Annotated in this window: 56 protein-coding genes (1 of these 56 cut by a window edge); 33 read left to right on the top strand and 23 right to left on the bottom strand. The window is 69.0% G+C overall.

Going from position 1 to position 55333, the window contains the following annotated elements:
- On the bottom strand, positions 1-82 hold the 5' portion of the coding sequence (locus HLA95_RS15900; protein ID WP_191058817.1) for a hypothetical protein. 707 nt of this gene lie to the left of the window's left edge; 82 of the gene's 789 nt are visible here — the first part of the coding sequence; its start codon is at positions 80-82; the stop codon falls past the left edge of the window.
- Positions 83-260: 178 nt separating this feature from the next.
- On the opposite strand from HLA95_RS15900, the gene HLA95_RS15895 reads away from it, so the two are divergent.
- The 4 genes from HLA95_RS15895 (at position 261) to HLA95_RS15880 (ending at position 5256) form a co-directional block, all read left to right on the top strand.
- Entirely contained in the window at positions 261-2252 is a 1992-nt protein-coding gene (locus HLA95_RS15895) for a DUF4139 domain-containing protein (RefSeq protein WP_222183810.1), read from the top strand.
- Positions 2249-2980: a Crp/Fnr family transcriptional regulator gene (locus HLA95_RS15890; protein ID WP_191061672.1), complete on the top strand. Its 732-nt coding sequence runs from the start codon at positions 2249-2251 to the stop codon at positions 2978-2980. The genes HLA95_RS15895 and HLA95_RS15890 overlap by 4 nt, the downstream gene beginning before the upstream one ends.
- A 123-nt stretch (positions 2981-3103) precedes the next feature.
- Entirely contained in the window at positions 3104-4276 is a 1173-nt protein-coding gene (locus HLA95_RS15885; protein ID WP_191061671.1) for a zinc-dependent alcohol dehydrogenase, read from the top strand.
- Positions 4277-4320: 44 nt separating this feature from the next.
- Positions 4321-5256, top strand: coding sequence for a DUF4267 domain-containing protein (locus HLA95_RS15880; RefSeq protein WP_222183809.1), 936 nt, complete (start codon positions 4321-4323; stop codon positions 5254-5256).
- A 62-nt stretch (positions 5257-5318) separates the two neighbouring features.
- Here the strand turns inward: HLA95_RS15880 and HLA95_RS15875 are convergent, their stop codons facing one another.
- Positions 5319-6227, bottom strand: coding sequence for a sugar phosphate isomerase/epimerase family protein (locus tag HLA95_RS15875; RefSeq protein ID WP_191060510.1), 909 nt, complete (start codon positions 6225-6227; stop codon positions 5319-5321).
- A 219-nt stretch (positions 6228-6446) separates the two neighbouring features.
- Here HLA95_RS15875 and HLA95_RS15870 point away from each other — a divergent pair, with 219 nt between their 5' ends.
- The 10 genes from HLA95_RS15870 to HLA95_RS15825 all read left to right on the top strand — a co-directional run bounded on the left by HLA95_RS15870 (position 6447) and on the right by HLA95_RS15825 (position 18036).
- Positions 6447-7367 (top strand): carbohydrate ABC transporter permease, encoded by a 921-nt coding sequence (locus HLA95_RS15870; protein WP_191060511.1) that lies wholly within the window; start codon positions 6447-6449, stop codon positions 7365-7367.
- A complete protein-coding gene (locus HLA95_RS15865) occupies positions 7367-8257 on the top strand; it encodes a carbohydrate ABC transporter permease (protein ID WP_191060512.1) in 891 nt (296 codons plus the stop codon). The genes HLA95_RS15870 and HLA95_RS15865 overlap by 1 nt, the downstream gene beginning before the upstream one ends.
- A 43-nt stretch (positions 8258-8300) precedes the next feature.
- Positions 8301-9827 (top strand): ABC transporter substrate-binding protein, encoded by a 1527-nt coding sequence (locus HLA95_RS15860; protein ID WP_222183808.1) that lies wholly within the window; start codon positions 8301-8303, stop codon positions 9825-9827.
- 83 nt (positions 9828-9910) lie between these two features.
- A complete protein-coding gene (locus HLA95_RS15855) occupies positions 9911-11443 on the top strand; it encodes a xylulokinase (RefSeq protein ID WP_222183807.1) in 1533 nt (510 codons plus the stop codon).
- Complete coding sequence (locus tag HLA95_RS15850; RefSeq protein WP_191059167.1) at positions 11440-12735, top strand: iron-containing alcohol dehydrogenase; 1296 nt, start codon at positions 11440-11442, stop codon at positions 12733-12735. Before HLA95_RS15855 ends, HLA95_RS15850 begins: the two co-directional genes overlap by 4 nt.
- Before the next feature lies 1 nt (position 12736).
- On the top strand, positions 12737-13777 hold the full coding sequence (locus HLA95_RS15845) for a 2-dehydropantoate 2-reductase N-terminal domain-containing protein (protein ID WP_191059168.1): 1041 nt from the start codon (positions 12737-12739) through the stop codon (positions 13775-13777).
- 24 nt (positions 13778-13801) lie between these two features.
- Positions 13802-14260: an RpiB/LacA/LacB family sugar-phosphate isomerase gene (locus HLA95_RS15840; RefSeq protein ID WP_191059169.1), complete on the top strand. Its 459-nt coding sequence runs from the start codon at positions 13802-13804 to the stop codon at positions 14258-14260.
- Positions 14261-14589: 329 nt separating this feature from the next.
- Positions 14590-14910 carry a N,N-dimethylformamidase alpha subunit family protein gene (locus tag HLA95_RS15835; protein ID WP_191059170.1) on the top strand — a complete coding sequence of 107 codons (321 nt, stop codon included), beginning with the start codon at positions 14590-14592 and terminating at the stop codon, positions 14908-14910.
- Positions 14911-14974: 64 nt separating this feature from the next.
- On the top strand, positions 14975-17239 hold the full coding sequence (locus HLA95_RS15830; protein WP_191059171.1) for a N,N-dimethylformamidase beta subunit family domain-containing protein: 2265 nt from the start codon (positions 14975-14977) through the stop codon (positions 17237-17239).
- Between the two features lie 23 nt (positions 17240-17262).
- Complete coding sequence (locus HLA95_RS15825; protein WP_191059176.1) at positions 17263-18036, top strand: SDR family NAD(P)-dependent oxidoreductase; 774 nt, start codon at positions 17263-17265, stop codon at positions 18034-18036.
- A gap of 6 nt (positions 18037-18042) precedes the next feature.
- On the opposite strand, the gene HLA95_RS15820 is transcribed toward HLA95_RS15825, so the two are convergent.
- From HLA95_RS15820 to HLA95_RS15795, 6 genes are all read right to left on the bottom strand, one after another.
- Complete coding sequence (locus HLA95_RS15820; RefSeq protein WP_191059172.1) at positions 18043-18630, bottom strand: Uma2 family endonuclease; 588 nt, start codon at positions 18628-18630, stop codon at positions 18043-18045.
- Between the two features lie 59 nt (positions 18631-18689).
- Positions 18690-19352 (bottom strand): LysE family translocator, encoded by a 663-nt coding sequence (locus tag HLA95_RS15815; RefSeq protein WP_191059173.1) that lies wholly within the window; start codon positions 19350-19352, stop codon positions 18690-18692.
- A gap of 4 nt (positions 19353-19356) precedes the next feature.
- Positions 19357-19746: a RidA family protein gene (locus HLA95_RS15810; RefSeq protein WP_191059174.1), complete on the bottom strand. Its 390-nt coding sequence runs from the start codon at positions 19744-19746 to the stop codon at positions 19357-19359.
- A 19-nt stretch (positions 19747-19765) separates the two neighbouring features.
- Positions 19766-20530, bottom strand: coding sequence for a glucose 1-dehydrogenase (locus HLA95_RS15805; protein WP_222183806.1), 765 nt, complete (start codon positions 20528-20530; stop codon positions 19766-19768).
- A 256-nt stretch (positions 20531-20786) separates the two neighbouring features.
- Positions 20787-21920: a 3-dehydroquinate synthase gene (aroB, locus tag HLA95_RS15800; RefSeq protein WP_223861800.1), complete on the bottom strand. Its 1134-nt coding sequence runs from the start codon at positions 21918-21920 to the stop codon at positions 20787-20789.
- Positions 21917-22510, bottom strand: a complete 594-nt coding sequence (locus HLA95_RS15795) for a shikimate kinase (RefSeq protein WP_222183805.1) — start codon at positions 22508-22510, stop codon at positions 21917-21919. Before HLA95_RS15795 ends, aroB begins: the two co-directional genes overlap by 4 nt.
- A gap of 108 nt (positions 22511-22618) precedes the next feature.
- On the opposite strand from HLA95_RS15795, the gene HLA95_RS15790 reads away from it, so the two are divergent.
- From HLA95_RS15790 to HLA95_RS15765, 6 genes are all read left to right on the top strand, one after another.
- Positions 22619-22759 (top strand): hypothetical protein, encoded by a 141-nt coding sequence (locus HLA95_RS15790; RefSeq protein ID WP_222183803.1) that lies wholly within the window; start codon positions 22619-22621, stop codon positions 22757-22759.
- Positions 22759-24297 carry a hypothetical protein gene (locus HLA95_RS15785; RefSeq protein WP_222183801.1) on the top strand — a complete coding sequence of 513 codons (1539 nt, stop codon included), beginning with the start codon at positions 22759-22761 and terminating at the stop codon, positions 24295-24297. Before HLA95_RS15790 ends, HLA95_RS15785 begins: the two co-directional genes overlap by 1 nt.
- The gene (locus HLA95_RS15780; RefSeq protein ID WP_191060839.1) at positions 24290-25243 is read left to right on the top strand and encodes a site-specific tyrosine recombinase XerD; all 954 of its coding nucleotides are present in this window, start codon (positions 24290-24292) and stop codon (positions 25241-25243) included. Before HLA95_RS15785 ends, HLA95_RS15780 begins: the two co-directional genes overlap by 8 nt.
- The gene (locus HLA95_RS15775; protein ID WP_191060840.1) at positions 25240-26220 is read left to right on the top strand and encodes an HpcH/HpaI aldolase/citrate lyase family protein; all 981 of its coding nucleotides are present in this window, start codon (positions 25240-25242) and stop codon (positions 26218-26220) included. Before HLA95_RS15780 ends, HLA95_RS15775 begins: the two co-directional genes overlap by 4 nt.
- A 307-nt stretch (positions 26221-26527) precedes the next feature.
- Positions 26528-27604, top strand: a complete 1077-nt coding sequence (locus tag HLA95_RS15770) for an NAD-dependent epimerase/dehydratase family protein (protein ID WP_191060841.1) — start codon at positions 26528-26530, stop codon at positions 27602-27604.
- A gap of 90 nt (positions 27605-27694) precedes the next feature.
- On the top strand, positions 27695-28759 hold the full coding sequence (locus HLA95_RS15765) for a glycosyltransferase family 47 protein (protein ID WP_191060842.1): 1065 nt from the start codon (positions 27695-27697) through the stop codon (positions 28757-28759).
- Between the two features lie 19 nt (positions 28760-28778).
- On the opposite strand, the gene HLA95_RS15760 is transcribed toward HLA95_RS15765, so the two are convergent.
- The 5 genes from HLA95_RS15760 to HLA95_RS15740 form a co-directional block, all read right to left on the bottom strand.
- The gene (locus HLA95_RS15760; protein ID WP_222183799.1) at positions 28779-30455 is read right to left on the bottom strand and encodes a sensor histidine kinase; all 1677 of its coding nucleotides are present in this window, start codon (positions 30453-30455) and stop codon (positions 28779-28781) included.
- 133 nt (positions 30456-30588) lie between these two features.
- Positions 30589-31698, bottom strand: coding sequence for an autoinducer 2 ABC transporter substrate-binding protein (locus tag HLA95_RS15755; protein ID WP_191058090.1), 1110 nt, complete (start codon positions 31696-31698; stop codon positions 30589-30591).
- A gap of 40 nt (positions 31699-31738) precedes the next feature.
- Positions 31739-32722: an ABC transporter permease gene (locus HLA95_RS15750; RefSeq protein ID WP_191058089.1), complete on the bottom strand. Its 984-nt coding sequence runs from the start codon at positions 32720-32722 to the stop codon at positions 31739-31741.
- A gap of 14 nt (positions 32723-32736) precedes the next feature.
- On the bottom strand, positions 32737-33714 hold the full coding sequence (locus HLA95_RS15745) for an ABC transporter permease (RefSeq protein ID WP_223861378.1): 978 nt from the start codon (positions 33712-33714) through the stop codon (positions 32737-32739).
- 13 nt (positions 33715-33727) lie between these two features.
- On the bottom strand, positions 33728-35245 hold the full coding sequence (locus tag HLA95_RS15740) for a sugar ABC transporter ATP-binding protein (protein ID WP_191058087.1): 1518 nt from the start codon (positions 35243-35245) through the stop codon (positions 33728-33730).
- A gap of 320 nt (positions 35246-35565) precedes the next feature.
- Here HLA95_RS15740 and HLA95_RS15735 point away from each other — a divergent pair, with 320 nt between their 5' ends.
- Positions 35566-36054, top strand: a complete 489-nt coding sequence (locus tag HLA95_RS15735) for a DoxX family protein (protein WP_191058086.1) — start codon at positions 35566-35568, stop codon at positions 36052-36054.
- On the opposite strand, the gene HLA95_RS15730 is transcribed toward HLA95_RS15735, so the two are convergent.
- Positions 36004-38214 carry an esterase-like activity of phytase family protein gene (locus HLA95_RS15730; RefSeq protein WP_191058085.1) on the bottom strand — a complete coding sequence of 737 codons (2211 nt, stop codon included), beginning with the start codon at positions 38212-38214 and terminating at the stop codon, positions 36004-36006. The genes HLA95_RS15735 and HLA95_RS15730 overlap by 51 nt on opposite strands.
- A gap of 186 nt (positions 38215-38400) precedes the next feature.
- Here HLA95_RS15730 and HLA95_RS15725 point away from each other — a divergent pair, with 186 nt between their 5' ends.
- On the top strand, positions 38401-39648 hold the full coding sequence (locus tag HLA95_RS15725) for a M20 family metallo-hydrolase (RefSeq protein ID WP_191058084.1): 1248 nt from the start codon (positions 38401-38403) through the stop codon (positions 39646-39648).
- A gap of 130 nt (positions 39649-39778) precedes the next feature.
- On the opposite strand, the gene HLA95_RS15720 is transcribed toward HLA95_RS15725, so the two are convergent.
- Entirely contained in the window at positions 39779-40090 is a 312-nt protein-coding gene (locus HLA95_RS15720; protein WP_191058083.1) for a hypothetical protein, read from the bottom strand.
- Positions 40091-40177: 87 nt separating this feature from the next.
- Complete coding sequence (locus tag HLA95_RS15715; RefSeq protein ID WP_223861377.1) at positions 40178-40897, bottom strand: Crp/Fnr family transcriptional regulator; 720 nt, start codon at positions 40895-40897, stop codon at positions 40178-40180.
- A 526-nt stretch (positions 40898-41423) separates the two neighbouring features.
- On the opposite strand from HLA95_RS15715, the gene HLA95_RS15710 reads away from it, so the two are divergent.
- Positions 41424-42020: a DUF6398 domain-containing protein gene (locus tag HLA95_RS15710; protein ID WP_223861376.1), complete on the top strand. Its 597-nt coding sequence runs from the start codon at positions 41424-41426 to the stop codon at positions 42018-42020.
- 221 nt (positions 42021-42241) lie between these two features.
- On the opposite strand, the gene HLA95_RS15705 is transcribed toward HLA95_RS15710, so the two are convergent.
- On the bottom strand, positions 42242-43540 hold the full coding sequence (locus tag HLA95_RS15705; protein WP_191058082.1) for a serine hydrolase domain-containing protein: 1299 nt from the start codon (positions 43538-43540) through the stop codon (positions 42242-42244).
- Positions 43541-43955: 415 nt separating this feature from the next.
- Between HLA95_RS15705 and HLA95_RS15700 the strand changes: the two genes are divergently transcribed.
- From HLA95_RS15700 to HLA95_RS15690, 3 genes are all read left to right on the top strand, one after another.
- Positions 43956-45041: a 3-deoxy-7-phosphoheptulonate synthase gene (locus HLA95_RS15700; protein ID WP_191058081.1), complete on the top strand. Its 1086-nt coding sequence runs from the start codon at positions 43956-43958 to the stop codon at positions 45039-45041.
- A gap of 106 nt (positions 45042-45147) precedes the next feature.
- The gene (locus tag HLA95_RS15695; RefSeq protein ID WP_191060791.1) at positions 45148-45948 is read left to right on the top strand and encodes an ABC transporter ATP-binding protein; all 801 of its coding nucleotides are present in this window, start codon (positions 45148-45150) and stop codon (positions 45946-45948) included.
- A 121-nt stretch (positions 45949-46069) separates the two neighbouring features.
- On the top strand, positions 46070-46318 hold the full coding sequence (locus tag HLA95_RS15690; RefSeq protein WP_191060792.1) for a hypothetical protein: 249 nt from the start codon (positions 46070-46072) through the stop codon (positions 46316-46318).
- Between the two features lie 184 nt (positions 46319-46502).
- Here HLA95_RS15690 and HLA95_RS15685 read toward each other — a convergent pair whose 3' ends face one another.
- Entirely contained in the window at positions 46503-46772 is a 270-nt protein-coding gene (locus tag HLA95_RS15685; RefSeq protein ID WP_191060793.1) for a SemiSWEET family sugar transporter, read from the bottom strand.
- A 115-nt stretch (positions 46773-46887) separates the two neighbouring features.
- Here HLA95_RS15685 and HLA95_RS15680 point away from each other — a divergent pair, with 115 nt between their 5' ends.
- The 4 genes from HLA95_RS15680 to HLA95_RS15665 all read left to right on the top strand — a co-directional run bounded on the left by HLA95_RS15680 (position 46888) and on the right by HLA95_RS15665 (position 49075).
- Positions 46888-47259 (top strand): winged helix-turn-helix transcriptional regulator, encoded by a 372-nt coding sequence (locus HLA95_RS15680; RefSeq protein ID WP_191060794.1) that lies wholly within the window; start codon positions 46888-46890, stop codon positions 47257-47259.
- An 81-nt stretch (positions 47260-47340) separates the two neighbouring features.
- Positions 47341-47817, top strand: coding sequence for a DUF29 domain-containing protein (locus HLA95_RS15675; protein WP_191060795.1), 477 nt, complete (start codon positions 47341-47343; stop codon positions 47815-47817).
- 30 nt (positions 47818-47847) lie between these two features.
- Positions 47848-48321, top strand: a complete 474-nt coding sequence (locus HLA95_RS15670; RefSeq protein ID WP_191060796.1) for a DUF805 domain-containing protein — start codon at positions 47848-47850, stop codon at positions 48319-48321.
- The gene (locus HLA95_RS15665) at positions 48308-49075 is read left to right on the top strand and encodes an enoyl-CoA hydratase/isomerase family protein (protein WP_191060797.1); all 768 of its coding nucleotides are present in this window, start codon (positions 48308-48310) and stop codon (positions 49073-49075) included. Before HLA95_RS15670 ends, HLA95_RS15665 begins: the two co-directional genes overlap by 14 nt.
- Here the strand turns inward: HLA95_RS15665 and HLA95_RS15660 are convergent.
- A complete protein-coding gene (locus tag HLA95_RS15660) occupies positions 49072-50034 on the bottom strand; it encodes a sugar kinase (protein WP_222183796.1) in 963 nt (320 codons plus the stop codon). The two genes, HLA95_RS15665 and HLA95_RS15660, sit on opposite strands and share 4 nt — an antisense overlap.
- A 115-nt stretch (positions 50035-50149) precedes the next feature.
- Positions 50150-50503: a DUF1127 domain-containing protein gene (locus tag HLA95_RS15655; RefSeq protein WP_191062109.1), complete on the bottom strand. Its 354-nt coding sequence runs from the start codon at positions 50501-50503 to the stop codon at positions 50150-50152.
- A gap of 126 nt (positions 50504-50629) precedes the next feature.
- On the opposite strand from HLA95_RS15655, the gene HLA95_RS15650 reads away from it, so the two are divergent.
- Together HLA95_RS15650 and HLA95_RS15645 are read left to right on the top strand one after the other, a co-directional pair.
- Positions 50630-51508 (top strand): LysR substrate-binding domain-containing protein, encoded by an 879-nt coding sequence (locus HLA95_RS15650; protein ID WP_222183795.1) that lies wholly within the window; start codon positions 50630-50632, stop codon positions 51506-51508.
- A gap of 90 nt (positions 51509-51598) precedes the next feature.
- Positions 51599-52213 (top strand): hypothetical protein, encoded by a 615-nt coding sequence (locus tag HLA95_RS15645; RefSeq protein WP_222183793.1) that lies wholly within the window; start codon positions 51599-51601, stop codon positions 52211-52213.
- A gap of 12 nt (positions 52214-52225) precedes the next feature.
- Here the strand turns inward: HLA95_RS15645 and HLA95_RS15640 are convergent, their stop codons facing one another.
- From HLA95_RS15640 to HLA95_RS15630, 3 genes are all read right to left on the bottom strand, one after another.
- Positions 52226-52630, bottom strand: coding sequence for a carboxymuconolactone decarboxylase family protein (locus HLA95_RS15640; protein WP_191061309.1), 405 nt, complete (start codon positions 52628-52630; stop codon positions 52226-52228).
- The gene (locus HLA95_RS15635) at positions 52551-52994 is read right to left on the bottom strand and encodes a MerR family transcriptional regulator (protein WP_191061308.1); all 444 of its coding nucleotides are present in this window, start codon (positions 52992-52994) and stop codon (positions 52551-52553) included. Before HLA95_RS15635 ends, HLA95_RS15640 begins: the two co-directional genes overlap by 80 nt.
- Positions 52995-53276: 282 nt before the next feature.
- The gene (locus HLA95_RS15630) at positions 53277-53642 is read right to left on the bottom strand and encodes a winged helix-turn-helix transcriptional regulator (protein WP_191061307.1); all 366 of its coding nucleotides are present in this window, start codon (positions 53640-53642) and stop codon (positions 53277-53279) included.
- Positions 53643-53751: 109 nt separating this feature from the next.
- On the opposite strand from HLA95_RS15630, the gene HLA95_RS15625 reads away from it, so the two are divergent.
- On the top strand, positions 53752-54756 hold the full coding sequence (locus HLA95_RS15625) for a zinc-dependent alcohol dehydrogenase family protein (RefSeq protein ID WP_191061306.1): 1005 nt from the start codon (positions 53752-53754) through the stop codon (positions 54754-54756).
- The last annotated feature ends 577 nt before the right edge of the window (positions 54757-55333 follow it).

Here is a 55333-nt window from a genome sequence, read left to right as displayed (position 1 = left end):
CGAACCACAGGCCGGTCCCCTCCACCAGCGCCCGGCGGCGGTCCAGGAAGAAGGTCCAGCATTCACGAACGATGTCTTGCACGGCAAGAGGTTGCATCAACATGCTGCTCCGGGGTTCACCAGCCGTGCCGGACGAGGGATTTCATGTCCCCGCCATGCAGGAAGCGCTCCCTGGCGGGGGCGGGCCATTCCGACGTGGCACCGGTCGCCAGGACGAGGCAAGCTGGATATAGGGAGCGCGTCGTCCAGGAGGAACCGTCGTGCGCGTCCGATCATCCGCAAGATCCGGGGCGGCCTCGCTCCTATGCCTGCTGCTGCTGCCCCTGCACCAGGGCCTTGCCGCGGAACCACCGGTACTCGACCAGGTGGTGATGTCCACCGCCGGCATGGGCTGGCTGGGCTTTCGCGCCACGGCCGAGGCGGATGGCAGCGTGGCGCTCGACCTGCCGGCCGGGCAGCTCGACGATGCGCTCAAGAGCCTCACCGTGCTGCCGGCCGACAGCGGCAGCGACGGCTTCCGCCTCCGGCAGGTCTCGATCGGCGGCAGCGGCGTGCTGGCCGACCCCTACCAGGACACGCCGCTGAACCCGGACGACCTGGCCGGGCTCACCGCCCTTTTGGAGCGGCTGCGCGGCAGCGAGATCGCGGTCGACACCGACTATGCCGAGGATCCGGTGACCGGGCGGATCGTCGCCATCGAGCGGCGCGCCGAGGGCCAGGACGGCGCGGTGATCGAGCGCCCCTGGCTGGTCCTGTCCGGCCCGGACGGGCTGGTCTCGGTGGAACTCGGCGACGTGGAGGCGATCCGCCTGGAGGACGAGGCGGCCCAGCGGGCGCTCGACCGGGTGCTGGAGCGCAGCGTCCAGGCGCGCAGCGACGAGCGGCGCACGCTCACGATCCATACCGACGCGTCCCAAGGTACGCCGCTCGGCCTGGGCCTGCTCGTGTCCGCCCCGGTCTGGAAGCCGAGCTGGCGGCTGCTCTTGCAGGATGGCGGGGCGCGGCTCCAGGGCTGGGCCGTGGTGGAGAACCGTAGCGGCCAGGACTGGGACGATGTCCGCCTGACCCTGGTGGATGGCGATGCCACCACGCTGCGCCAGGACCTGACCCGCACCTGGTTCCGCGAGCGGCCGAGCGTACCGGTGCTGCCCGAGGAGGTCGTGGGCCGGCCGCTCGCCATGCGCAAGGCCGGGCCGGCTCGTGCCGAGCCTGCCGACATGGCCGACATGCCCGCCCTGATGGCGGCCGAAGCCTTCGCCCCTGCCCCGGTGGTCGAGGCCGGCGGCAGCGAGAGCGACCTTGCGACCAGCTTCACGATCGAGGCGCCGGTCGAGGTGGCCGACGAGGGCAGCCTGATGGTGCCGCTGGTCGACCGTGCGGTGTCCGCGGCCAGGGTGGCGCTGGTGCCGGCGGATGGCTTTGGCGGCGCCCCGGAGGCGGCGATCCGGCTGGGCAACGACACCGGCGTCAGCCTGCCGCGCGGCATCGTCACGGTGATGGACGAGACGGCCCCGGTGCCCACCCATCTGGGCGATGCGGTGCTGCCGGCCACGCCCGCCGGTGCCGAGCGGCGCCTGAGCTTCGGCCAGGACCGCAAGATCCGCTACGACCTCACCGAGGACGCAAGGCGCGAGGTGAGCGAGCTGGTGGTGGCCGACGGGATCGCGACGCTGCTTGTGGCCGAGCGCCACGAGCGGCGCTGGCGGTTCCAAAGCGAGGACGACCAGCCGCGCCTGCTGGAGGCGCAGGTCCGGGCGGAGCCGGGCGTGGCGCCGGTGACGCCGGAGGATCTGCAACGCGAGGACGGGTTCTGGTATGTTCGCGGCGAACTGCCGGCCAGGGGCACCGCCACGTTGGCGCTGGTGACCGAGCGGCCGGGCGAGGAGCGCCTGGTGCTGACCGACGAGGATGCGCTGGACACCGTGCTGGCGGCGCGCGGCTTGGCCGTGCCCGACGCGTGGCGGCCGAAGATCGACGAGATTTCCGCCCTGGCCACGAGGCGCAGCGCGGCGGAGCAGGATCTGGCCACGCTCTCGGCCGAGCGGGAGGCGATCGGCGCCGAGCAGAACCGCATCCGCGCCAACCTAGAGGCGATCGAGGAGCCCGGGCCGTTGCGCGAGCGCTGGCTGAACGAGCTGGGCCGCCAGGAGGACCGGCTGGCGGAGCTGATGCGGGAGCGCGACGAAGCCGCCCGGGCGCGCGATGAGGCGGTGCGCCAGTTGCGGGCGCTGGCCGCCGAGCTGCGTCGATGAGCGGGGCGCCCCGTTCCGACCGGCTGGAGCTGGTGCGCGACGCGCTGGCCGACAGCGACGTGTTCGGCGCGCTCTACGAGGAGGACATCGAGAAGCTGATGCCGCTCGGCCGCCTCGTCCACGTGCCGGCCGGGCGCACGGTGTTCCAGAAGGGCGATCCGGGCGACTGCCTGATGATCGTGGTGTCCGGGCGGATCCGGATCGGCACGGTCGGGCTGGACGGGCGCGAGGTCATGCTGAACCTGGTCGAGACCGCCGAGGTGTTCGGCGAGATCGGCGTGCTGGACGGCAAGCCGCGCTCGGCCGATGCGACGGCACTCAACGACTGCGAGCTGTTCGTGCTCGATCGCGCCCGGATGATGGACTTCCTGGAGCGCCATCCCGACGTGGCGGTCCGGCTGATCGGCATCCTGTGCGAGCGGCTGCGCCACTCCACCGAGCTGATCGAGGACACGATGCTGCTCGGCATGGAGCAGCGGGTCGCCAAGACCCTGCTCAGGATCGGCCGGCGCTACGGGATCGAGCGCAACGGCATCGTGCGCATCGAGAATGGCCTCAGCCAGCGCGACCTGGGCTCGTTCGCGGGCCTCGCCCGCGAGAACGTCAACCGGCAGATGCGCAGCTTCAAGGAGCGCGGCCTGATCGAGGTCGATCATGGCGTGATCATCCTGAAGAACCTGCCTGCCCTGCAGGCGATCGCCACGCCCGGCGACAGCATGGGGCGCTGACCGCCCGCCCGGAACCGTCCGGCCGTTTTCCGGCTCTCCCGGCGCCCACCCCAGCGGAACCCGCAGCATTGCGGGCGGTTTGGCCGCATGGGTGAACAGGGCACAAGTCAAGGGAGAGCGAAGATGCGGGCGCTGTGCTGGCACGGGAAGAACGACATCCGCTGCGACACGGTGCCGGATCCCAAGATCGAGGACCCGCGGGACGCGATCATCAAGGTGACGACCTGCGCCATCTGCGGCTCCGACCTCCACCTGTTCGACGGCTTCATGCCCGGCATGCAGTCCGGCGACATCATGGGCCACGAGTTCATGGGCGAGGTGATGGAGGTCGGCTCGGGTGCGAAGGACTCGCTGAAGGTGGGCGACCGCATCGTCGTGCCGTTCACCATCACCTGCGGCGAGTGCGAGCAGTGCCGGCGCGGCAACTTCTCGGTGTGCGAGCGCTCCAACCGGAACAAGGACATCGCCGACAAGCTGTTCGGGCACACGACCGCCGGCCTGTTCGGCTACACCCATCTGACCGGCGGCTATCCCGGCGGCCAAGCCGAGTACGTGCGGGTTCCGTTCGCGGACAAGACCCATGTGAAGGTCCCGAACGGAATGACCGACGAGCAGGCCTTGTTCCTGGGGGACATCTTCCCGACCGGCTGGCAGGGCGTGGTCCAGTGCGACATCCAGCCGACCGACACGGTGGCGATCTGGGGCTGCGGGCCGGTCGGCCAGTTCGCGATCCGCAGCGCCGTGCTGCTGGGTGCGAAGCAGATCATCGCGATCGACAATGTCCCTGAGCGCCTCGCCATGGCGCAGGCCGGCGGCGCCATCACGATCAACTTCGACGAGGAAAGCACGGTCGAGCGGCTGAACGAGCTCACCCAGGGCAAGGGGCCGGAGAAGTGCATCGACTGCGTGGGCATGGAGGCCCATGCGACCGCCACGCTGGATTCGATGTACGACCGGGCCAAGCAGGCGCTCATGCTGGAAAGCGACCGGGCGCACGTGCTGCGCGAGATGATGTATGTCTGCCGGCCGGCCGGCACCATCTCGATCCCGGGCGTCTATGGCGGCCTGATCGACAAGGTCCCGATGGGCATGGTCATGAACAAGGGCCTGACGATCCGGACCGGCCAGACTCATGTGAAGCGCTGGACCGACGACCTGCTGCGCCGGATCGAGGACGGCCAGATCGACCCCAGCTTCGTCATCACCCATACGGTCGGGCTCGAGCAGGGGCCGGAGATGTACAAGACGTTCCGCGAGAAGCAGGACGGCTGCATCAAGGTCGTGCTCAAGCCGTGAGGAGCGACGTCATGCATCAGCATCATAGCGGATCCTCCCAGCAGATGATGTCGCGCGACTCGGCGCGCGGCCTGGCCCAGGGGCTCGGCTGGTTCAGCATCGGGCTGGGCCTGATGGAGCTCCTGGCACCGCGCCAGCTGTCCCGGACCCTCGGCATGGAGGAGCAGAGCGGCCTCATCCAGGCCTATGGCGTTCGCGAGATCGCGACCGGCATCGGCATCCTCGCTTCCCGGGACCCGACCCCCTGGGTCTGGGCGCGGGTGGGCGGCGATGCGCTGGACCTGGCGACCCTGGCGCCGGCCGTCCCGGACAACCCGCAGAAGGGCAACGTCCTCGTGGCGATGATGGCCGTGGCCGGCGTGACCGCGCTCGACCTGATCTGCGCCCAGCAGCTCAGCACCGCACGGCAGCAGGAGCAGCGCGAGCAGCGGCTGCGCTACCTGCCCGACTACAGCAACCGGAGCGGCATGCCCCGCGGGGTCGAGCAGATGCGGGGCGTCGCCCGCCAGGACTTCGAGATGCCGCGCGACATGCAGACCCCGGAGGCGCTGCGCCCCTGGACGGACGGCAGGCCCGCACAGGCCGATGCCGGGGCCATGGCCAGCAGTCTCGGGACGGCGACGACGGACCACGACGCGGCCAATACCTCGTCGTCCTCCAACCTGAAGCCGCAGCTCTCCAGCGCACAGGTCGTGCGGACCGCTGCCGATCAGGTCGGGGTGAAGGGCGGTAGCGGGACGGCGGCGAACCACGACGCCGCCACCACCTCATCCTCCTCCAGCCTGAAGCCGCAGCTCTCCAGCGCGCAGGTCGTGCGAACTGCTGCCGATCAGGTCGGGGCGAAGGGCGATAGCGGGACGGCGACGACGAACCATGACGCGGCCACTACCCCATCGTCCTCCAACCTGAAGCCGCAGCTTTCCAGCGCACAGGTCGTGCGGACCGCTGCCGATCAGGTCGGGACGGCGAAGGATCGCTAGGGGAGCCGGCTGGCTCACCGGCAAGGCGCGGACGTGAGCGACGGCGCTCCGGGTTGGTGGAATCAGACGCGGACGAACGGCCGCCAGTAGTCCGCCGACTGCCGGAGCGCCGTGATCACCGTGCTGTCGGTGGGCTCCCGCTCGCGGAACGAGAATTCGAACACCAGCTCGTTGTCCGTGCCCCCGCCCTTGCGAATCGCGTCGAGCAGCGGCTCCGGGGTGATCCGGCCCTTGGCGTTGTTTTCCGGCGTGAACGGCCGGTGGCCGCCCTTGTCCATCGAGCTCTGCTTGATGTGGATCACCGGGCTGTCCGCCGCCAGCGCCTCGGCGATGGCATAGGGGTCGTAGTCGCGCGGGTCCTGCGAAGTGACGTCGCCATGGTCGATGTCGGCGCAGATCTTGAAGGGCAGCGGCATGTCCTCTTCCACCAGCGCCTGGATCCGCCGGGTCTCGGGCAAAGTGTGGCCGAACTCGCGGCGGATCGACATGTGCTCCCACATCAGGAACTCGAGCCCGCGCTCCTTGGCGCGATGGGCGAGGTCGCGCCAGTCGTCGATCACCCGCTGCAGCACCGCCTCACGCCGCTGAGGGTCGGCATCGTCGGCATAGGTCATGATCGCCAGCAGCGTGCCGGTGCCGCGGGCGCCCAGATCGGCCGAAATGTCGATCCAGGTGGCCAGCCAGTTCTTCCACCAGGCGCGCACCTCCGGGTCGGGATGGCCCAGATGGTTCACCCTCGTATAGGCGCCCGAGAAGGTCGTGGTGATCTTCGCCCCGTTCGCTTCCAGCGCCTTGTTGTAGCGCTTGACGAAGCTCGCCTGCAGGGGGGCGGGCCAGGACGGGTCCAGGAACTCAGGCGTGAGCTGGATCCGGCTCATGCCGATGTCCTGGGCGATGGTGCCGACCAGTTCCTCGGGCAGGACGATCCGGTTGATCGCGAAATTGGTGTTCAGCCCGAGCGTGAAGCCCATCTCTCGCCTCCGATCCACGGCCGCCAGGCGCAAGCGGGCGACCCTTCCAGCCCGCGCTTCGATGGCCCATCCCGGGCCAGGGGGCAAGCATGGCTTGGCCCTCCCCTGCCCGAGATCGCCGCTTGACAGTCCGCGGTCACGAAAGCCTGATGCGCGAAAGTGAGCGGTGGTACGATTCGGCGCTCCTAAAAACGTTTCGAGGGTAGGCTCGTCGTACCGATGGCCAGCAGCACGATCGCGGCCCCAGCCGCGTCCCGCCGACGTTCCTGGCTCCCCCGGTGGCTCACCGCCGAATCGGCGCTGCCCTGGCTCATGCCGGTCATCGCGCTCTTGCTGGCGTTCGGGGTCTATCCCCTCCTCTACGCCGTCTGGCTGAGCCTGCAGGAACGCTCGCGGATCACCCGCCAGTTCGAGTTCGTGGGCCTCAAGCAGTGGGGCATCGCCCTCACCGACCCGCGCACCTGGGACAGTTTCCAGGTCACCCTGACCTACACGCTGGTCTGCCTGGCCGTGCAGGTCGTGCTCGGCATGGCGATCGCCCTGCTGCTCGACACCGAGCGGCGCGGCTACGGCCTGCTGCGCTCGCTCATGATCCTGCCGCTGGTGGTGCCGCCTGCCGTCACCGGCCTGATGTTCCTCCTGATGGAGGACGCCCAGTTCGGCGTGCTGTCCTATTATCTCAAGCAGCTCGGCATCATCGACCCGGCTAACCCGCTCCTGGCCAACAACAATACCGCGCTGATCGGCGTAATGCTGGCCGACATCTGGCAGTGGACGCCGTTCATGGTGCTGATCTTCCTGGCGGGCCTGCGGGCCTTGCCCAAGGAGCCCTACGAGGCGGCGGCGATCGACGGTGCCTCGGCGTTCCAGGCCTTCCGCCTGATCACCCTGCCGCTGCTCAGCCGGGTGATCGCGGTGGCGGTGCTGCTCCGCTCGATCGACCTGTTCCGGGTCTATGACTACATCTACGTGATGACCAGCGGCGGGCCCGGCACCCAGACCGAGACGCTCAGCTTCTATGCCGGCCGGCTGTTCACCCTGGCGAACTTCCCCTACGCCGCGACGCTGGCCCTGATCGTGCTGATCTCGCTGAACGTCCTGGCGGCCGTGTTCATCAAGCTGTTCAAGGTGCGGTTCTGATGCGGAGCAACCCTGCCTTAGGCATCCTGCGCGACGTCTGTGCCTGGGCGATCGTGCTCCTGTTCGTGTTCCCGATCTTCTGGTGGATCCTGGCGTCGTTCAAGCCGTACACCGCGATCTTCAACACCACGCCGGTCTATTGGGGTTTCGAGCCGACGCTGGACAACTACCGGGTGACGCTGGGCGGCGTGTCCCGCCTCTCGCTGATCACGGACGAGGGGGCGGCCGGCACGGTCGCGGGCGGCGGCAGCTCCTATTATTCGATCCCGTCCATCATCGACAGCGTGATCGTGGCGCTGGGCTCCACCGTGCTGGCCGTGGTGCTCTCCACCCTGTGCGCCTACGGCCTCTCCCGCTTCCGCTTCAGGGGCCAGCAGAACTTCGTATTCTGGATCCTCTCGCAGCGCATGATGCCGCCGATCGCGATCGCGATCCCGATCTTCTTCATGTTCCGCGACCTGGGCCTGCGCGACACCCATCTGGGCCTGATCCTGGCGCACACGCTGATCAACCTGCCGATCGCCGTCCTGCTCATGAAGAGCTTCCTGGACGACGTGCCGGTCGACCTGGATCAGCAGGCGATGATCGACGGGGCCAACCGCTGGCAGACCTTCTGGCTGGTGGTGATGCCGCTGGTCAAAGGCGGGCTCGCCGCCACCGCGGTCCTGTGCTTCATCTTCTCCTGGACCGAGTTCCTGCTCAGCCTGCAGCTCACCACGCAGATCCGCACGATCCCGGTGAAGATCTCGACCTTCGTCACCTCGACCGGCACCGAGTGGGGCTTCATCACCGCCCTCGGCAGTGCTGCCCTAGTGCCGAGCTTCATCTTCATCGTGCTCGTGCAGAAGCACCTGGTGCGCGGCCTGACGCTCGGCTCCCTGAAGGACTGAGCGCACGCCGCCGCCGAACGGATTTTTCGAGGGAGGTAGAACAATGAGTTTCCGCGAACACGACCGCAAGACCTTCATCGCCGACACGTGCGGCGAGTACGCCGCGCGCCGGATCAGCAAGCGCGAGTTCATCCGCAAGCTCGGCATCGCCGGGGTCGGCCTGTCCGGTTTCGGCGCGGCCATGCTGGGCGGCGGCCGCCCCTTCCGCGGCCTGGACTTCGGCAACCCGGCCTTCGCCCAGTCCGGGCCGGACGAGGCCATGATGCAGTGGCTCTCCGAGGTCGGTAAGCCGTTCGCCGGCACCACGATCCGCTACACGTCGGAGGCCACCCCGCCCACCATCGTCGCCAACCAGCTCGCCAAGGAAGAGTTCACCAAGGCGACCGGCATCAATGTCGAGATCGAGATCGTGCCGCTGGAGCAGGTGCTCCAGAAGGCGACCCTGGACATCCAGGGCCAGGTCGGCACCTACGACCTCTATTATCTCGACCAGTCCTGGATGGCGACCTTCTCCCAGGACATGGAGGATCCGCGCGAGTATTACGACGCGCATCCCGACATCGCGATGCCCAACTTCGACTGGGACGACTTCAGCAAGCCCCTGCTGGACGGCATCTCGATGTTCGACGGCAAGCTGGTCTCGATCCCGTTCGACATCCCGATCTTCATCCTGATGTACCGGCGCGACCTGTACGAGAAGCACGGGCTGAAGGTGCCGGCCGACCTCAACGAGTACATGGCCAACGTGAAGGCCATCCAGGAGGCCGAGAAGGGCAACGGCATCTACGGCACCACCGGCCAGCTCCGCTCGGGCCATTACAGCCTGGAATGCGACTGGACCGCCTGGCTGTGGGGCAATGGCGGCTCGATCTACAACAATGAAGGGATGTTCACCGGCGGCGACGAGCAGGGCATCAAGGGCCTGGAGTATCTCATGGAGATCTCCAAGAACTGCCCGCCGGGTGCGCTGACCTGGACCTGGGACGGTGAGGGCCAGTCGGTGGCGCAGGGCCTGGCCGGCCAGGTGATCACCTGGGGCGAGTATTTCCCGAGCTTCGACGGTGCCAACAGCAAGGTCGTGGGCCTGATGGAAGCGGCCCCGCCGCCCAAGGCGATCTCGCTACGCACGCCCGAGCAGTGCGGCTTCAACGAGATCCCGAATGTCGGCCACCAGGGCGGCTCGGGCCTCGGTCTGTCGCGCTACTCGCAGAACCAGGAAGCGGCCTTCATCTTCATGCAGTGGGCCTGCTCCAAGGACGTGGTCGGCCGCGGTTCGGTGCTGGGCGGCGGCGCCTCGCCGGTCCGGCTCTCCGCCTTCACCGACCCGCGCACCCTGGCCGCCGCCAAGGTCGGTCCCGGTACCACCCGCCACTTCCCGGCGGTCGAGGAGACCATCAACACCATGATGGGCTCCGAGCCGGACTTCCCGGCCTGGGCCGAATTGTCGAACAACACCATCCCGGTGGAGCTCGGCAAGTTCCTGACCGGCCAGTTCAAGACCCCGCAGGAATGCATGGACGCGATCAAGCCGGTGGCCGACGAGATGGCAGCACCGTTCCGCAAGGCATGACCCGGCCCTTAAGCCTGGTCTAGAGAGTGGCGGGGCAGCGATGCCCCGCCATTTTACTGAGAAGCAAGAAGATCCCTCCGACCATGACCGAACCGCTCGTCATCGGCATCGACAGCAGCACCACGGCGACCAAGGCAATCGCCTGGGACCGCTCCGGCCGCGCGGTGGTGGAGGGCCGCGCGCGGCTCGCGATGGCCAACCCGCGGCCCGGCTGGTTCGAGCAGGACCCGGAAGACTGGTGGAAAGCGGCCGCCGAGACGATCCGGCAGGTGACGGCCAGCGTGGCGCCCGAGCGGATCGAGGCGCTGGCGATCGCCAACCAGCGCGAAACCTTCGCCGTGCTCGACCGGCACGGCCAGGCGCTGCGGCCGGGCATCCTCTGGCTGGACGAGCGCAGCGGCGACGACGTCCGCCTGCTGGTGGAGCGGCATGGCGTCGAACGCATCCGGCAGATCACCGGCAAGACCCCGGACCCCACCCCGGCCCTGTACGGCCTGTCCTGGCTCGGGCGAAACGAACCCGAGACGCTGGCCGCCACCGCCCATGCCGTCGATGTCCACGGCTTCCTGGTGCACCGGCTGACCGGCGAGCGCGCCACCTCCTGGGCCTGCGCCGATCCGCTGGGCGTGTGGAACATGGCGGAGCGCCGCTATGCCGAGGAGCTGCTGGCACCATTGGGCCTCGGCCCCGACCGCTTCTTCGCCGCCCGCCAGCCGGGCACGGTGCTGGGCCGGCTCACGGCAGAGGCTGCCGCCGCCACAGGCCTGCGCCCCGGCACGCCTGTGGTGGCGGGTGCCGGCGACGGCCAGGCCGGCGGGCTGGGCTGCGGGGTGATCGCCACCGGCCGCGCCTACTGCAATCTCGGCACCGCCACCGTGTCCGGCGTCTGGGCCGGCCGCTACATGGTCGATGCCGGCTGGCGGACCATGAACTCGGCCTCCGGCGAAGGCTTCATCAACGAGCTCTGCCTGCGCACCGGCACGTTCTTGACCGACTGGTTCGTGTCCAGCCTGTTCGGCCTGGACGGCGTGGCCGACCCCGAGGCCTATCGCCGCCTGGAGGCGGAGGCCGCCGCCCTGCCGGTGGGCTCCGATGGTCTGCTGCTGACCCCCTGGTGGCTCGGCAGCATGACGCCCTACTGGGACAACGATGCGCGCGGCGTGATGGTCGGCCTGTCCGCCGAGCACGGCCGCGGCCATTTCTACCGGGCGAAGATGGAAGGCATCGCGCTGGAGCAGGCGCTGGGCTTCGGCAAGATCGAGGCGGCGCTGGGTACCCCCATCACCGAGATCGTCGCGATCGGCGGCGGCTCGCGCTCGGACCTGTGGTGCCAGATCCTGGCGGAGACTGCCGGCCGGCCAGTGCTCCGCTCCTCCACCGTGGAAGCCTCCAGCCTGGGTGCGGGCATCTGCGCTGCCGTGGGTGCGGGCTGGTTCGCCGACATGAACGAGGCCGCGGCCGCCATGGCCGGCCGGATCGAGCGACGGATCGAGCCCGATCCCGAGCGCCACGGCCGCTATCGCGAACTGCTCGCCCTGTTCGAGCGCCTGTACCCGCAGCTCCGGTCGATCTACGCCGACCTCGCCGCGTTCAAGCAGAAGGGAGTCCGCCGGTGACCGGAGCCGACCCGCTCATCCAGCAATTCGTCGAGGGCCGCTACGTCGACCGCACCACCGGCAAGACCGTCCCGTGCAGCCTGAAGAAGGTGGTGACCACGGAGACCACCGAGGGCCGGGAAGCCGAGCTGGTCTTGGGCCTGGGCCTGGGCGAGCGGCTGGGCGTGGTGGCCGACGAGAACACCTGGGACGTGGCCGGTCGGCGCATCCAGGCCGCCCTGCCCAACTCCCTGCCGATCATCCTGGAGCACCCCAAGGCCGACGAGAAGTACACGGGCATCCTGAGGGAGAAATCGCGCCACGTGGACGGGCTGGTCGCGGTCGGCTCCGGCACGATCAACGACCTGTGCAAGCACGTCACCTTCCAGGATGGGCGCGGCTGTGCGGTGTTCGGCACCGCCCCGTCGATGAACGGCTACGTCACCTCCACCGCCTCGATCACCCGCGACGGCTACAAGCTCTCCCTCAAGAGCCATGCACCGCGCGGCGTGTTCTACGACCTCACCGTCCTGGCGAACGCACCGGTGCGGATGATCCGGGCCGGCTTTGGCGACGCGGTGTGCCGCAGCTCCGCCCAGGTCGACTGGCTGCTTTCCCACCGGCTGCTGGGCACCAGCTACGAGCAGGGCCCGTTCGACATCCAGGCACCCTACGAGCCGATCCTGCTGGAGAAGGCCGAAGGGCTGGTGAAGGGCGAGCTCGAAGCGGTCCGGGCGCTCACCGACATGCTGACGCTGGGCGGCTTCGGCGTGCTGTTCACCAATACCAGCCATTCCGGCTCGATGGCCGAGCACTCGATCAGCCACTACATCGACATGTTCGCCGACCCGCATCCGGGCACGCTCCATGGCGAGCAGGTGGGCGTGGCCACGCTCACGGCCAGCCGCCTCCAGTCGCGCATCCTGGCCCTGGAAACCCTGCCACCCTTGCAGGTCCGCCAGATCGACGACGGGAAAATTCGCCGCCTGCACGGCAAAAGCGGCGACGAGATGGTGAAGGTCGCGCACGGCAAGGCGTTCGATGCCGAAGCCACCCGCGCGATGAACGCGCGCCTCCAGCGCGAGTGGCCGGCGCTGCGTTCGGAACTGCAAGTCATCATGTTGCCCTTGGAAAAACTGCTCGCCGCCTATGCCGCCTCGGGCACGCCCAGCACCGCCGGCGGGCTCGGGATCGAGCCTTGCTTCTACCGCCGGGCCGTGCTCAACGCCCGCGACGTCCGGGACCGCTGGTCGATCCTGGACCTGGCGGGCGATCTCGGCCTCCTGGAAGAGTTCGCCGAACACGAGGAATGAGATGGCGACCGTTCTGATCCTGGGCGCCGGCGTGATGGGCAGCGCCTTCACCCTGCCCCTGGCCGATTCCGGCCACGATGTCCGCCTGGTCGGCACGCCGATCGACACGGCGGTCATCGATGCGCTCAAGCAGAACGAGGTCCATCCGCGCCTGAACGCGCCGCTGCCCGCCAATGTGCGGGCCTTCCACCATGGCGAGATCGACCAGGCCCTGTCCGACCAGGTCGAGCTGATCGTGATCGGGGTGAGCACGGCCGGCGTCCACTGGGCGACCGACCTGCTGGCCCCCCGCCTGCCCGGCCCCCGCCCGGTGATGATGCTGACCAAGGGCCTGGATGCCGATGGCCGGAACATCCGCCCGCTGACCGACCCGGTCGCCGAGGCGCTGAAATGCCCGACCGGCGGCGTGGGCGGCCCCTGCATCGCCGGCGAGCTGGCGGTGCGCCGCGACACGTCGGTGGTGTTCGCCCACCCCGAGGAAGCGACCCTGCGCCGGCTCCTCGACCTGGTGCCGGCCCCCTACTACCATGCCCGCCCCTCGCGCGACGTGGTCGGCACGGAGGTCTGCGCGGCACTCAAGAACTTCTATGCGCTGGGCATCGGGGCGGCGACCGGGATGCTCGACCGCCAGGGTGCTGCCGGCAACGGCGCCCAGATGCACAACATCGCCGCCGGCCTGTTCGCCCAGGCGCTCCTGGAACTGCAGCAGGTCAACGCGCTCTTGGGCGGCAGCGACAGCTCGGTCCACGGCTTGGCCGGGACCGGCGATCTGTATGTGACCGTCCAGGGCGGCCGCAACAGCCGGATGGGCCGCCTCCTGGGTGCCGGCTGGCGCTACAGCCAGGCCAAGGCCGAGAAGATGAAGGACGAGACCGTCGAAGGGGCCGAGCTGGCGCTTTCCGCCGGGCCGACGCTGGAGCGGATGATGGAGGAAGGGGCGCTTGCGAAACGCCAGATGCCCCTCACATCAGCGATCATCGACGCGATCAGCCGCGACCACGAGTTCGCCGTCGACTGGCAGAGATTCCACTACGCGCACTGAAGCGCTGGGCCTGAGGAGAGCAGCATGAGCAAGGTCGTGATCGGCGCGGACAATCTGGGCCTGCCGCTGAAGGACGTGCTCGTCGAGCACCTGAAGTCCAAGGGCCACGACGTCACCGACATCGGCACCAACACGAGCGATCCGGTCGACTATCCCGGCGTGGGCCGCCGCCTCGCCGAGAAGATCGCGGCCGGCGAGTACGAGCGCGGCATCCTGGTCTGCGGCACGGGCGCCGGCATGGCGATCGTCGCTAACAAGGTCCCGGGCGTGCGCGCGGTCTGCGTGACCGACCCCTACACGGCCGAGCGGGCGATCGCGTCGAACAACGCCCAGGTCATCACCATGGGCGCCCAGATCACCGGCCCGTCGGTCGCCAAGATGCTGGCCGACATCTACCTGGCGAACGAGTTCCAGGCCGAGCGCTCGGGCAAGAAGGTCGCCCAGATCGACGCCCTGGACGCCGAGACCCGCAAGGCCGGCTGAGCCTGGGAGCGGCGGCCTCCCGCAGGGCCCAACCTCGTGTTCGTGACGAAGCCCTGGCGCAAGCCGGGGCTTCTTCGTTTCCAGGTCCTTCCGCCGTGGCCTGCAACGGACAATCGCACCGAATCGCACGTTCGGATCGGTGCGAATCGGTGCGGCGCCTGTCTTTTCGTCTCGTCCTGCCGGACGATTGGTGCCAGTCTCGGCAGCGCCGACGCAGAGCCCAGAAACCAGCGCTCAGCTTCCTTCCTTCGGGACGAGGCAGTGTCGGCCACGAGCATCGGCCGAGCTGAAGCCGGTTTCGTGCGGGTGAACCTCGCAGGGAGGAGCGGGTGCCTTACAAGATCGACCCTGCCGTCGACCGGCAGTACATCGAAGAGATGCGCAGGAATCCGATCGGCGCGCACAGCCCGGGCCTGCAGCGGGTCCTGAACACCCTGCGCACCGACAAGAGCGGCCGTCAGGTGATCCTGGTCGTGCTCAAGCCGTTCGAGAAATGGGTGCTGGGCGAGATGCCGCCGGATCGCCGCGACCCGATCACCATCGAGGACGGCCCGGTCTTCACCAGCCGCGAGGAAGCGGAGTGGGAGATCTTCCGGCGCCGCTGGTTCCAGCACACGGGCGAGAACATCAACCTGCCCTTCCGGGACTAGCGCCGGCTCAAGCGCCGCCGCACAGCACCAATCCAGAACGCCTCCGGCTAGATAGAGACCACTCATGCTCAAGATCGTCGGGTACCCGGACCGCTACAGCGTGGCCCCGGGCGAGACCATCTCGTTCCAGATCTCGGTCGAGGAGGGCGAGACGTTCGACGCCCGGATCGTCCGCGTCCTGAATGGCGACTGCAATCCCGACGGGCCCGGCCTGAGCCTGCCGCACGTGCCGACCCATATCGACGGCACCTATCCGGCCAGGAAGCAGCACATCGACGCCGGCTCCTTCATGCGCGTCCCGACCATGCCGGCACTGGCGGAAGGTGCTTTCACCTTCTTCGCCACCATCTGGCCGACCCTCACCGACCGGGGCGACCAGACGCTCGTGGCACAGTGGGACGAGACGAAGCAGGCAGGCTTCCGCATCGAACTGGTCGATGGCGGCAAGCTCGGCTTCGTCGCCGGCGACGGCAGCCGGACCGTGACCGTCGCGACGGCGCGGCCGATGCTGGTCCGGCAGTGGTACCGGGTGGCGGTCGCCTATGACCCGGCCGCCGGCAAGGTCACCCTCACCCAGGAGCCCCTGCGCCGCTATCCGACGATCGACGATGCCGGCCACCAGGAAGCCGAACTGGGCCTGACTCCTTCGGCGCTCGCCGTGCCCATGCTGATGGCCGGCTCGCCCGAGGCCGGTGGGACGATCGGCCGGCACTATGACGGCAAGATCGACAGCCCTGCTTTGGTCCGGGGAGTCCAGGATCTTCACCGCTACGGGGCCCTGCTGCGCTCGAACGTCCCGTTCGTCAGCGACCCCGATCTGATCGCGCGCTGGGACTTCGCCAAGGAGATCCGCACCACCCGCACGGTCGATGTCGGCCCCTCCCGCCACGACGGCGAGCTGGTCCACCTCCCGTCCCGCGCCATGAAGGGCTGGAACTGGACCGGCGAGCAGCACGACTGGACGCGCAAGCCCGAGCATTACGGCGCCATCCACTTCCACCGCGACGACATCTACGACGCCGGCTGGGAGACCTCGGTCGCCTTCACCCTGCCGGACGACTTCAAGAGCGGCGGCTATGCCCTCCATGTGCGCTGCGGCGAGAGCGACGAGCAGGCGACCCGCGAGGACTATCTGGCCTTCTTCGTGCGCCCGCCGCGCGGGGCCAACCGGGGCGAGCGGCCGAAGGTGGCGTTCCTGGCCCCCACCTGCTCCTACATCGCCTATGCCAACCACGGCGAGCACATCACCGCCCGCGGTGCCGAGGCACTGATGAACCGGCTGCTGCCGTTCGGCCATTCCGACCTATACATGTACTACCACCCGGAGCTGGGCGGCTCGCTCTACGACAGCCATGCCGACGGTTCGGGCGTGTGCTATTCCAGCCGGCTGCGCCCGGTGCTGAACTTCACCAGCCGCTACCATTCCTGGCTGGGCGGCCACGGCTCGGCCCTCTACCAGTACAATGCCGACACCCATCTGTTCTATTGGCTGGACCAGAAGGGGGTCGAGTACGACGTCATCACCGACGAGGACCTGCACCAGGACGGCTACGAGCTGATCAAGGACTACCAAGTCATCCTCACCGGCACCCACCCGGAGTACCACTCGACCCGCGCCTGGGACGCCATGAAGGCCTGGGTCGATCGCGGCGGGCGGCTCATGTACATGGGCGGCAACGGCTGGTACTGGCGCGTGGGCTTCCACGACGAGCTGGACGGCGTGATCGAGCTGCGCCGCGCCGAAGACGGCATCCGCCCCTGGATCGCCGAGCCCGGCGAATACTTCCAGTCGTTCAACGGCGAGTATGGCGGCCTGTGGCGCCGGATCGGCCGCGCACCCAACGTGATGGCCGGCATCGGCTTCGTGGCGCAGGGCTTCGACATCAGCTCCTACTACCGGCGCGCCCCCGACGCGGACAATCCGCGCGCGTCCTTCATCTTCAAGGACGTGCCGGACGAGATCATCGGCGATTTCGGCCTGATCGGCGGCGGGGCTGCCGGCATCGAGCTGGACTGCATCAACACCGACCTGGGCTCGCCGCCCAACGTCCTGCGCCTGGCCTCCTCGGAGGGGCACAGCTCGATGATGCAGCTGGTCAACGAGGAGTTCGGCGTGGTCCCGCCGGCCCTCGGTGGCGACCAGAACGACCAGGTGCGCGCCGACATGGCGTTCTGTGAGACCCCGTCCGGCGGTGCGATCTTCGCCACCGGCTCGATCGCCTGGTGCGGCTCGCTGCTGCCGAACAACTGCGACAACAACGTATCGCGGATCACCTGGAACGTGCTCGAGCGCTTCATGGACCCGAAGCCGTTCGTGCCGGGTTCCTGATTCGAGGATAAGGGAGAATGGAGATGGACGCGCTGGCCCGGTTCCGCCTGGATGGCAAGGTCGCCGCCGTGACGGGTGCCGCCCGCGGCATCGGCTTCGCGGTGGCAAAGCTCCTGGGCGGTGCCGGCGCCGACCTCGCCCTGATCGACCTGAACTCCGAGCTCGGGCCATCCGCGGCGGAACAGGTCGCCGGCGAAGGCCGGCGCGCCACCTTCTACCCAGCCGATCTGCGCGACCCCGCCGCCTCGACCGCACTGGTGGACCAGATCGCCCAGGAGTTCGGCCGGATCGACATCCTGGTGAACTGCGTCGGCATCAACCCGAACACCGACGTGCTGGAGATCGCGCCCGACGAATGGCGCAGCGTCCAGGACGTCAACGTCAACGCCATGTTCTTCACCAACCAGGCGTTCGCCCGGCACATGGCGAAGCATGGCGGCGGCAGCATCGTGGCGATCGGCTCGAACTCCGGCTTCACCGTCGACAAGCCGCAGCCCCAGGCCCACTACAACGCCAGCAAGGCCGCGGTGCACCAGATGGTGAAGTCGATGGCAGTCGAGCTGGCGCCGCTGCGCATCCGGGTGAACGCGGTGGCCCCCGGCTACACGCTCACCGAGATGACCAAGCTCGGCCTGAGCAAGCGCGAATGGGTCGAGGTCTGGGAGGAGATGACGCCGATGAAGCGCTTCGCCGAGCCGGACGAGATCGCGCACGCCGTCCTGTTCCTGGCGAGCGACGCCGCCAGCTACTGCACCGGCACCATCCTCCTGGTGGATGGCGGCTACACCTGCTGGTGAGGTCGGCTACAGGCCGACCGCATCCGCGTCGTCTTCCGTCTCCGGACGGAAGGTGACCCCGGCATAGACCTGGTCGAGGGCGATCTCCGTATCCAGGAAGGCCGAGCGGAAGCTCGCCGAGCCGGAGACCATCGCCACCAACCAGTGCGCTCCCTGCCGCTGCCAGACCTGGACCCAGACCCGGCTGCTGTCGGCCAGCCAGATCTCCTGCACGCTCGGCAGCTCCGTATAGCGCAGGAGCTTGCAGGCAAGGTCGAACGATAGCGTCGCCGGCGAGAGCACCTCGATGACGACCACCGGCGGCGCGGGCTGGCCCTGGGGCTCGCGCGGGCCGGAGCGGATCACCAGGTCGGCCTGGAAGTAGTTGCGCTGGTCGACCTGGATGCCGGCCCCGGTCACGAGGCGGCAGGGCGGCTTCAGGTGCGGATGGATCGCCAGCACCAGATTGGCCCTGACCTCGCCATGCTCGTCCGGCGGCGGCACCATCATGCGGACGGCTCCGTCCACCAGCTCATGCCGTGCGTCCGTCCCATCCGCCTGGGCCTGAAACTGGGCGAGGGTCATCATCGGGGCATACCCCTGTGCGAGCGCCATGGCACCACCTCCTCCCGGCCGAACCCTAGCATGCAGGCGACCGGGACGCAGCGTCCCCCTCAGGCCCGCCGCTCGGTCAGGAACAGCTTCACCGCGAGGCCGACGAAGAACAGGCCGGACAGAGCGTCGAGCGTCACCGTCACCCAGCGCACCTTCGAGAAGCGGTCCACCATCCAGCCGGTCAGCAGCGCTATCCCCATCAGCCAGGCGATGCCGATCAGGTTGAGCGTCAGACCGAGTGCGAGGGTCTGCAGCGCCACGCTGCCCCGCCCGGCCGAGACGAACTGGGGCAGGAAGGCCACGAAGAACATGATGACCTTCGGGTTCGACAGATTGGTCAGCAGGGCGCGGGAGAACACCGTCCAGGCCGGCGGCACCGCCCGCAACGGACGCGCCTGGGCATCCTGCTGCCACTTGATGTGCAGGTTCGCCCAGGCCGCCCGCAGCGCCTGCACGCCGATCCAGGCGAGATAGCAGGCACCCGCCCAGCGCAGCAGGTCGAAGGCCGTGGGCGAGGCGGCGATGAGCGCGGACACGCCCACGGCCGCCAGCAGGCTGTGGCCGATATTGCCCACCAGGATGCCCAGGCAGGCGATCAGCCCGCTGCGCACCCCGCCCTGCAGGCTGTTGGCCGCGACGAACATCGTGTCCGGCCCGGGCGTGACCGCGAGCAGGAGGGCAGCGCCGAGGAAGACGGCGAACAACTGGGCATCAGGGAGCATGGCTTCAGGCCGGCTGGCAGGCGATTCCCTCGATCTCGCACAGGAGCTGCGGGCTGGCGAGGCCGTGCACGATCAGCAGCGTGGCGGCGCAGGCATGGCCCTGCATCCGCCGGTCACGGATCTGCCGCCACAGCTTCACGTCGCGCTGGTCGACCAGGAACACGGTGATCTTCACCAGGTCGCGATGGCTCATCCCGGCATGGGCCAGCACCGCGAACAGATTGTCCCAGCTCTGCTCCATCTGCTCGGCCACGCCCTCGGGCACGCTGCCGTCGAGACAGACGCCCACCTGGCCGGAGATGTGCAGCCAGCGCGCCGGCCCGGTCACCAGGGCGCCCTGGCTGTAGGCGGATGCCGGGCGATGCACGGTTGGCGGGTCGAAGACCTCGATCATCGCCTTCTCCGATCAGCGCTCAGATGGCGGCCAAGTAGCCGCCGTCCACGTAGAGACACTGACCGGTAACGTAGCGCGCGGCATCCGAACAGAGAAAGACCGCAGGCCCTACCAGATCGTCCAGTTCTCCGAACCGGCCCTGCGGGATCTTGGGCAGCATCGCCTCGCGCCAGGATTCGTCGGCGTAGAACGCCTCGGTCAGGGCGGTGCGGAAATAGCCCGGCCCCAGCGCATTGACCCGGATGCCGAGCGGCGCCCATTCGGTGGCGAGTGCCCGGGTCATGCCCAGCAGGCCGGACTTGGACGAGCCGTAGGGGGTGGCGGTGGGCACGCCCACCTCGGAGGTGAGCGAGGCCAGGTTCAGGATCGCGCCCCGGCGCCGCTCCGCCATGCCGCGCCCGACCGCGCGGGCCGTGAAGAAGGCGCCTTTCAGGTTGGTGTCGACGATCCGGTCCCAGAGCGCCTCGTCGACCTCGAGCGACGGGCGGACCTCCTCGATCCCGGCATTGTTGACCAGGATGTCGATCGGCCCGGTGCGCTCTTCCAGCGCCCGGATGCCGGCCTGGATGCTGTCCACCGAGCCGGCATCGACCGAAGCGGCCCAGGCCCGGCGCCCCAGCGCCTCGATCGCCCGGCAGGTATCGCCCAGCCGCTCCACCTCGCGCGCAGTCACCGCCACGTCCGCCCCGGCGGCCGCCAGCCCCCGCGCCAGCGCCGCGCCGATCCCGCGCGAGCCGCCGGTGACCAGCGCCACCTTGCCGGAAAGATCGAACATCCCGCTCATCCTGGCAGCTTCTCCCGGGTCAGCCGATGCGGCACGGCCCCTTCCATGTCATCCCCCGCGCAGGCGGGGGATCAACCGCCAGACGACGGCTGCCTCCGCCGGCTCGCTTGCGCTGGATCCTGGACGGGGCTGACCATGCCGCAGCCAGCGCCCGGCAGTTGATCCCCCGGACGAGCCGGGGGATGACACGAGGGAACGGTGGGCACCCGCGAAGGATGCCACTGGTCGCCGCGAACCGCCCGGCCCCATCGCCTCCTCACACCGGCCGTTCCAGCAGGTCCTGGAGCACCGCCGCCTCGACCCCATCGCTGGTGAAGGCCTCGCCCAGGCGCTGGAGCAGCACGAAGGTGATCCGGCCCTGGCTGGCCTTCTTGTCCCGCCGCATCGCCGCCAGCATCGCGTCTGCGGCAAAGCCCCGGTTGGTCACCTCGCCCGGCGCCGTCTTCAGCCCGAGCTCTCGGAGATGGCGGCGCACCCGGTCGGTGGTCTCCGCCGGCAGGTGCCCGGAACGCACCGACAGCTCGGTCGCCTGAACCATGCCGATGCCGACCGCCTCGCCATGGAGCAGCCGGCTGCCGTAGCCGGTGAGGTTCTCGTAGGCATGGGCGAAGGTATGGCCGAAGTTCAGCAGCGCCCGGCCGCCCTTGGTCTCGAACTCGTCGTCGCCCACGATCTCCGCCTTGATCGCGCAGGACCGCTCGATCGCGAACGCGCGCGCCGCCTGGTCGCCTTCGATCACGCCCCGACCATGCTCCTCCAGCCAGGCGAAGAACCCGGCATCGCGGATCAGCCCGTATTTCGCGACCTCGGCATAGCCGGCCTGCAGCTCGCGCAGGGGCAGCGTGTCGAGCGTGGTCGGATCGATCAGCACCCGCCGGGGCTGGTGGAAGGCGCCCACCAGGTTCTTGCCAGCTTGTGCATTGATGCCGGTCTTGCCGCCCACGCTGCTGTCGACCTGGGCCAGGAGCGTGGTCGGCACCTGCACCAACGGCAGGCCGCGCAGGAGCGTCGCCGCGGCGAAGCCCGCGAGGTCGCCCACCACCCCGCCACCCAGGGCCAGGATGGTGGTCCTACGGTCGATGCCGGGCGCCAGCACCGCCTCGCAGAGCTGGGCGAACACGCCGAAGCTCTTGCTCGCCTCGCCCGCCGGCACCGTCACCGTGCGCGTCTTGAGGCCGGACCTAGCCAGGGAAGCTTCCAGGCGCGGCAGATGCGGCGTGGCCGCCATGGTCTGGTCGGTGACGATCACCAGCCGGTCCGACGGCAGGAGCCCTTCCAGTTCCTCGCCGGCCCGGTCCAGCAGGCCGGGTTCGATTCGCACGTCATAGCCGCGCGCACCCAGCGGCACGCGCACCGAGCCGGTGGCCGGCATCGTCGAAGCAGCACTCACGCCAGCACCCCCGCCTCGGCCAGCCGGCCGATCAGTTCCTGGACCAAGCGGTCGACCGGCTGGTCGCCGCTGTCGACCACCATGGCCGCCTCGGCATAGACCGGATGCCGCCGTTCCATCAGCTCGGCCAGGATCGTGCGCGGGTCGCCCGTCTCCAGCAGCGGCCGGCTGCCCTTCTTGCGCGCGGTGCGGGCGACCAGCGTGTCGAGGTCGGCACGCAGCCAGACCGAGAAGCCGCTGGCGCGCACGCGCTCGCGGGTGAGCGGATCGACGAACGCCCCGCCGCCCAGCGCCAGGACATGCGGCGGCCCGGCCAGGAGGCGGGCGATCACCCGCCGCTCCAGTGCGCGGAACTCGGCCTCGCCGTGGCTCGCGAAGATGTCGGGCACCGACATGCCGGCCGCCTCCACGATCGCGTCGTCGGCGTCGATGAAGGGGGCATGGAGGACTGCCGCCATCCGGCGGCCGACGGCGGACTTGCCGGCACCCATCAGTCCGACCAGCACGATATGGCGGGTCAGCTTCAGGCGGCGGGCGGGCGGCGTTTCGGCAGGGAGCGCAGCTTCTGGGTGCGCTTCGTGATTGGTCATTCGTGTCAGCGTTGAACGGGCGGAGCGTCGCCTATATAAACCGGCGAAGGCCACCGACGGCAAGCCCGGCCTGGACGAAAACCACACGCGCGGGATCCACGCGGAACGATGGCGGCACTCGGACGGGCGTTGCTCGTGATCCTGATCGCGGCCGTGCTGGGCGGTATCGCCTTCCTGATGTTCTGGGACGTTCCGGCGCCGCGGCAGCCAGTCGAGGCGGTCGTCCCGGCGGAACGGCTGGCCCAGTGATGATGCATCGAGCGACCGCACGCTGGCTGCTGGCCTGCTGCGCCTGGGCGGCCCTGGCCGGCAGCGTGCAGGCTCAGCCGCGGCCCCTGTTCGAGGACCAGCCGCCCGCCAGATCCGCCGGCCCGGCATCCCCTCCCTCCGAGCTCACCGTGCGCCCGCTGGACGTGCCGAGCGCCGACGCCGTGGGCAGCGGCCAATGGCAAGGTTCGGCTGCCTGGGGCGACACGCCGCCCGCCGAGATCGCCTCGGCTTTGGCGGCCCTGCCGGCGGACCCGGCCGATCCCACTGCCCGCCGCCTCCAGGTCGAACTCCTGCTTCTGCCGACCCCGCAGGGCCAGCCGTCGGGTAGCCTGCTGGCCCTGCGCCTCCAGCGCCTGGTCGAGCTGGGTGCTTTGGACGCGGCCCAGGCCCTGGTGGACGAGGCCGGGCCGGGTGCCATCCGCCTGGCCGCCCTGGCGCCGGTCGCGGCCAGCCTCGACCTCGCGGCCGGCCAGGATGAAGCGGCCTGTGCGCTCGTGCGCGACGCGGGCATGGCGGGCTGGGGCCAGGAAGCCGGCGGCCCGGAGGGCAGCGGCGAGCTCAACCTGCTGTGCGCGCTCCTGGAAGACCGGCCGGACAGCGCCCTGGTGCTGGCGAATGCCCTGCAAGAAACCGGCAGCCTGCGCGCCCAGCCGTTCGGCACGCTGGTCGCGGTGGCACTGGGCTACGGGCGCACTGATGCGGTGGACTGGAGCGCCACGGTGACGCCCGCCGACCTGGCGCTGGCGCGAAAGCTGGGCTTGGCCCTGCCGGACGAGGCGGTTGCCCATGCCAGCGCCGCGGCCCTGGCGCGCCTCGCCGTCGATCCGGCCACGCCGCCGGCCCTGCGCGCGTCCGCCCGCGCCCGGGTGGAGGCGGCACGTGGCAATTTCGCCGCCACCGGTGCCGAGGCCAGCCGCCTGCGCGCGATCACCGACCCGCAGGCCCGCGCCCGCGAGATCGTGCTGCTGTGGCATGCCCATCCCGGCCCGGACAGCCGCCGGGCCTACCTGCCGCAACTGGCCCCGCTGGCCGCCACGATAGCACCCCGCCAGGCCCTGGCGCTGGAAGCCGAGACGCTGGCCCGGATCCTCCTGGCCGCCGGCGAGGAGGGTGCCGCACTTTCCTGGTTCGACATGCTGGAAGCGCAGCCGCAGGGCGACCGGGCCCGCGCCCATCGGGTGGCGGTCCTGATGATCCTGGCGGGCCTGGTCGATCCGTCCCGGATGCCGCCGGCACCGGACGGGCTGTTCGACCGGGACGACGCCACCCTGCTCGCCGCTGGCTTGGCCGGGCAGGGCGTGCCCCTGTCCTCCCCCTGGGAACGGCTGTTGCCGGCGGCAGCCTCGCCGCCGCCGGCGGGTGCCCCGGCCCTGCGCCTGGCGCGTGCCCTGGCCGATCTCGCCAGCCCGGAGCCGGCCGCCCTGGCGCGCGGGCTGGCCGGCCTGGTGGCGAGCGACCGTGCCATGGACGCGCGCGAGATCGCGCGCAGCACGGTGATCGTGCGGCTCGATGGCTGAACGCCGCTCCGCCCTGGCGCCGTTCTTGGAGATGATGGCGGTGGAGCGCGGGGCGTCCCGCCACACCATCGCCGCCTACCACAACGATCTGAGCGCCTGGCTCACCTTCCTGCGCCAGCGCGGCCAGGACGAGGGAACGGCGGGCGAGGCCGAGGTGCGCGCTTTTCTCCAGGCCGCCGCCGATGCGGGCCTCAAGGCCACCACCCAGGCCCGGCGCCTGGCCGCCTTGCGCCAGTTCCACCGCTTCCTCCATCTGGAAGGCCAGCGCCCCGACGACCCGACCCTGGCGGTCGAGGGCCCGCGCCGGCAGCGCAGCCTGCCGCGGGTGCTGAGCGAGGAAGAGGTCGAAGCCCTGCTCGCCGCGGCCAGGCTGAAGGACGGCCCGGACGGGCGGCGGCTGACCTGCCTGCTGGAGCTGTCCTACGCGTCCGGGCTGCGCGTCTCGGAGCTGGTGGGCCTGACGCTCGGCGCCTTCACGCCCGACCGCACCGCGTTGCTGGTCAAGGGCAAGGGCGGCAAGGAGCGGATGGTCCCGGTCGGCCGCTTTGCCCGCGAGGCCCTGACGCGCTGGCTGGAGGTGCGGCCCGCCGACCGCAAGAACCGCCTGTTCCCCTCGACGGGCGCCAGCGGCCACCTGACCCGGCAGCACGTCCTCTATCTACTCAAGCGGCTGGCCCCGGAAGCCGGGATCGATCCGGAGCGGATCTCGCCCCACGTGCTCCGCCACGCATTCGCCACTCATCTCCTGGCGCACGGGGCGGACCTGCGCGCGGTCCAGACCATGCTCGGGCACGCCGACATTGCGACAACGCAGATCTACACGCATGTTCGGCCCGAGCGCCTCGCCGCGGTGGTGACCGAGCACCATCCTTTGGCAAGACCGGCCACGCACAAGGCCGCGACACGTCCAGGCGGCGCGGCAGCCCTCAAGGGAGACGGGGAATGAGTTTCACGATCGTCGAGCAGTGCACGCCCAGGCTGAACCGCTCGGAACTGGCCGTGCCGGGCAGCTCGCCGCAGATGTTCGAGAAGGCGGCGGCTTCCGGGGTGGACGTGGTGTTCCTGGACCTGGAGGACGCGGTGGCGCCCGACCAGAAGGAGCAGGCGCGCAAGAACATCATCCAGGCGATCAACGACATCGACTGGGGCAGCAAGACCCTGTCGGTCCGGATCAACGGCCTCGACACGCACTACATGTATCGTGACGTGGTCGACGTGATCGAGCAGACCGGCGAGCGGCTCGACCTGATCATGATCCCCAAGGTCGGCACCGCCGCCGACATCTACGCGGTCGACATGCTGGTCACCCAGGTCGAGACCGCCATGAAGCGCAAGAAGCGGATCGGCTTCGAGTTGATCGTCGAGACCGCGCTGGGCATGGCCAATGTCCACGAGATCGCCAGGGCGTCCAAGCGCAACGAGAGCCTGCATTTCGGCGTGGCCGACTATGCCGCCTCGACCCGGGCGCGCACCACCGTGATCGGCGGCCCGAACCCGGACTATGGCGTGCTCACGGACCCGGACGTCGACAACTCGCGCTCCTACCATTGGGGCGACATGTGGCACTACGCGATCGCCCGCATGGTGGTGGCGGCCCGCGCCAACGGCCTGCGGCCGGTGGACGGCCCGTTCGGCAACTTCCAGGACCCGGACGGCTATCAGGCCCAGGCGCGCCGCGCGGCGGTGCTGGGCTGCGAGGGCAAGTGGGCGATCCACCCCTCGCAGATCCCGCTCGCCAACGAGGTGTTCACCCCGCCGGCCAAGGAGGTCGAGCGCGCCCGGCGCATCCTGGTCGCGATGGAGGAGGCATCCAAGGCCGGCAAGGGTGCCGTCAGCCTGGACGGGCGGCTGATCGACATCGCCTCGATCCGCCAGGCCGAGGCGCTGGTCGCCAGCGCCGACCGGATCGCCGCTGCCGGCTGAGCCGCATCAACCCAGGATCTCGACAGGACGACCCGGCTCACGCCGGGTCGTTCCGCTTTCGGCAGCCCCTCCCCATTGAGATCTGACCTCTTCTTCACTCCGAAAGTGAAACTGCAAATTCTACTTAGGTACTGCGCAGGAATTTCGTGCGTCTCTTGCAACACATCCGGCAAAACACCTGATGCCAGTCAGGCATGTCCAAATGGACGTTGTACGTGCACGCCGGTCTGGCTAGTCACCCGCTGAAGAGATCGGATATTTTCCACCGGTGGGTTCGGGTCGGGCCGATCGCGAAAGGGACACGGAAGTGCGCGTCGTCATCCTGGGTTGCGGCGGATTCGTCGGCAGCCATCTGCTCGACAATCTCCTGGGCGACGAATCCTACCTGATCGAGGGCTGGGATCCGGAGGACCGCAAGATCCGCCACCACCTGGGCAATCCGCGCTTCACCTTCCACCGCTCGGTCGCGAATTCGCCCGAGGCACTGGTCGAGGTCGAGCGGGCCGTGCAGGAGTGCGACGTGGTGATCAACCTCGCCGCGATCTGCAACCCGTCCGACTACAATACCCGCCCGGTGAGCGTCATCCACGCCAGCCTGTTCGACGTCTATCCGGTCATCCAGCTCTGCGCGAAGTACCGGCGCTGGCTGGTCAGCTTCTCGACCAGCGAGGTCTATGGCCGCACGATCGCCAGCTACCTGCCGGCCGGCACCTATGACGACCCCGACCTCTACGAGCTGCGCGAGGACGAGACCCCGCTGGTCATGGGGCCGATCCAGAACCAGCGCTGGTCCTATGCCTGCGCCAAGCAGATGGCCGAGCGGCTGGTCTATGCCCACCATGCCGAAGACGGCCTGCCGTTCACCATCGTCCGGCCGCTCAACTTCTTCGGCCCGCGCATGGACTATATCCCGAGCCGCGACGGCGACGGCGTGCCGCGCGTGCTGGCCTGCTTCATGGCGGCACTCATGTCGGGCCAGCCCATGCAGCTGGTCGACGGCGGCCAGGCCCGGCGGACGATCGTCTCGATCCACGAGGCGGTGGACGCGGTCCGGCGCATGCTGGAGCGCCCTTCCGCCGCGCAGAACCAGGCGTTCAACATCGGCAACCCGCACAACGAGGTGACGATGGCCGAGCTGGCCGACCTGATGCGCCGCACCTATGCGAAGATCACCGGCGATGCGCGGTTCAACGACCACCCGATCGTGACGGTGTCGGCCGAGCGGTTCTACGGCCAGGGCTACGAGGACTGCGACCGGCGCATGCCGGACATCGGCAAGGCCCAGCGCCTCTTGGGCTGGAACCCGACGATGGCGCTGCCCGAGGTCCTGCTGGAAACGATGCGCGCCTATCACGAGGCCTATGCCGTGCCGGCGGTGGCCTGAGCGCGGCTTCTATTCGGCGGCGAGGCTTCCTATAGTCGGCGCGGGTGCCGGCCTCGCCCCGCGACCGGCGCAACGACGATGGCCTGCCCGATGCCCGTCCCATCTCCCGAGCGCCTGTCCGTCGGCAACATCCGGATCGGCGGCCAGCGCTACCAGCTCGAGATCGGTCCGGACGAGACCGGCAACGGCGAACGCTACGAGTATTTTCTGAACATCATCCGCCGCCTGGTCCGCGAGCACGGCATCACCGGGCGGCGCTGGTACATCACCTATGACGGCAAGCACGACATCCCCGACCTGGACGGGGACTGCGTCGTGTTCATGTATGGCGAGGAACGCTCGCTGACCCCCTGGCGCTACGAGCGGGCCGGGCTGATCCTCAAGGCCTATGGCATGCGCCCGCAGCCGGTGGAGCCGTTCCGCGCCGACCTGCCCTGGATGCTCGACCGGACCCGGGTGGCGCGCAACCGGCTGCAGGACCTGCGCATCGTGCGGCGGATCGGGCCCGGGCGGCACCAGGCGGTGCAGGCGAAGACCCTGCCCATCCCGCTGGGCTATGCCCGCCAGCAGGAATTGCCGGTCAAGCCGATCGGGGAGCGGCCGCACCTCATCTGGTTCGCCGGCAGCCTGGACAATGCCGCGGTCGGCCGGTTCTCGTTCTACCCGCGCCTGGCCAACCTGCCCAAGCGCCGCGCGCGGCAGGAGATGGTCGCCAACCTGCGCCGGCTCCAGGCGTTCCACCCCGACTGGCCGATCTCCCTGCAGATCAACCAGACCTACCAGGCTGGGCCGGTCGATCCGGGTGACGCCTATGCCCGTCGGCTGATGGACACGCGGATCTGCGTGGCGCCGCGCGGCACCACGCCCGAGACCCACCGCTTCTTCGAGGCGATGCGCTCGGGCTGCGTGGTGATCTGCCAGCCCCTGCCGGACTTCTGGTTCTACCGCTCCGCACCGGCGATTCGGCTGGAGCGCTGGTCGGAGCTGGAGGCGGTCGTGGAGGCGCTGCTCGCGGCGCCGGCACGGCTGGAGGAGCTGCATCTGGCGGGGCGGCGCTGGTGGGACGAGGTGGCGAGCCCGGCCGCCATGGCGCGCACGATCGCGGCGATCCTGAAGGGCGAGACCAGCGTCGCCGAGGTGGCCGCCCGGTCCTGAGCATCTCCGGATGGCCGGCTCAGGCGCCCTCGGGCGGGTCGGTGAGCCGGATCTCCATGGTGCAGCAGACACCCGTCTCGGCGAAGTCGAGGCTGACCCCGCCGCCGAGCTGCGGCCCCAGCCAGCGCTGGATCAGGCGGGTGCCGAACCCCTGGCCGGCCGGCGGGGACACGGGCGGCCCGCCGCTCTCCTGCCAGCGCAGCCGGAGCCGCGGCTCCCGGTCACCGATCACCTGCCAGTCGACCCGGACCCGGCCTTCCGGAACCGAGAGCGCCCCGTACTTGCTGGCATTGGTCGCGAGCTCGTGCAGCGCCATGCCGACCGTCAGGGTCAGGCGCGCCGGCAGGCGTACGGCCGGGCCCTCGATGGCGAAGCGCCCGTCGCCCCGCCGCTCGTAGCCGAACGGTTCCAGGGCCTGGGCCACGATCAGGTCCACCTGCGTGCCCTGCCACTGCCCGCGCATCAGCAGCTCGTGGGAGCGGGCCAGGCTCATCAGCCGCGCCTCGATCCGCTCCTGCACGCTCCGCTCCACCTTGGCGTTGCGCAGGGCCTGCATGACGATCGCCTGGACGATCATCAGCGAGTTCTTGATGCGGTGCCCCAGCTCGTCGGACAGGGTGCGCAGGTCGGCCTGGTGCTCCGCCTCGCGGCGGCGCTGGGCGGCGAAGGCCTGGCCCATCCGGTGCAGGGCGCGGCCGATCTCGCTGAACTCGTCGCGCCCGGCGGGCGGCTCGGGCGGGTCGGGCGGGTCGGCGCTCCAGCCTTCCGCCGCGCGCAGGAGGCGGTCGACCGGACGGCGGATGAACAGGCGGGCACCGATCGCCACGCCCAGCATCATCACGACCAGGCCCGCCGACATGATGACCAGCGTGCCGACCGTCGCCCGGTCGACGTCGCGGAACAGCATCTCCGTGGCGACGCCGGTGCTCACGTAGAGACCCTCCGGCGGCAGCGCCACCGGGATATAGGAGATCAGGCGTAGCGTGCCGTCCTGGCTCCGCACTTCGGCCGTCCCCGGCAACGTGCCCTTGACCCAGTCCTGGTACGCCTCGGGAATGCGCGTGCCGACGAACCGCTCCGGCAGCGGCGTGCGCGCCAGGATCATCCCGTCCCTATCGGCGATGGTGACGGCACTGCCGCGGGCCAGCGGCCAGTTGCGCAGCTCGTTGTTCAGCTGGAACAGGTTCAGGCTCGCGGCCACGACGCCGATCTGCCGGCCGGCATCGTTGCGCAGCGGCAGGGCAAACGGCAGGATCGCGGTGGCGGGTCCGGCCTCCGTATGGGCGCCCACCACGAAGTCGTTTGCCCGCAACGCCTCCTGGCGCAGTGCCAGGCTGTTCAGGCCGGCGGCAGGGCTGCCCGTGCCCAGGCAGTGTCGCTGCCCCTTCAGGTCGAACACGGCGAGCGCATCGACGTCCAGCACCCGATCTTCCAGCAGCTCGTCCAGGTAGGTGGTGCAGACGGCCTCGTCGAGCGAGCGGACCGAGGGGGCCGCGGCGACCGCGACGAGCAGCGCCTTCATGCCCTCGACCATGCGGTTGATCTCGGCCGCGGCCTGCTGCGTCTGGCGGGTGACCGTCTGGCGCGCCTCGGTCTCGCGCGCCGAGCGCAGCTCCATGTGCAGGACGAGCACCACCGCCGCCATCGGCAGGAAGGACAGCAGCCCCAGCAGGAACAGCCGCAGGCTGAGGGTCATCCAGTCGCTCCGGCGCGGCAGGGCAGCCGATCGCCCCGGACGGGCAGCGCTCCCTGAAGCCGAACGGCATGGGAAGGGCCGGCTACCTCTCCCATGCTGTTCCCGTCACTGTTCTTGCGCAGAATCCCGACCGTCAGAAGTCGAAATCGTCGATGTTGCTCTTGTCGAACACGAAGGGCGGCCCGAGCAGGATCTCGGAACCGTTGACCACCTGGAGCTTGCCGAGCTTGCCGGCCTCCAGCTCGGTCGAGCCGGGCTTCAGCTTGCCGTCGGCCGCGGCGCGGGCGGCATAGACCGCGGCATAGCCGAGATCGACCGGGTTCCACAGCACCACCGACTTCACGCAGTCGGCCTTGACATAGGGCCGCATCGCGTTCGGCGTGGCCAGGCCGACCACCGCGATCTTGCCGCACATGCCGGCCTGGGTCACTGCCTCGGCCGCGGCCGGGGTGGCGACGCTGGTCATGCCGAAGATGCCGTCCAGGTCCTCGCCATATTTGTTGATCAGGGTGGAGGCCTGGTTGAAGGACAGGATGTTGTCCTCCTGGGCTTCCACCGTCTCCAGCCACTCCATGTTCGGGTAGCACTGCGCCGCATAGGCGCCCATCTCGGCGATCCAGCGAGCCTGGTTCGGCGTGGTGAAGGTGCTGGTGACGATCGCGAACGAGCCGTCCTCGCCGATCTCCTTGGCGATGTTGTCGATCATCGACTTGGCGATGCCGTTGAACTCGGCCTGGTTGATGAACCACTCACGCGAGTCCGGCGTCGAGTTGCTGTCGTAGCCGATCACGTGGATGCCGGCTTCCAGGGCCTTCTTCAGCACCGGTGCGATCGCCACCGTGTCGTTGGCGGCGAACAGGATGCCGTCCACGCCACGGGTGATGTAGTTGTCGATGAAGGTGATCTGCTCGTCGATATTGGCCTTGGTCGGGCCGTCGGTCGTGACCTCGACGTTGCCCAGCTCCTTGGCGGCGTCCTGCATGCCCTTGGAGGTGGCGCCGAAATAGCCGATGCCGATCAGCTTGGGGATGTCCACCAGGGTGAGCTGCTTGCCGGCCCGGTCGGGCGCGTTGGTCGGCTGGGCACCGTCATATTCCTTGGCGGCGGCCGCCCCGGGCGTGCCGTCGCAGGCGAGCGGCGCGGTCGGCAGGTCGTCGCCGCCGTCCCAGGTGCTCTGCGCTATCGCACTGGTCGAGCCGAGCAGGACGCCCAGGCCCAACAGGGTGAACAGGGTCTTCTTCATCGCTTGTCCTTCTACCTCCCTGAAATCGACGAAACGAACATCAATGCTCGGCGCCGCGCTGCCTCCGCAAGAGGTCGCTCACCAGGATCGACAGGATCAGGATGACCCCGATCACCACGATGGTACCGTCGCCCTTCACCCCCGACAGCGCCAGGCCGTTCTTGAGGAGCTGGATCAGCACCACGCCCAGGGCCGTACCCAGAATTGTGCCGGTCCCGCCGAAGATGCTGGTCCCGCCCAGCACCACCGCGGTGATCACGTCCAGCTCCAGGCCGGTGCCCATGTCGGAGCGGGTGGTGCTGACCCGGGACACGAACACCCAGGCGGCCAGGCCCGCCATCAGGCCGGACATGGTGTAGATCGCGATCTTGATCCCATCGACCGGGATCCCGGAGAAGCGCGCCGCCACCTCGTTGTTGCCGATCGCATAGAGCGAGCGGCCGAACGTGGTGTAGGTCAGCACGATGGCGCTGATCACGAAGAAGAACAGCAAGAGCCAGAGCTGGGTCGGCACGCCCCAGAGCTCGCCCTGGCCCAGGCCGAAGAACCAGTCCGGATAGCCCCGCACCGAGCGGGCCTGGCTGATCCCCTCGGCGAGACCCCGGTACAGCGCCAGGGTCGCGAGCGTCATGATCAGCGGCGGCACGCCCACGCGGGTGATGAACCAGCCGTTCACGAAGCCGGCCAGCGCCCCCACCACCAGCGCCAGCGCGATCGCCGCCCCGAGCGGCAGGCCCAGCTTCTGCCAGAACACGCCCAGCAGGATGGCGCACAGGCCCATGATCGAGCCCACCGACAGGTCGATGCCGCCGGTGATGATGATGAAGGTCATCGGCAGGGCCATGAGCCCGACCTCGACCAGCAGGCGGCCCTGGTTCAGCAGGTTGCCGGTGGTCAGGAACTGCTCGGAGCGGAACGCCAGCACCGCGACTGCCGCGATCAGCACGAACAGGAGGATCACCTCGTGGCGCTTGAGGCCGGCGTAACGGTCCTGATGGCCGGGGGCCGCGACTGCGGATGCCATGCGCGTCACCTCGGTCAGCGATGCCGCGCGCGCTTCCTGCGGCGCGCGAGGTCGGCCAGCACGGTCAGCAGGATCAGGAGACCCTGGACGGCGCGCAGCCAGTAGGGGGAGACGTTGATGAACACCAGCGACGAGCCGATCGCCGCGATCAGGATCGCCGCAAGGGTCGAGCCGATCACCGTGCCCGTACCGCCCAGGATGCTGACCCCGCCCACTACCGAGGCGGTGATCACGGTCAGTTCCAGGTTCGGCGGCACGGTGGACTGGATCACCGAGAGCTGGGTGGCGAACAGGACGGCCGCGATGCCGGCGAAGAAGCCGTGGATGACGAACACGATGAACACGGTACGCGCCCGGTCGATCCCGGCCAGCCGCGCCGCCTCGGCATTGCCGCCCACCGCGTAGATCGAGCGGCCGAAGCCGGAATAGCGCATCCAGAAGGCGGCCAGTGCGGTGAGCACGATCATGAACCAGACCGCCATCGGCACGCCCAGCGGGCGGAGCTGCGCCAGATGGTAGCCTTGCGGCAGGTTGTTGATCCACGCGCCGGCCGTGACGCTGATCAGCCCGCCCTTCAGGATCGAGAGCATGCCGAGCGTCACCACGATCGATGGTACCCGCAGATAGGCGATCAGCCAGCCGCTCACCGCCGAGATCGCCATGCCCGCCAGGATCGGCAGGGTCCAGGCCAGCCAGAGCGGCCAGCCGCTCACCGCGATCGTGCCCGAGATCGTGGCGAGCACGCCGATCAGCGAGCCCACCGACACGTCGATATTGCCCGACACGATCACCATCGACATGCCGATCGCGGCCACCGCGATATAGGCGTTGCCCAGGAAGATCGTGGACAGGTTGTTGGCGGACAGGAAGCGCTGGTTGTAGGCGCCGACTGCCACGAACAGCACGATGATCGCGATCAGCAGGATGCCTTCCTGGCTGAACAGGAAGCGGCGCAGCCGGCTGCCGGCGGACGCGCGGGCGGGAAGCGCCATGGTGGCGGCCATGTCAGGCGGCCCTTTCCTGCTGGGCGGAACGCATCATGGCAGCGGCGATCCGCTCCTGGGTCGCTTCCGCCCGGTCGAACCCGGCGACGATCCGCCCCTCGCGCATGACCAGCACCCGGTCGCTCATGCCCAGCACTTCCGGCAGCTCGCTCGAGATCATCAGCACCGCCATGCCCTGTGCGGCCAGCTCGCTCATGATCTTGTGGATCTCGGCCTTCGCACCGACGTCGATGCCGCGCGTCGGCTCGTCCAGGATCAGGATGCGCGGCCTGGTCGCCAGCCACTTGGCCAGCACCACCTTCTGCTGGTTGCCGCCGGACAGCTTGCCGACCACCTGGTCCATGCTGCTGGCCCGGATCTTGAACCGCTCGATGTCGCGCCGGGCGAGTTCCTGCTCCCTGCCTCGGTCGATGAAGAAGAACCGCGCCAGCTCCTTCAGCACCGCCAGCGAGACGTTGTGCCGGATCCGCATCGGCCGGATCAGTCCCTGCGTGCCGCGGTCCTCGGGCACATAGGCGATGCCCAACCGCTTGGCATCCGCTGGGCTCCTGATGGTGACCGGCTGGCCGTCCACCAGGATCTGCCCCGCACTGGCGGGCGTCACCCCGAACAGGATCTGCGCCAGCTCGCTGCGCCCGGAGCCGACCAGGCCGGCCAGCCCCACGATCTCGCCGGCGCGCAGGGTGAGGCTCGCCTCCTCCACCGTGCCGGGATAGGCGACACTCTTCGCCTCCAGCACGACCTTGCCGGGGTTGGCGGTCCGGTGCGGGTAGAGCTGGTCGATGGTCCGGCCGACCATCATCGAGATGAGCTGCGGCTCGGTCACGTCCCTGACCTCGTGCGTGCCGACATACTCCCCGTCGCGCAGCACGGTGACCCGGTCGGCCAGATCGAAGATCTCCACCAGCCGGTGGCTGATATAGATGATGCCCACCCCCCGCTCGCGCAGGCGGCGTACGATGCCGAACAGCCGCTCGACGTCCGCCTCGGTGAGTGCCGCGGTCGGCTCGTCCATGATCAGCACGCGCGCGTTCATCGACAGCGCCTTGGCGATCTCGACGCGCTGGCGATTGCCGACCGAGAGCGCCCCCACCGGCGTGTCGGGGTCCAGGTCGTGGATGTCCAGCGACTGGAGGATCTCGGCGGTACGCGCCCGGGTCTGGTCCCAGTCGATCCCGCCCCAGGACAGCCTGGGCGCATGGCCCATGAACACGTTCTCGGCGACCGAGAGCTCCGGGAACAGCAGGAGCTCCTGGTAGATCGCGGCGATCCCGGCGGCCTGGGCCTCCTGCGGGCTGCCGAAGTCCACCGGCCGGCCGTCGACCTCCACCCTGCCCTCGTCCGGCCGGTGCACGCCGGACATCACCTTGATCAGGGTGGACTTGCCGGCCCCGTTCTCGCCCAGCAGCGCATGGACCTCGCCCGGCCGCACGTCGAAGCTGACACCCCGCAGCGCCCGCACCCCCGGGAACGACTTCACGATGCCGTCCAGGCGAAGGAGCGGCGGCACGCTCGTCATCGGCAAGGCCCGGCCGTCAGGCCAGCCACACCCGGTTGCGTCCGGTCCATTAGTCGGATCATTGCCCCTCCCGATCCTGCGCGGACCTTTGGGCAGCTTGCGGGACCCGTCAAGGGAGTCGCGCGACCGGCCCGGCTCATTCATCCGGCCGGCTGATCAGGCACGGCCGACCCGGGCAAGAACCGCATGATACCCGCCGATGGCGGCAGGAGGGCCGGCAGCCGGAAGCCCCTGTGCTGAAAATCACAGCCTGCGTCCGGCGTCGTGCTATCCAGCGCAGCGCCGGCCAGCCCGGCGGATATGTACAGGGACAGATAATCATGCCGCGTGCGATTGGCGCGATACTCCACAATAGCTGGTTCGGCTATCTCGCCCGGACCGTTCTGACCTTCATGTTCTGGATGAGCGGGCTCGTGAAGCTGCTCGACTTCCAGGGCGGGGTAGCCGAGATGGCCCATTTCGGCCTGGAGCCCGCCGTCCTGTTCAACCTCGCCACGATCGTCGTGCAGCTGGGCGGCTCGGCCCTGGTGATCCTGAACCGCTGGACCTGGCTGGGTGCCGGGGCGCTCGCGGTGTTCACCGTCCTGACCATCCCGATCGCGCATCACTTCTGGACGATGGAAGAGCCGTTCCGCACCCTCGAGTTCTTCTTCGTGATGGAGCACATCACGGTGGTGGGCGCCCTGATGGTGGTCGCCTGGGCCTCCGTCCTCCACCGGGTGCCCGCCCGCCGCACCGGCGACGGGCAGGCGCCTGCGTCAGTTGCTGGCCGCCAGCGGCCCGAGGTCGAGGAAGCGGGCCTCGCTTGAGGCATCCGCAGCACCGTCATTGTCGGACACCATCACGAGCCGGTCGTCCGGCAGCAGCGCCAGGCCCTCGATCTTCTCGATGGTCCAGCCGTTCAGGTCCTGCAGGGCCGGGAGCACGTCGATGGCCGTGCGCTTGGTCACCACCGGCAGGTCCTGGCCGGCCGGTGCTGGGGTGATGCCGGCGAGATCGACCAGCGTCACCTTCTTCACCGCGGCGGCAGGCCCGCCCTGGTTGTCCCGCTCGATGAAGGCGAGGCGGCCGTCGCCCAGCGCCGTCACCTCGGACAGGCCGATCCAGCCCTTGCCGGCCGGCGCGTCGAGCGGATAGCGGGCGAACGTCCATTCCCCGCTCGCCGGCGCATAGAAGCCGAGCTTCGCCTGGTTCTCCGGATCGTCCTTCCAGGGCCGCTGGATCGCCACCACCACGCGTTGGTCCTGACCATCGCCGGTCACGGCGACACCCTCGAAGCCGAACCGGATCGCCTGGGCGGCCAGTTCCTCCGGCAGGGCGATCTCCCCCTGCACCGTGCCGTCCGCGGCGACGTCGAGCAGCAGGTTCTCGGTCGGGTTCTCCGCCCGCTCCATGTTGCCCTCGGACACCAGCCAGAAGCCGCCCTCCGGCTTCGCTACGATCCCTTCCAGGTCGTAATGGACCGGCTGCCCGTCCTTGGTCACCGTGATGGCACGGGTGATCACGGCCGGCCGCTGCGACGGGTCGATCTCAAAGATCTTCGAGCTGGCATAGAAGCTGTCCGAAACGGCGAACAGCCTGCCATCCCCCTGTGCCGCTAAGCCCGACAGCGCGCCGAACCCGATCGGCACGCCGTCCACGTCCGCCGAGACGATGCTCGGGAAGGACGGAGCCTCGGCACCGTACTGGTAGATCATCACGTTGGAACGGACCGCGTCCTCGGCCGAATCCGTTTCCGCCGCGACCACGAACAGGTTGCGGTCAGGCAGCGCCAGCAGCCCCTCCGGTCCGACGCCGGTAGGCAGCACCTGGCGGAACTCCGGCGCCGCATCCCCGCCCCTGTCGGCGAACACCGTCACCATGTTGGCCCGCTCGGAGCCCACGAAGATCAGCTCCTCGCCGCCGAACCTGCCGATCTCGATGCCTTCCGGTTCGTTGCCCTTCGCCTTGGCCCGCTTGGCCGGGTACATGCCGTGCCGGATCGCGACATGCTCCAGCAGACTGCCGCTCTCGAAGAGGACCTCGCCGGCACCGTCGAACACGGTGAAGCCGCGCGAGCCGCCCTGCCAGTCCCCCTCGTTCGCGGTCACCACGCGGTCGCCGGACAGCCAGCCGATCGCATCCGGCTCGCGCGGCACCGCCTTCAGGCTGCCGGAAGGCTCGATCAGCGCCTCCTTCGAGGTCGGGATCCGGTCGAGGTCGACGCTCCCGGCCGGGAAGTGCCCGGTGACCTCGCCGCTGGCGAGGTCGACCAGGGCGATGTGGTTGTTCTCCTGCAAGGTCACGGCGGCGATACCGGCCTCGTTCACGTCGACGAACTCCGGTTCCGGGTCGTCGGGCGCCACCGCCGCGATCCCGGTGAGATCGACCTTGCGCACACTCTCGCAATTGCCGGGCACCCCGTCCTCATCCAAGTCCAGGATCGCCAGGTGTCCGGCCGGCAGCTGCGGGATCGTCCCGTCATTCACCTCCTCGTCGCGCTCGTTCTCGATCGCCACCGCCAGGAACCTGCCGTCCCGGCTGGCCGCCACCGAATCCGGCTGACCGCCCACGTCGCAGCGCGCCAGCACCTCGCGGCTGGCGAGGTCGACCACCGCGACATGGCCGGATGGTGCCGTATAGCTCTCCGACGTGTTCACGCCAACCAGCGCCACCCTGCCTACCGTGGTGACCGAGGTCGGCTCGCCCTCCATGGCCAGGGTGCCCAGGGGCTCAGGTGCCATAGGCTCGGTGAGGTCGATGAAGCCGATCTGCCCGCCGGGGCTGTCGCTGTAGATCAGCGTCATGCCGTCCGGCGTCGCGGCGATGATCTCGGCCGCCGTCTCCGTCGCGGGATCGGTGCCGTCCGCCAGGTTCCCGTACACCGGGAAGGTCGCCACCCGCTCGAAATAGGCGGCGGATGCCGGTGCCGCCGCCAGCACCAGCGCGCTGGCCGCCCCGATCATCAAATGCTGCCTGAAGGCCCTCATGCCCGATCCCTCGCACGACGCTGCAGAAAATCCATCGCTGGGCGGGGGTTTTGCTCGGCTGGCGGGACAGGCACATGACCGTTCGGCGGCAGTACCGCGACAGCCCCCACGGGCGCCGTCTGGACAAGGTCCCCTGGAGGGCATAGCCCTTCGCCGATCCGCCTGTTGCCCGGAGCGAGGGAGCCGATGAGCCAGAAGCCCAGCAATCTCCACATCGACGGCCAGCGCTTCTGGGATTCGCTCATGGAGATGGCGAAGATCGGCGCCACGCCCAAGGGCGGGTGCAACCGCCAGACCCTGACCGACCTGGACAAGCAGGGCCGCGAACTGTTCCGCTCCTGGGTCGAAGCCATCGGCTGCACGGTCGAGGTCGACGAGATGGGCAACATGTTCGCCCGTCGCCCGGGCAAGCGGGACGACCTGCCGCCCGTGGTGATCGGCAGCCATCTCGACACCCAGCCCACCGGCGGCAAGTTCGACGGGGTGGCCGGCGTGCTGTGCGGGCTGGAAGTGCTGCGCACCCTGCACGATGCCGGCTACGAGACCGACCACCCGGTCATGGTCGTGAACTGGACCAACGAGGAAGGCGCGCGCTTCTCCCCGGCCATGGTCTCGTCGGGCGTGTGGGCGGGCGTGCTCGACCGTGACTGGGCCTATGGGCTGAAGGACCGGGACGGCAAGACGTTCGGCGAGGAGCTGGCCAGGATCGGCTTCAAGGGCGACAAGCCCTGCCAGGCCGCCGACTGGAAGTGCCATTTCGAGCTGCATATCGAGCAGGGCCCGATCCTGGAGGCCGAGGACAAGCAGATCGGCGTGGTCACCGGCGTGCAGGGCATCCGCTGGCTGGACGTGACCATCACCGGCAAGGAGAGCCATGCCGGCTCGACCCCGATGCCGCGCCGCCAGGATGCGCTGGTGGCGGCATCCAAGGTGATCATCGCGCTGGACGAGATCGCCCGCCGATACCCGCCGGCCGCGGTCGCGACGGTGGGGGAGATCAAGATCGCCAAGCCGTCGCGCAACGTGATCCCGGGCGAGGTCTGGTTCACGGTCGACCTGCGCCATCCCGAGACGGCGACCGTGGATGCGATGGAGCGGGACCTGCGGGCCGCGGTCGAGGCCGCCTGCGCCCGCGACGAGCTGCCGTTCCAGGTCGAGCGGCTCTGGGATTCTCCGCCGGTCGAGTTCCACCCGGACTGCATCGAAGCGGTCGAGAACGCCGCGCAGGAGGCCGGCTACCGCCATCGCCGCATCGTCAGCGGCCCGGGTCACGACAGCGCCTATACCGCGCGCAAGGTCCCGACCTCGATGATCTTCATCCCCTGCAAGGACGGCCTCTCGCACAACGAGGAGGAATCGGCCAAGCCCGAGGACCTGGCGGCCGGCTGCGAGGTGATGCTGCGCGCGGTGCTGACCATGGCCCAGGCGGCCTGACGGCCTGGGGGCCGATTCCGCCAGCCATCGGCCGGCACCGGCTTCACCAGGCCGCCGGCCCTCGAGCCCTCAGGATTCGGTGGCCGGCGCCAGGTGCTGTCTGCATGCCCCTGGCGCCGATGGGACCCGCTCAGTGACGCCGGCGGCTCCCGATAGGGAGGTGCCACTCCGCAATCACCTCATCGACCGGCAACGTTTCCAGGCGGCGCAGGAGCGCGCGCAGGCGCTCGGCCTTGGGGCCGCCTCTGCCCAGGGTCTCGGCGACGTTGTGCAACAAATCGGCATTCCGGCGCGCGAACCGCACCGGAATGCCGATTGGCTGGCCGCGCGGCACCTCCGCCCGCGCAGGGCCGGCGCACGGCTGCTCGCCCGCCCCGGCAGAAGCGACTTCCGCCCCTTCCGGCTCTACAGCAAGTCGACGGTTCCAATATTGGGTCGCCATCCCAGCCCTCCTCCAGCAATAGGGGGAAACTAGCCGGGTAATCCGGGAACAGCAGTCCGGTAGCGTACGGACTTCCAGAAGGCGACCCTACACTGCCCCATCATTGCCGAGTAGCCGCCGGTATTCCGCACATACTACACTGTAGCACTCGCAGGCCGCCGCCTCCAGGCCAGCCCGGTCGAGGATGGTGATCCGGCCGCTGGCGTAGCGGATCAGCCCCGCCTTCTGCAGCGCGCCCGCGGCCACGCTGATGCTGGCGCGGCGCACGCCCAGCGTCGCGGCCAGCGCTTCGTGGGTCATCGGCAGGTCGTCGCCATCGCCGCGGTCGTGCGCCATCAGCAGCCAGCACACCAGCCGCTGCTCGATCGGGTGGCGGCGGTTGCAGGCGACCATCTGGCCGACCTGGGTCATGAGCGCCAGCGAGAAATGCATCAATAGCTGCCGCAGCGACGGGCTGGCGCGCAGTGCATCCTGCAGGTGCTGGGCGTCGAGCCGGAGGCCGGAACCGGCCCGCTGGACCATGGCCTCGACGATGGAGCGGTCAGACCCGAGCAGGATCGGCGTGCCGATCATCCCCTCCCGGCCCACGATCCCGATATCGACCGAGCTGCCGTCCTGCAGGGCCATCAGCAGCGAGATCCAGCCATCCTCGACGAAGTAGAGCGCCCGGATCGGCTCGCTCGGATGCTGGAGGATCTGCCGTGCCGGCAGATCGACGGGCACCAGGTACGGTGCCAGGGCCTGGAATTCCTGGGCCGGCAGCATGGCCAGCAGGTGGTTGCGGACGACCGACTGCTCCAGCGACATGGCCCGATCATCCGCTCCGTCGATGGCGGGAACGGCGCCCTCTACGCCGCCCGGCGCCAGACCCGGTGAAAGATCGGTACGTTATCACACAAAATAATATCCGGCGTCAGCATGCTGATCACGCATGATCGCCATGCTTTAACAACTCCAGCGCAAGTATGAGTGTCGGTCTTTCGTCTTACGGTATCTGCCTTCTGCTTTCCTCGCCTGCGCCCCGTGCCCCGGCGGGATTGTCCGGCTCGACCGCCTGCCAGCGGATCGGAAGCTCCCCGATCCAGCGATCCACGCGCTGGTCCTGACGCTCTTTCGGCACTCGTCGGGCAGGCCTGGAGCCGGGACGAAATCCGCCCACGACCTCGATCTGTACAAACGAACGATGCGGAACCACCGTGATCCTCCATTGAGAGCCGCCTTCTGCTGACGGGCGAATCTGCCTGTCGAACAATGCTGCGGAACGGGCCCGGCTCGCGGATGCCCTCGGTCGCATCACCGGGCCTCCTGCGCATCGGCTCGACGAGCTGATGCCGTGGAACTGGCAAGCCGCTCGCGCTATCTCGTCGGCTTGAGCCCGCTTGCTATCAGGCTCACCGGCGCGAGGTTCGGCATGGCGAAGTTCAACCGCCCAAAGTCTGTACCCAAAACCATGCAGGCGACCTATGACGTCATCGTGGACCTGACCGACGCCGTCTGTTGGGAGCACCTGAGCCCAGACTACGCCGAGCTGGCGCGTGACATGGCCGCTGCGCTCTGCCGCAAGCGACCCAGCCCGCTTGCCTCGGGCCAGCCGCGGACCTGGGCGTGCGCCATCCTCTACGAACTGGGCCGGGTCAACTTCCTTTCCGACCCCACGACGCAGCCGCACATGACCTTGGCGGATCTCTGCAGCGCGTTCGGGGTCGGCCAGAGCACCGCGAGCGCCAAGGCCCGCGTCATCGGAGGCGTCCTGGACGTCAACCGGCTGAACCCCGGCTGGATGCTGCCGAGCCTGCTCGAAACCAACCCACTGGTGTGGATGGCCGAGGTCAACGGCTTCCTGGTCGACTTGCGGACCATGCCGCGCGAGGTGCAGGAAGTCGCGTTCGAAAACGGACTGATCCCCTACATTCCCGCCGATCAGGGCTGAGGCTCCCCAGCCAGCCGCTCGGCCGCAAGATCATCGCGGCCGTCGGGTGCCTGCCAGCGGTTCTCACCAGGGGGATACGAACCATCGACGCACCCGCATCAACGTCCGGCGTCAGGCGCCCGAGCAGTATGCGCAAGCGAGCACGAGCCGCCGGCCCGCGACGGCTCCCCGACGCGAGCACCTCGTCTGCCTGATCCGGCCAAAGCGGGCCGGCTGATGCCTCAGTCGAAATCCTCGGGCGCCTCGGGGCCGTCATCCGGTGCCGGCCGGTCCTTGATGATCTCGTACAGCCTGAGCGCCAGGGGCGGGAGCTCGTCCTTTCCTTCCGGTGCCTGGCTGTTGGCGAACACCGTGACCACCAGGTCGTCCTCGGGAAAGTAGAAGTAGACCGCACGGTAGCCGAGCGTCACCCCCTCGTAGAACCACAAATGCCCGAGGCCCGGCGCATAGGCGGCCGCCACGCCCAGGCCGAAGCCGCGCGGATCCTCGGCCGTGGTCTCGCGGATCGGCTTGCCGGTCTCCGACGAGACCAGCTCCAGCATCTCCTGGAGCTGCCTGGGCGGCAAAACGCGCCCGCCGAACAGGCCGCGCACCCAGCGCTGCAGGTCGCGCGGCGTCGACACGATCCCGCCGGCCGCCCCCGCCCAACTGATGTCGGCGCGGCGCATGTCCTTGCCCACCAGCGGGGCCAAGGGCGCCACCGTGCAGTCGGGTTCGTACTCGCCGCAGGTCGGGTTGTTGAAGTAGCCGCTCGACATCCGGGCGATCACGCTCTCGGGCAAGGCCCGCGGCTCGTAATGGCTGTCCTTCATGTGGAGCGGGCCGAAGATGAAGCTCTGGTAGAGCTGCTTCATGCTCCGGCCAGACGCCTTCTCCGCAATCATGCCGGCCAGGATGTAGTTGGTGTTGGAATAGAACCATCCGGTGCTCGGCGGCAGCTGGTTCCCAGGCGTCGGATAGGCGAAGGCGACGAGCTGTTCCGGCGTGAAGTGCTGGTTCGGGCGGTGCGCCTGGATGTCCATGAACCGGGGCGCTTCCGTATAGGTCGGGATGCCGCTGGTCATGTTGAGCAGGCGGCGGATGCTGACATGCCGCCAGGCCTTGTACTGCGGCAGCCAGTCCCCGACGGTCTGGTCGATGTCGAGCAGCCCCTTGGCCTCGAGCCGCAGCAGCACGGCCGCCGTCATCTGCTTGGTGTTGCTGCCGATCTCATAAAGGGTTCGCCGCGTGATCCGCTCGCCGCTGTCGACGAGCCTGGTGGTGCCGGCAACCGCGCTGATCCCGGTCTCGCCGTCCTTCAGGCTGACGAAGGCCGAGATCCCGCTGATCATCTCGACCTTCCGGCGCTCCGCCAGATATTCCTGCAGCGCCTCCGTCATCTCCGCTCGCAGGGCCTCGCGGCTGGACGCGGCCGCGACAGGCAGCGTGCCGCCACCCAGGAGCAGCCCCGCCGCAAGCACGCCCAGGAGCGAGCGGCGGATGCGGTCGATGCCAGGCGCAGGCTGCGAACAGGTCTTCATGTTTCCTCCGGCCATACGATGCGACCCGAAAAACCGGTGGATCCACCGAGCCATCGATACGGATGGCACGGCTGGTACCCGGAAGTCCTGCCGCCCTCGTGGAAGTTTCTGGAAGCCAGTGGAAAGTCCTGTCAAATCCTGCCGGGCGATCGGCCACCGCCCGCGTACCGAGGTCCGCAAGTCGTCCCCCTTGATCTCGGCAGGTGACAAGCCGATCCGCCACGCCTATAAGGCCTGCCCATGATCGCTGCCGGCACCACCTACTTCTGGTTTTTTGGCTACCGCAGGCCAAGGGCGGAGGTATCGGGGTGCGCGATCGGATGAACTGAAGCGAAATATCCCGGAACAGCCGCCAGCCCCACTGGCGGCTTTTTTGTTGCCGCCGGTATGGCCCGAACCCTTGGAGTTCCCGCCCATGTCGACCGCAACCGACGATCTGCGCATCCGCGAGATCACCGAGCTCAGCACGCCTGCGCAAGTGATCGGGGAGATCCCCCGCAGCGACGCCGCCACCCGCACCGTGCTGGCGGGGCGCAAGGCGTTCCAGGACATCCTGCACGGCCGGGACGACCGTCTCGCCGTGGTGATCGGCCCCTGCTCGATCCACGACCCCGAGGTGGCCCTGGAATATGCCGGCCTGCTCGCCGAGCAGCGCCGGCGCTTCGAGGGCCAGCTCGAGGTCGTGATGCGGGTCTATTTCGAGAAGCCGCGCACCACGGTCGGCTGGAAGGGCCTGATCAACGACCCGGACCTGGACGGCAGCTTCCGGATCGATCGGGGCCTGCGCCTGGCCCGCGGCGTGCTGCGCGACGTGGCCGACCTGGGCGTGCCCGCGGCCTGCGAGTTCCTGGACATGACCACGCCGCAATACATTGCCGACCTGGTGACCTGGGCGGCGATCGGGGCGCGCACCACCGAGAGCCAGGTCCATCGCGAGTTGGCCTCGGGCCTCTCCTGCCCGGTAGGCTTCAAGAACGGCACGGACGGCAACGTGCGGATCGCCGCCGAGGCGGTGATGTCGGCCTCGCACCCCCACCACTTCCTGGCGGTCACCAAGTCCGGCCGCTCCGCCATCGCCCACACCACCGGCAATGCCGACTGCCACATCATCCTGCGCGGCGGCAGGCAGCCCAACTACGATGCCGCGAGCGTCGCGGCGGCGGCCGACGAAGCCCTGCGCTGCAAGGTCCAGCCCCGGCTGATGATCGACGCCAGCCACGCCAACAGCGCCAAGAAGCCCGAGAACCAGCCCCTGGTCATGGACGACGTCGCCCGGCAGCTGGCCGGCGGCGAGGAGCGGATCATGGGCGTCATGATCGAGAGCCACCTCCTGGCCGGCCGCCAGGACCTGAAGCCCGGCGTGCCGCTGGTGCGCGGCCAGAGCATCACCGATGGCTGCATCGACTGGACGACCTCGGTCGAGGTGCTGGAGAAGCTGGCCCGCGCGGTCGAGCAGCGCCGCCTGGCCAGGCGCGCCCAGGTCGACCGGCTGGCCGGCTGAACCGCTCCTGCGACGCCCGCCCGGCTCTGGTCCTGGCGGGCGTCTGCCCCTAGGCTCGCTGCGTGCGGCGAACCGGCAGGACCAGGCCAGGGTGCAGACTTCCACGATGACGCGAGCGGTGGCCACCACCGGCCCGGTGGTCGAGACACGCGGCCTGGAGCTGGTGTTCCAGACCCGCGACGGCCCCGTCCATGCCCTGTCCGACGTCTCGCTCACGATCGAGAAGGGCGCCTTCGTGTCCCTGATCGGCCCCTCGGGTTGCGGCAAGACCACGCTCCTGCGCGTGATCGCCGACCTGGAGCAGCCCACCGGCGGCACCATCATGGTGAACGGCCGAACACCGGGAGAGAACCGCCGCCGGCGCGGCTATGGCTACGTGTTCCAGGCCCCGGCCCTCTATCCCTGGCGCACGGTCGAGCGCAACGTCACCCTGCCCCTGGAAATCATGGGCATCGCCGCCGCCGAGCGCCGTGAGCGCGCGCGCCGCAACCTGCAGCTCGTGAACCTCGAAGGCTTCGAGCAGAAATATCCCTGGCAGCTCTCCGGCGGCATGCAGCAGCGCGTCTCGATCGCCCGCGCCCTGTCGTTCGAGCCGGACCTCCTGCTCATGGACGAGCCGTTCGGCGCGCTGGACGAGATCACCCGCGACCACCTAAACGCCCAGCTCCTCCATCTGTGGCGGACCACCGGCAAGACCGTGGTGTTCGTCACCCACTCGATCGCCGAGGCCGCCTTCCTGTCGACCCGGATCGTGGTGATGTCCCCCCGGCCCGGCCGGATCCTGGACGTGATCGACAGCGATTTCCCAGCCGACCGCAGCCTGGACATCCGCGAGACGCCCAAGTTCGCCGAACTGTCCCGCCGCATCCGCGACGGCCTGCGCGCCGGCCATTCCTACGAGGACTGACGCCCTGCTGCCGGTGATCTTTCCGGCCCGGCTCCCCTTGTCTATCCATCTGCCATTGCTTGCACAGGCTGGATGGTAGCGGGCCGGACTGCCGGCCCGGGAATATCAGGGAGCAGATGGGATGCCGTTCGACGCCCGCGAATATCAGGATGCCCTGCAGAAGGACGACGTGTTCACCTTCAAGCAGGCCGCACGCCTGGCCGAGATCCGCCGGAGAGAGGAATCAGAGAAGCAGGAGGCCGCTACTGCGGCACTCCGGAAGAAGAATGAACGTGATATCCACCGGCTGCAGGGCGGCTTGATCGGCATGCTGGTGACCAGCCTGTTCTTCCTGCTGATCGTCGTGCTGGCCAAGGCGGCCAGGTCCTAGCGGGACGCGGGGGGCCAGCGGCGGCTGCAGGAACCGGGAAGGTGTCCAATCGATACGCAGAGCCCGGAAGCCGCTGTCCCCATATCTCGAGAGCCAGCAGCCCTGGATCTGCGCCTGGATGGCCGCCTACGAACCAGATCCGGCTCACGTTCCCGTCCAGCTTGGCCGGCCAGTCACTCCGGCTTCAGTCCAGGACCGGCCGGGGCCGGCGCAGCTTCATGCCCAGGATAGAAGCGGCCAGCACCATGGTGATGCCGTTCGCGATCCAGACCGAGGGCGCATCCTGGACCACGCCGTAGATCGTCCACAGCGCGATGCCGGCCACCAGCATCAGCAGGGTCGACAGGCTGAAGTCGTCGGCGCTGCCGGTCCGCCAGGTCTTCGCGACCTGCGGCAGGTAGGCCAGGGTCGTCAGGATTCCCGCCACCAGCCCCAGCAGCTCGATCTTGTCCATGACCGCCTTCCCGCCTTCCCCGGCTGATCCATCGCTTGCGCGAACCCGCGCCGGCACCTTAGCTAGCCTGACGAGGTTCCCGGCAGCAGTACGCACAAACGGAACATGTAGTATCATGAATGATAGCACTGCCCGCCGCACCCAGCGGCGCCGGGCTGGCCGGACCGGCTGCGCGGTCGAGGCGACCCTGTCCGTGATCGGCGGCGTCTGGAAGCCCGTGCTCCTGTTCCACCTCCTGCAGGGCAAGCTGCGCTTCAACGCGCTGTGCCGGCTCACGCCTTCGGCCACTGCCCGGATGATCACGCTGCAGCTCCGCGAGCTGGAAGCCGACGGCATCGTCAACCGCATCGTCTATCCGGAAGTCCCGCCCAAGGTCGAATACGAGCTCACCGAGCTCGGTCGTTCCCTGGAGCCCGTGCTGCTCAGCATGCGCGACTGGGGCGAGCAGTTGCGCGCCGCCGAGCCGGTCACCGAGCACGCGGGCTAGGCCCGGGACCACCGCCTACGCCCGCAAGGTGCTTGGAGCCACCCGCGCCCGTCCCTATCCTTGGACGGCGACGGAGGATCGATGCCCAGCGAGATCGAGCAGCTCTACGAGACCGACTTCTATGCCTGGACGAGGGTCCAGGCGAAGGAGCTGCGCCGGCTGGCCCGCGCCCGCTGGAACGGCCCGCTCGACCTGAAGCATCTCGCGATCGAAGTGGCCGACATGGGCAGTGAGGTCCTCCATGGCATGGAAAGCCAGCTGGAGCGGATCATCGAGCACCTCCTGAAGCTGCAGTACAGCCCGGCCAGGGAGCCGCGGGCCGACTGGGAGGACACGGTCGACCAAGCCCGCACGGAGATCCTGCGCCGGCTCAGCCCCAGCACCGAGCGGAAACTGCGGCGTGATCTCGACCGGCGCTGGCAGGCCGGCCGGCGCCGTGCCGCCCGCGCCCTGGCACGCCATGGCGAGCAGGATGCGGCGGCTGCCATGCCCCAAGCCTGCCCCTACCGGTTCGAGCAGCTGCTGGAACTCGACTGGTATCCCCCGCCGGCGGCGTGACCGGGCCGGCCAGCGGAAGCAGCATCGGACATGAGCACCCTACAAGAAGATGTCGCCCCGGCAGAACGGCCGGACTGGTTCTCGACGATCGGCCGGCGCGGGCGGCTGTCGTTCCTCCTCAACTTCCTGTTCGTCAATCTCGGTGTCGGCGTCATCAGCGCCATCGCCGCCGGCATGGGCGGCATGGTACCATCGCTGGTCAGCGCCGGCTGCTCGGTGGTGGGCGGCTGGGTCAATATCTGCCTGACCGCCCAGCGCCTGCATGACCTGGGCCGCAGCGGCTGGCTGCAGGCGGTCCCGTTCGGCGCCAGCATCCTGGGCGTGGCACTGCTGGCCCAGGGGGAGCCGCTGACCACGGCACTCGGCACCGCCCTGCTGCTGGCCGGCTGCCTGGGCTTCCTCCTGTGGCTGCTGCTCGCCAGGGGCATGGCGGAAGGTAACGAGTTCGGCCCGGTGCCGGCGGCACCGGGCGGACGCAGCGGAGCAAGCCATGGCAGCCGATGATCACATCCGCTGGACCCTTCACGGCCGGATCGGACGGATCACGCTCGACCGGCCCGAGCGCCGCAACGCGCTGACCGAGGCGATGTGGACCCGCCTGGCGGAGCTGGCGACGGGCCTTCCGGAAGCTGTCCGGGCTCTGGTGGTGGAGGGTGCAGGCGGGTCGTTCTCGTCGGGCAACGACATCGAGATGCTCCAGACCAGCCTGACCGATCCGGAGGCGACCCGCCGCTTCCACGAGCTGGTCGACCGGGCGCTCCAGGCCGTGCGCAACCTGCAGGTCCCGACGATCGCGGCGGTCGACGGGCCCTGCTTCGGCGCCGGCCTGATGCTGGCTACCGCCTGCGACCTGCGGGTGGCCGCCGCCGATGCCCGGTTCTGCGCGCCGCCGGCCAGGCTCGGCCTGGTCTACGGGATCGGCGAGACCCGGACCCTGGTGGAGGTGGTGGGCCCGGTGCGTGCCAAGGAGATGCTGTTCACCGCCAGGGTGGTGGACTGCGCCGAGGCGCTGCGCATCGGTCTGGCCGACCGGGCAGCGGACGGCCCCGCCGGCGAGGCCGCCATGGCCTTGGCCGAAGAGATCGCGGCCCTGTCCGCCGTCACGCATCGCGCCAGCAAGCAACTGATAACAGCGGCAGCCGCCCGGCTGCCGCACGCGCCCTGGATGGAGGAGCTGCGCGACCAGGCGGTCGCCAGTGACGATTTCCGCGAGGGCCGGGCCGCCTTCTTCGCCAAGCGCCGCCCGGACTTCGGCTAGGCCCTCCCCCGATCCATCTGCGCCAGCCGGTCCGTCTTGGCCAAAAAGGCCTGGACATCGGCGCGGGTCGGGATGGGTGCCACCGCCCCATGGCCGAGCGTGGACAAAGCGGCCGCGGCATTGGCATAGCGGGCGGCGGCGAACGGGTCGCGCCCGGCAAGCCAGCGCACCAGGAACGAGCCGTCGAACACGTCGCCCGCCCCGGTGGCGTCCACCGCCTGGACCGGGAACGCCTCGATCACCACCATCCGCTCTCTTGTGGCGACCATGGTGCCGTCCTTGCCCATGGTCAGCGCCACCACTTGCGGCCCCATCGCCAGATAATGGCGGCAGATCGCCTCCGGCTCGTCCAGCCCGGTGAGCTGGCGTGCGTCGTCCAGGCCCGGCAGGAGCAGGTCGGTCGAGCGCGCGGTGGCGTCCACGATCGCGCGGGCCCGGTCGAGCGGCCACAGGCGCAGGCGCAGGTTCGGGTCGTAGGCCACGACCGTGCCGGCCTCGCGCGCAATTCGGATCGCGTGGAACACCGCATCGCAGGCCGAGGCCGAGATCGCCTGGCTGATGCCCGAGACATGGAGGATGGCCGCCCGCCGGACCAGTTCCGCCGGCACGTCGTCCGGCTGCACCAATGCGGAAGCGGAACCGGCGCGCCGGTAGGAGAACTCGTGGCCGTCCGGGCCGTAGGAGATGAAATAGATGCCGGTCTGGCTGCCCTTCGGCGAGCGCACGAAGCTGCGGTCGACCCCTTCGCGGTCCCACAGCTCCAGAAACCGCCGGCCGAACGGGTCGTCGCCCACCGCACCCATGAACGCGGTGCGCGCACCCTGGCGGGCCGCCGCCACGATCACGTTGGAAGTGTCGCCGCCCAGGCCCGGCAGGAACAAATGCTCCCCATCCCTGGTGACCTCGGCGAACTCCATGAGCGGCTCGCCGAAGGCCAACAGGTCGAAGTCGCGCTGCATCTCGATCTCCCGCGCCGGTCACGGGGCTCTTCACCCGATCGGGCACGGGAAGGCAAGCACCCACGCCCGGCCGCGGGGGGAAGCGGCCGGGCATGGTGCCTGCAGGGGGGCGGGCTCAGTAGTAGCGGTTGGACCGGGTCATGGCCGCGCGCCGGCGCTGGGTTTCCAGCGTGTCGTAGTCGAGCGGCGTCCAGAACGGCTGCAGGGCCTCGCGCTCCACATCGGCCCGGGTCAGGCCGATATCGCTCAGGACGTGGTCCGGCAGGCGCTGGAGGTCGCGGCGGGCGCGCCAGTCGGTCCACAGGCGCAGGAGGCGGGTGACGATGCCGGCCGGTTGCGCGCGACCTGCGACCTCGGCCCCGCCGACGACGTTCTTGCTGCGCACGGGCGCCGTGCAGGCACCACCGGAAAGCTGGAAGGTCGAGGACAGGGCGTGCGTGGTCACCTGCCGGTTGCTCTCGGCATACATTCACCTTCTCCATCACGGGGGAGGTCCAGGGACGACCTCACGTTCGAGAATATGCGCTGGCGGCTCACATCAATCCAACGCATAATATTGATGGTTCGCTTCAACAAAGTTGATGTGAGTTCGAGCATGGACCGGATGATCGATCCCGACCTGCTGGCGACGCTGGTGGCGATCGCCGAGACCGGCAGCTTCACCGGTGCCGCCGAGCGCGTGCTGCGCAGCCAGTCCGCGGTGAGCATGCAGGTGAAGCGGCTGGAGGACATGGTGGCCCGGCCCCTGTTCACGCGCGAGGGCCGCAATGTCAGCCTGACACCCGCGGGCGAGACGCTGCTGGTGCATGCGCGCCGGATCCTGCGCGCGCATCGCGAGGCGATCGCGGAGTTCTCCGAGCGCGAGCTGGCCGGCGAGATCACCATCGGCACGCCCGACGACTATGCCTCCACCTATCTGCCATCGATTCTCAGCCTGTTCACCGAAGCCAACCCGAAGCTCACCCTGAACGTGGTCTGCGAGCCTTCGATGACGCTCTCGCAGCGGATCCGTGAGGGCAGCGTCGACATCGCCCTGACCACCCGCGGCAACGGCGAAGTCGGCGGCACGATCGTCCATGCCGAGCCGCTCATGTGGATGGGTTCGCGCCAGCACTGCGCGCACGAGCGCGATCCCCTGCCGCTCGCGGTGTTCGGCGAGCATTGCTGCTTTCGCACCGCCATGCTGCGCACGCTGGCCGAGCAGGGCCGCGAGGCGCGCATCGCGGTCACCTCGGTGTCGATCGCCGGCATCTATGCCGCGATGGAAGCGGGCCTCGCCATCTCCTGCCTGGCCTCCAGCAACCTGACCGCCAGCCTGCGCTCGTTCGGCCGGGCCGACGGGTTCCCGGACCTTCCCGACGTGCAGCTCCTGCTGCAGCGCGCGGCCGGCCGCCGCTCGCTCGCCCTGGACGAACTGGAGGAGCGGATCGTCGACCACTTCCGACGATGGCGTCGTGTGCCCCAGGCGGCCTGAGCGGCCGCAGCGCGTTCCCATGCCGGCGTTTTCATGGCAGGACCCGGATCAGGTGCTGCCGGCCAGAGCAGCCATGCCAGGGAGGCCAGGATGCGTTCCGTGATCGTCGCCGCTGCCGCGGGCCTGCTGCTCGCCGCCTGCACCGCCGCCCCGCCACCGCCGCAGCCGGCCGCCACCCCGGTGCCGAGCAATCCCCCGCCCGCCACCTCCTCGGTGACGGAGGAGGAAGTGCTGGCGGTCGTCGAGGACATCGACATGACCAGTCGGCTGGTCACCCTGCGCCGGCCCGATGGCAGCCGCGCGCAGGTGTACGCGCCGCCGGATGTCCGCAACCTGCAGCAGGTCCGGATCGGCGACGAGATCGTGGTCACCTATGTGGCCGAGCTCGCGGCGCTGAAGGTGGGCTCGGCCGACAGTGCCACCGGGGCGCCCACCGAGATCCTCGACCAGGGCGTCATGCGCACGCGCGAGGGCACCATGCCCGGCATGGCGGTCGGCAGCTCGCTCACCACGACGGTGACGATCGACAGCTACGACCCGGCCACCCACATCGTCACCTTCACCAATGCGCACGGCGTCCAGGAGATGGCGGAGCTCCAGGATCCGGCCATGCAGGCCAGGGCGGCGCGCCTGCAGCCGGGCGACCGGGTCCAGGTCACCCTGAGTGAGGTATCTGCGCTCACGGTGCGCCACCCGGCCCGCTGACCCGGTGGAAGTCTATGCCGCCTCGTGGCCAGCGCGGGCGGCGAACACCCGCTTGGCCGCGAACAGCCCGTTCAGCGCCGCTGGGAAGCCGGCATAGACCGCCATCTGGATGATCGTCTCGACGATCTCCTCCTGGCTCAGGCCCACGTTCAGCCCGGCCTCGATATGCACTTCGAGCTGCGGGGTTGCGGTGCCCATGGCGGTCAGCGCCGCGATCGTGGCGACCTCGCGCGAGCGCAGGTCCAGGCCCGGCCTTGTGTAGACGTCGCCGAACGGGAACTCGATCAGCATCCGCGCGAAATCGGGGGCGATGTCCGCCATCGCGGTGATGACCCGTTCACCGGCCTGGCCGTCGATCTCGGACAGGGCCTTCAGGCCGCGCTGGTAGCGGTCGTCGGACGGGGGATGGGTCGGCATGGTCGTCGTCCTCTGCGGATGGTGCGCCATAAGCGGCGATCTTCTGGTCGAGGACGCGAAGGCAGGCATTGAGCTCGGCGAGATCGGCCCGGACCCGGTCGCGATGCACCTCCAGGATCCGGCAACGCTCGCCCTCGGTAGCGGGCCCTTCAGCCCGCAGCCTGGCATAGCGCAGCATCTCGCGGATCGGCATCCCGGTCGCCCGGAGATGGCCGATGAAGCGGATCCAGACCAGGATGCCCTGGTCATAGTCGCGCCGCCCGCCCCGCCCGCGCGGGGCATAGGGAAGCAGCCCGATCCGCTCATAGTAGCGGATGGTATGCACGCTCAGCCCGCAGGCTTTTGCCAGGTCACCGATCCTCATCGCCTGCCTTCGACGTCTTGGACGACCAGACACCTACGAGTTCGAGCGCACTCTAAGTCAATGGGGAAAATCGGGAGGGTGAGTCACCCCTCTCTCCGCCGCAGAGCCAGCCCTACTGGACGACCTGGAACTCGATCCGGTCCACGTGGGCCATCCAGCAGTTCCTTGTCATCGGCCGCACCCTTCGGCCGGAACAGAGCGCCGCAGCCCTGATCCGCATGGCGTTGATCGGCTTCTCGGAAGGGCCCGTGTCATCGCACGGACTTGCAGCTTGGCGAGGAGCTACGAGGCTGCCGTCCCAGATTGCTGGAACAGGTCCATATTGGCTTCTCCCCAGGCTGAGAGGGATAGAAGGATCGGTACGAATGTCCGGCCCCGGTCAGACAAGCTGTATTCGACCTTGGGTGGCACCTGAGCGTAGACGACGCGATTGATCAGTCCGTCGGCTTCCAGTTCGCGCAACTGATTGGTCAACGTCCTCTGGGTAACCCCGGACATCAGGCGCATCAACTCGTTGAAGCGGACCTCACCTCTTTCCTGAAGATACCAGAGCGCAACGCATTTCCATTTGCCGTCGATCAGGCTGATTGCCGCCTCCACCGCGCAACCGGGATTGCAATCCGGACCAGAATGGCGCCGCTTGACCATGTCGGTATCATCCCATGCACCTAGGGAAACTTTTGTGCGTATTACAGCAACAGCGTGTATCCGTTAAGGGTGCTCTTACCATCAGTTGAGTGTGGAAAAAGGTAGGAGCATGACCGGCACCATGAAGGCGATCGTCCTCAGCAAATTCGGTGGCTTCGACGCTTTCGAGATGCGCGATGTTGCCGTATCGGTCGTCGGACCTCGGCAGGTCCGGGTGCGCGTTCACGCCACCGCCATCAATCCTCTGGACTATCAGATCCGGCGTGGCGACTACGCCGACTACGTGCCGCTCCCTGCCATCATCGGCCACGACGTGTCCGGCGTCGTGGAAGAGAAGGGGGCGTATGTAAGCGAGTTCGACATAGGTGACGAGGTTTACTACACGCCCAAGATCTTCGGCGGCCCCGGCTCATACGCGGAGCAGCACGTTGCCGATGTCGAACTGGTCGCTCGCAAGCCGCACAACATCAACCATCTGGAGGCTGCCAGTCTGCCGCTGGTCGGAGGCACGGTCTGGGAAGCTTTGGTGACCCGCGCCCAGCTTACCGTTCATGAAACCATTCTGATCCACGGTGGTGCCGGCGGTGTGGGTACCGTGGCGATCCAGCTTGCCAAAGCGAGGGGTGCACGGGTCATCACGACGGCGCGCCGTGACAACCACCCGTTCGTGCGTTCGCTCGGAGCCGACGAGGCGATAGACTACGTCTCCGATGATTACGTTTCAGCCGTCGCAGACCTGACGCATGGGCAGGGGGTGAACGTCGTGTTCGACACGATCGGCGGCGACACCCTGACGAGAAGCGCGCTTGCCCTTGCGGATGCCGGGCGGGTGGTCAGCATCGTCGACATCGCACAGCCACAAAACCTGATCGAGGCCTGGGGAAAGAACGCCGCCTACCATTTCGTCTTCACCCGGCAGAACCGAGGCAAGCTCGACGCGCTGACCAACCTTGTCGAACGCGGCCTGATCCAACCCGTCATTGGCGCGGTGCTTCCTCTGGCTCGGGTCGGTGAAGCGCATGAACTGCTCGAAGGCGGGAGTTCCCGTGGGCTCCGAGGCAAGCTGGCCATCGATGTTGTGGGCCAGACTGTCGAGCTTCCCACGCCGCGATAGATGCATCGATGCCGCCTGCGGTTCCGGCAGGTCCGGCCAGACAGGCACAGACTTATAGGATCCGATACCTTTTACATGCTATGATGTGATCCTGCCCTGCCGGACGCACCGATGCCGTCATGCCACCCAGCCGTCACCGCATGTTTTGCACAAACGAACCCGAGCCCAGGCCCGAGCAGCGTCCGGCCTGCCTCGTCCGCAATCTGCACAATCGAACCCGAGCCGCAGCTCGCACTGCGATGACGAAACGAACCCGAGCCGCCACCGCCCCCATCCGTCATCCCCCGGCTCGTCCAGGGGATCTATCGGTGGACGCCGGTAGCCGTAGATCTCCCGCCTGCGCGGGGGATGACCCGAGAACCGGGTACCGCCGACCTGCATTCTGCACGAACGAACCCGAGCCGTGGCATCCGCCATCAGCCTGCTGTCACGCAGGATCTGCACGATCGAACCCGGGCGAGCCGGACGCCATCCTGGCGAAACGAACCCGAGCCGCCACATCCGTCATCCCCCGGTCAGGCCCACGGCTGTCCGGTCCGCGGAAGCTTGCCGGGGTGCATGGCATTGATTCTACTGG

This window comes from Geminicoccus harenae, assembly GCF_019800005.1.
In the GTDB taxonomy this organism is placed as follows: Bacteria; Pseudomonadota; Alphaproteobacteria; order Geminicoccales; family Geminicoccaceae; genus Geminicoccus; species Geminicoccus harenae.
The sequence above is the reverse complement of the archived record's forward strand: the minus strand, read 5'-3'. Positions and strand labels throughout refer to the sequence as shown.

Bases quoted from the DNA above. Each gene is read 5' to 3' on its own strand.
- HLA95_RS15890 (WP_191061672.1), top strand. From the start codon at position 2,249: ATGAGCGGGGCGCCCCGTTCCGACCGGCTGGAGCTGGTGCGCGACGCG.
- HLA95_RS15885 (WP_191061671.1), top strand. From the start codon at position 3,104: ATGCGGGCGCTGTGCTGGCACGGGAAGAACGACATCCGCTGCGACACG.
- HLA95_RS15880 (WP_222183809.1), top strand. From the start codon at position 4,321: ATGATGTCGCGCGACTCGGCGCGCGGCCTGGCCCAGGGGCTCGGCTGG.
- HLA95_RS15875 (WP_191060510.1), bottom strand. From the start codon at position 6,227: ATGGGCTTCACGCTCGGGCTGAACACCAATTTCGCGATCAACCGGATC.
- HLA95_RS15870 (WP_191060511.1), top strand. From the start codon at position 6,447: ATGGCCAGCAGCACGATCGCGGCCCCAGCCGCGTCCCGCCGACGTTCC.
- HLA95_RS15865 (WP_191060512.1), top strand. From the start codon at position 7,367: ATGCGGAGCAACCCTGCCTTAGGCATCCTGCGCGACGTCTGTGCCTGG.
- HLA95_RS15860 (WP_222183808.1), top strand. From the start codon at position 8,301: ATGAGTTTCCGCGAACACGACCGCAAGACCTTCATCGCCGACACGTGC.
- HLA95_RS15855 (WP_222183807.1), top strand. From the start codon at position 9,911: ATGACCGAACCGCTCGTCATCGGCATCGACAGCAGCACCACGGCGACC.
- HLA95_RS15845 (WP_191059168.1), top strand. From the start codon at position 12,737: ATGGCGACCGTTCTGATCCTGGGCGCCGGCGTGATGGGCAGCGCCTTC.
- HLA95_RS15840 (WP_191059169.1), top strand. From the start codon at position 13,802: ATGAGCAAGGTCGTGATCGGCGCGGACAATCTGGGCCTGCCGCTGAAG.
- HLA95_RS15830 (WP_191059171.1), top strand. From the start codon at position 14,975: ATGCTCAAGATCGTCGGGTACCCGGACCGCTACAGCGTGGCCCCGGGC.
- HLA95_RS15825 (WP_191059176.1), top strand. From the start codon at position 17,263: ATGGACGCGCTGGCCCGGTTCCGCCTGGATGGCAAGGTCGCCGCCGTG.
- HLA95_RS15820 (WP_191059172.1), bottom strand. From the start codon at position 18,630: ATGGCGCTCGCACAGGGGTATGCCCCGATGATGACCCTCGCCCAGTTT.
- HLA95_RS15815 (WP_191059173.1), bottom strand. From the start codon at position 19,352: ATGCTCCCTGATGCCCAGTTGTTCGCCGTCTTCCTCGGCGCTGCCCTC.
- HLA95_RS15810 (WP_191059174.1), bottom strand. From the start codon at position 19,746: ATGATCGAGGTCTTCGACCCGCCAACCGTGCATCGCCCGGCATCCGCC.
- HLA95_RS15805 (WP_222183806.1), bottom strand. From the start codon at position 20,530: ATGAGCGGGATGTTCGATCTTTCCGGCAAGGTGGCGCTGGTCACCGGC.
- HLA95_RS15795 (WP_222183805.1), bottom strand. From the start codon at position 22,510: ATGACCAATCACGAAGCGCACCCAGAAGCTGCGCTCCCTGCCGAAACG.
- HLA95_RS15790 (WP_222183803.1), top strand. From the start codon at position 22,619: ATGGCGGCACTCGGACGGGCGTTGCTCGTGATCCTGATCGCGGCCGTG.
- HLA95_RS15785 (WP_222183801.1), top strand. From the start codon at position 22,759: ATGATGCATCGAGCGACCGCACGCTGGCTGCTGGCCTGCTGCGCCTGG.
- HLA95_RS15780 (WP_191060839.1), top strand. From the start codon at position 24,290: ATGGCTGAACGCCGCTCCGCCCTGGCGCCGTTCTTGGAGATGATGGCG.
- HLA95_RS15775 (WP_191060840.1), top strand. From the start codon at position 25,240: ATGAGTTTCACGATCGTCGAGCAGTGCACGCCCAGGCTGAACCGCTCG.
- HLA95_RS15765 (WP_191060842.1), top strand. From the start codon at position 27,695: ATGCCCGTCCCATCTCCCGAGCGCCTGTCCGTCGGCAACATCCGGATC.
- HLA95_RS15760 (WP_222183799.1), bottom strand. From the start codon at position 30,455: ATGACCCTCAGCCTGCGGCTGTTCCTGCTGGGGCTGCTGTCCTTCCTG.
- HLA95_RS15755 (WP_191058090.1), bottom strand. From the start codon at position 31,698: ATGAAGAAGACCCTGTTCACCCTGTTGGGCCTGGGCGTCCTGCTCGGC.
- HLA95_RS15750 (WP_191058089.1), bottom strand. From the start codon at position 32,722: ATGGCATCCGCAGTCGCGGCCCCCGGCCATCAGGACCGTTACGCCGGC.
- HLA95_RS15745 (WP_223861378.1), bottom strand. From the start codon at position 33,714: ATGGCGCTTCCCGCCCGCGCGTCCGCCGGCAGCCGGCTGCGCCGCTTC.
- HLA95_RS15740 (WP_191058087.1), bottom strand. From the start codon at position 35,245: ATGACGAGCGTGCCGCCGCTCCTTCGCCTGGACGGCATCGTGAAGTCG.
- HLA95_RS15735 (WP_191058086.1), top strand. From the start codon at position 35,566: ATGCCGCGTGCGATTGGCGCGATACTCCACAATAGCTGGTTCGGCTAT.
- HLA95_RS15730 (WP_191058085.1), bottom strand. From the start codon at position 38,214: ATGAGGGCCTTCAGGCAGCATTTGATGATCGGGGCGGCCAGCGCGCTG.
- HLA95_RS15725 (WP_191058084.1), top strand. From the start codon at position 38,401: ATGAGCCAGAAGCCCAGCAATCTCCACATCGACGGCCAGCGCTTCTGG.
- HLA95_RS15720 (WP_191058083.1), bottom strand. From the start codon at position 40,090: ATGGCGACCCAATATTGGAACCGTCGACTTGCTGTAGAGCCGGAAGGG.
- HLA95_RS15715 (WP_223861377.1), bottom strand. From the start codon at position 40,897: ATGTCGCTGGAGCAGTCGGTCGTCCGCAACCACCTGCTGGCCATGCTG.
- HLA95_RS15705 (WP_191058082.1), bottom strand. From the start codon at position 43,540: ATGAAGACCTGTTCGCAGCCTGCGCCTGGCATCGACCGCATCCGCCGC.
- HLA95_RS15700 (WP_191058081.1), top strand. From the start codon at position 43,956: ATGTCGACCGCAACCGACGATCTGCGCATCCGCGAGATCACCGAGCTC.
- HLA95_RS15695 (WP_191060791.1), top strand. From the start codon at position 45,148: ATGACGCGAGCGGTGGCCACCACCGGCCCGGTGGTCGAGACACGCGGC.
- HLA95_RS15690 (WP_191060792.1), top strand. From the start codon at position 46,070: ATGCCGTTCGACGCCCGCGAATATCAGGATGCCCTGCAGAAGGACGAC.
- HLA95_RS15685 (WP_191060793.1), bottom strand. From the start codon at position 46,772: ATGGACAAGATCGAGCTGCTGGGGCTGGTGGCGGGAATCCTGACGACC.
- HLA95_RS15680 (WP_191060794.1), top strand. From the start codon at position 46,888: ATGAATGATAGCACTGCCCGCCGCACCCAGCGGCGCCGGGCTGGCCGG.
- HLA95_RS15675 (WP_191060795.1), top strand. From the start codon at position 47,341: ATGCCCAGCGAGATCGAGCAGCTCTACGAGACCGACTTCTATGCCTGG.
- HLA95_RS15670 (WP_191060796.1), top strand. From the start codon at position 47,848: ATGAGCACCCTACAAGAAGATGTCGCCCCGGCAGAACGGCCGGACTGG.
- HLA95_RS15665 (WP_191060797.1), top strand. From the start codon at position 48,308: ATGGCAGCCGATGATCACATCCGCTGGACCCTTCACGGCCGGATCGGA.
- HLA95_RS15660 (WP_222183796.1), bottom strand. From the start codon at position 50,034: ATGCAGCGCGACTTCGACCTGTTGGCCTTCGGCGAGCCGCTCATGGAG.
- HLA95_RS15655 (WP_191062109.1), bottom strand. From the start codon at position 50,503: ATGTATGCCGAGAGCAACCGGCAGGTGACCACGCACGCCCTGTCCTCG.
- HLA95_RS15650 (WP_222183795.1), top strand. From the start codon at position 50,630: ATGGACCGGATGATCGATCCCGACCTGCTGGCGACGCTGGTGGCGATC.
- HLA95_RS15645 (WP_222183793.1), top strand. From the start codon at position 51,599: ATGCGTTCCGTGATCGTCGCCGCTGCCGCGGGCCTGCTGCTCGCCGCC.
- HLA95_RS15640 (WP_191061309.1), bottom strand. From the start codon at position 52,630: ATGCCGACCCATCCCCCGTCCGACGACCGCTACCAGCGCGGCCTGAAG.
- HLA95_RS15635 (WP_191061308.1), bottom strand. From the start codon at position 52,994: ATGAGGATCGGTGACCTGGCAAAAGCCTGCGGGCTGAGCGTGCATACC.
- HLA95_RS15630 (WP_191061307.1), bottom strand. From the start codon at position 53,642: ATGGTCAAGCGGCGCCATTCTGGTCCGGATTGCAATCCCGGTTGCGCG.
- HLA95_RS15625 (WP_191061306.1), top strand. From the start codon at position 53,752: ATGACCGGCACCATGAAGGCGATCGTCCTCAGCAAATTCGGTGGCTTC.